Below are 57,671 nucleotides of genomic sequence, written 5' to 3'. Positions count from 1 at the left end.
TTGGCCAACGATGGGGTAATGCTCCGGCTGCACGCCCAGCGCGACATGCTTCTGGATGATGCGGGGCAGGGCAGGGGCCAGTTCATGCACCCGGTCGATGTGACTCGCATACGCGAGCACCGCACCCGCCAGCGCGCGGGCCTGCGTGCCTTGCGCCTGATGCGCCTGGTTGAAGAAGGCGTTCAGCTCCGGGTGCTCGGACAGCATCACGCGGTAGAAATGACGCGTGATCTCCTCGCCGCGCGATTGCAGCAGCGGCACCGTGGCCTGGATCAGGGCAATGGTCTGAGGCGAAAACATGAGATCTGGAACTCCGGTCTCGTTGAGATGACCTCTTCCAATCACGATTCGTGCCAGCGTTGCAAGACGCCGCCGCCCGCCGTAACCCCTTGATCGTCAAGGACTCGCGCGATCCATCGACTCGGGATGGGTCAAAATGACCGACACTGCGCCGCTGTCGAATTGACCGCATCCAGGTTGGATTGACCATGGACTCCCGCTACCGCCAACTGCTTGCCGCCGTGCGCGGCCTGGTGCCCTGCGACGCCGCCGCGCTGCTGCGCCTGCTGCCCGATGAAGGGTCGCCGGTGCTGCAGCCGGTCGCCGTCGACGGACTCTCGGAAGAGGCGCTCGGGCGGCGCTTTCCGGCTTCCGCGCACCCGCGTCTCGCCCGCTTGCTGCAAAGCGGCAATGGCCTGCGCTTCGCATCCGATGCCGGCCTTCCGGATCCCTACGACGGACTGCTCGAGCATCAGCAGGAGCTCCAGGCCGTGCACGACTGCATGGGCGCGCCGCTGCGCGTCGACGGCCGCATCTGGGGACTGGTGACGCTGGACGCGCTCGATCCGGACGCCTTCGACGGCGTCGATCCGCAACGCCTCGCGAGCGTGGTGCGCATGCTCGAAGCCGGCATCGCGGCCGAGGAAACCATCGCCGCGATGGCCCGCCGCGCCGAGCAGGAACAGGCGCTCGCCCGCGCCAGCCAGCGCGGCGGCACGCGCGAGCTGCTCGGCCGCAGCGCCGCGATGGTCCGGCTGCGCCAGGAGATCGATACCGTCGCCGGCTCCGACCTCACCGTGCTGATCCTCGGCGAGACCGGCGTGGGCAAGGAACTCGTGGCCGAGCGGCTGCATGCGCGCTCGGCACGCCACGACCGGCCGCTGGTGCAGATCAATTGCGCCGCGCTGCCCGAGACGCTCGCCGACAGCGAGCTCTTCGGCCACAAGCGCGGCGCCTTCACCGGCGCCGTCGCGGATCGCGCGGGCAAGTTCGAACTGGCCGATGGCGGCACGCTGCTGCTCGACGAGGTGGGGGAGCTGCCGCTGCCCGTGCAGGCCAAGCTGCTGCGCGTGCTGCAGAGCGGCGATGTGCAACGCCCCGGCAGCGATCGCGTCCAGCGCGTCGACGTGCGCGTGCTTGCCGCCACCAACCGCGATCTGCGCGAGGAGGTGGCCCGCGGCCGCTTCCGCGCCGACCTGTATCACCGGCTCTCCGTCTACCCGCTGCGCGTGCCGCCGCTGCGCGAGCGCGGCCGCGATGTGCTGACGCTCGCCGGCGGCTTCCTGGAGGAGAACCAGCATCGCCTGGGCGCGCGCAACCTGCGCCTGTCGCCAGCGGCGTCGCAGGCGCTGCTCGCCCACGACTGGCCGGGCAACGTGCGCGAGCTCGAGCACCTCATCAGCCGCGCGGCGCTGCGCGCGCGGGCCGCCGCGGGCCGGGGAGGGCGCTGGATCGCGATCGAGCCGGAGCACCTCGGGTTGTCCCTGACGCCGGCCGCGAGTCAGGCCTTGCCCTCGGCCGTGCGAGCGCCGTCCCCCTCGGACGGGGCAGCCATGGCACCCGGAATGCCCCCGGAGGAACATCCGGTCCTGCCGGCGGGCGCGGGCCTGCGCGAAGCCACCGAGCGCTTCCAGCGCCAGTGGATCGAACAGGCCCTGCAGCGGCACGGCGGTGCGATGGCCGCCGCGGCGCGCGAGGCGGGCATGGACCGGAGCAACTTTCAACGCCTGGCCAAACGGCTGGGCGTGAAGACTTGAAGGCATGAGGCGCCGGACGATCGGGCCGGCGGCCTGCGATGGACGGGACAACAGGGATGACCGGCTGACGGGCCACAGAGTCCGCAACCGAGGATGCGATTGGAGACCCCGCTTTGGGAATCGAAGACGACGACGTGCGACGCCTGCATCAGGCCGGCGATGCGGTCTACCGCCGCCTGGTGGAAGGCGTGCTGGACTACGCGATCTTTCTGTTGACGCCGGCAGGCCGCATCGCCACGTGGAACGCAGGCGCCCAGCGCATCAAGGGCTACACGGCCGAGGAGGTGATCGGCCGGCATTTCTCGGTCTTCTACACCCCGCCCGACATCGAGCGCGGCTGGCCCGACGAGGAACTGCGGCTGGCGCGCCGCGACGGCCGCTTCGAGGACGAAGGCTGGCGCGTGCGCAAGGACGGCACGACCTTCTGGGCCAACGTGGTGATCACGGCGATCTTCCATTCCGACGGCAACCTGCTGGGCTACGCCAAGGTCACCCGCGACTTGACCGCCCGCATGGAACGCGAACGCGAGCAGCGGCGCATGGCCGAGCTGGTCGAGGAAAGCCGCCGCATGACCGAGTTCATCGCGATGCTCTCGCATGAGATCCGCAATCCGCTGGCGCCGATCATGAACGTGCTGGCGCTGCTCGGCCGAGAGAGCCTGAGCGCCCGCGGCGAGTGGTGCGTGGAAGTCGCCAACAAGCAGGTCCGGCAGATCAACCGGCTGGTGGAGGACCTGCTCGACGTGAGCCGCGTGACGACCGGGAAGGTGCGCCTGTCCGTGGCCCCGCTCGAACTCGGCGCGGTCGTGCGCGACGCCGTCGAAGGCATGCGCCCCGCGGCCGACGAGCGCGATCAGCTGCTCAGCGCGCACCTGCCGCAGCAGGCGCTGCGACTCACCGGCGATCGCACCCGGCTCATCCAGCTGGTGTCCAACCTCTTGAACAACGCCATCAAATTCACGCAGCGGGGCGGGAGCATCAGCGTCGACCTCCGGCGCGAAGGCGAGGAGGCCGTGTTGACCGTGACCGACAACGGCATGGGCATGACCGCCGAAACCCTGGAACGCGCGTTCGAACCGTTCTCGCAAGGCGCGGAACAGGCGCGCGGCGCAGGCGGCGGACTCGGGCTGGGACTGGCGCTGGTGCGCTCCATCGCCGACTTGCATGGCGGACGCGCCGCAGCCAGCAGCGGCGGGCCAGGGCAGGGCAGCACCGTCCTCGTGAGGCTGCCGTTGAGCGCCGGCCCGCCCGGCAGTCATTGACTGCGGGTCGGGGCCTGCGGTTACAGCGAGCGCAACCAGGCGAGCAGGGCGTCGCGATCAGACTTCGGCAGTTGCTCGAAGCGCTGGCGAGACTTCTCGGCTTCGCCGCCATGCCACAGGATGGCCTCCGTCAGCGTGCGGGCTCGGCCGTCATGCAGATAGCCGACCGGCGTCGAGGCCTGCACCTTGTCCGTGTAACCAATGCCCCACAGCGGCGAAGTGCGCCACATCGCACCCTGCGCCTGTCCCTCCGGCAGACTGTCCGCCAGCGCCGGACCCATGTCGTGCAGCAGCAGGTCGGTGAAGGGACGGATCGTCTGATCACGCAGCTCGGCGAACGGATGGTTCTTGCCCGTCTTCATCTCGGCCGTGTGGCACGCCGCGCAACGCAGCGCATCGAAGACCTTGCGGCCCGCCTGCACCTGCACCGCATCGACACGATGCTCCTCCGTCGGCATCACCCCCTTGGGGAAACCACTCGCCAGGCTGCGCTGCGCCGGTACCGCCAGCAGCTGCATGTACTGCGTCAGCGCCGTCAGGTCCGCCTCCTGGATGCCCTTCTGCGCCGGCGCCTTGCGGCACCCCGCCGGGTCCGTCGCGCAGCTGCGGTTCGGGAACACCGGCGAGGTCACCGACATGTCGTTCAGCAGCGCCGCGGCCGCCTGGTGACGCACGCTCGCCTTGTAGGCCTTCCAGCCGAAACGGCCCAGGCGCGTCGCCCCCGTCTCGGGATCGAAGACGAAGTTCGCCTTGCCCAGCACGCCATCGACGTCCGGCTGATTGCGCACGCGCGCCAGGATGTCCGCCTCGGGCACCGCCTCCAGCAGGCCGACACCGATCATCGGCTGCGCCGCGCGCGCCGACCACAGCTGCGGGACCGGACCGTCGAAGCCGAACTTGGGCTTGCGCAGCTCGACCTTGGTGCCATCGGCCAGCGTGACGCTGCGCGTCTCGAAGCCGACCACCCGCACGCCATTGCCCCAGTCCTGCGGCACGCCGCTGGCGGAGAGCGCATTCATCTGGATCGCCGAGCCATAGCGCGGATCCGGACGCACCGCGCCATCGGCGCCACGGACCGCGACGTGGAAGGACATCCGGTCCATGCGCTGGTCCACCGCGAACGGCGCCGGGCTGCGGCCGTTGTTGGTGTGGCACTGCACGCAAGCCGTGGCGCTGAAGCGCGGCCCCGCCAGATTCTGGATCGAGGTCATCGGGTCGTTGCCCGCTTCCGCATGCGCGCCGGTGATGAAGCTGCTGTGCACCGTGCGGCGGCCTTCGACGAATCGCTGCAGGTTCTGCATGCCGATGTTGTTGAAGGGCTGCTGGAACATCCGGAAGCCTTCATCCGAATAGTTGTACGAGACCGAGCCCAGACCGCCCGACCAGGTCGACTCCGGCAGCGGCACGCTGTTCAGGCGCGGCTGCACGCCGTACCAGGGCTGCAGGCCGCTGCCCATGACGTAGATGACCTCGGAGGTGTAGTAGCGGAAGTCGCCCTTGTCCCCGATCGCGTCCATCGCGGCGCGGCTGGAGAAGAAGGAGCCCGTGAACTCGATCGCCTCGCCCAGCTTGAGCGGCCGCGCCGGGATGTTGACGCCATTGGGCACCAGCACGCCATCGGCATTGGGCGCCAGGTCCGAGTGGCCCGGCATGTTGTCCAGCACGACGGAGCAGCCGTCATTGGCGCCGATGACGCCCTTGTAGCCCGTGGTCGGCTTGAGCAGCGCGTTCTGCGGCGGCTTGGGCACGACCGGGCAGGAGGTCAGGTCCTTGAAGCCGTCGGTGTAGGTGGTCGGGTCCAGCAGTTGGCCCGGGGACATCCAGCCGTAGCCGGTGACGTTGGGATCGTCGATGCGGCGGAAGAAGGAATGGCCGCCCCCGCGCTGCGCCTGCGGGAAGTACTGGTTGACGATCAGGCGCGGCTTGGTGACGCCGGCAACGCGGCTGTTGTCGATGAACTCCACGCCCCAGGTGCGGTTCCTGAAGTAGTTGGCGACGAAGTTCATGTAGTTGCCCGGGCCCTTGTCGACCGGGTTGCCCTGCGCATCGACGGTCTCGTTGGGACCGAAGCCGATTTCGTTCCAGGCTTCGCCGCGCTCGCGGCCGTGACGGCCCACGCCACGCTGGCCGAAACGCGTGACCAGCGTGCCGTCGGGCAGCGTGAACTGGATCGTCTCGATCGGCGCCTGCGGCTGGAACAGCGCCGTCAGATTCGCGCCATCGGCCGGGGAGGGGAAGGGCGTGGTGGTGGCGGCCGGGATGCTGTTGTCGCTGCCGGTGGTCTTGAACTCGACCTCGAAGAGCGAGTAGCCGTACTGCGTCGCGCGGGCGATGCCCTGCAGGCGGACGAAGCGCGTGGTGACGCCGAGGTTGAAGTACTCCTCGGTGCCGCCCTGGCCGCTGCGTTGCTCGCGCAACTGGGTCCAGGCCTTGCCGTCGCTGGAGACCTGGATCGCGTAGGCCTTGCCGTAGGCGTTCTCCCAGACCAGCTTCATGTAGCCCAGCGGCTGCGCGGTGCCGAAGTCGTACTGGATCCACGCGCCGTCCTCGGGCTTGCTGGCCCAGCGCGAGGTCAGGTTGCCGTCGATGGTGTTGCCCGCGGCCAGGCCGCCGTTCTCGGCACTGGAGGCCAGCGCCGACACCGGCTTGATGGCGACGCCCGGCTTGCTGATATCACCCGGCTGCGTGTCAGGCGGCGTGGTGGGAGGCGTGGTCGGATCGGTCGGCGGAACCGGGGTGCCGGTGAAGGCCTGGATCTCGAAGATCGAGTAACCGTAGCCCGTCGAGCGCGCCAGTCCCTGCACGCGCAGGTAGCGGCCCTGGCCCGCGAGGCCGGTGAGGTCCTCCGTGCCGCCGGCGCTGTTGTCGATGGTCTTGATCGTGGTCCAGGTCTTGTTGTCCTCGGACGTCTGCAGCGCGTAGCGCGTGGCGTGGGCGTTCTCCCACTGGATGCGCACACGATTGATGGCGACGCTGCTGCCGTAGTCCAGCGTGAGCCATTCGTTGTCGCTGAAGGCCGAGCCCCAGCGGCTGTTGTCGTCGTGGTCGATGGCCTTGACGGCGCTCAGGTCGCCGCGCTCCATCGAACTGGCGGTGGCCGCGTCGGGCGTCAGCGCCGTCTCGCTGCCGTTGTCGCCGGCCTGCGCCTTGGCGCGCGCGGCTGCGTCGGCGCTGCCGCCATCCTGCGACGCAACCTGCGCCGCCGGGTCCTGCTGCGCGCCACCGCCGCCGCCGCATGCGGCCAGCAGCGCGCTGCCCAGCAACGCGGGGACGACGGCCCTGCCCATCGTCGTTCCGAATCTCTTCAATGCCATGGTGGTTCCCTCCCGTGCCTGCGCCGGTGTGATTGGTCTGTCCCCCATGCAGGGGGCTTGCGGCGCGGAGTGTCCTCGTCTGATTTGCCACCCGGCAAGTTTTAATGTGTGTCCAAATGCTCACCAAACCTTCACCAAGCCCAAAGAGAGCTGGCTGATGGCAACGGCATGATGGCGGGCATGAGCACTTCGGACTCCTCCTCACCCCGGCGGCGCGAGCAGCAGCGCGCGGTGGACACCAAGCAGGCGATCCTGCGGACCGCGCTGAAGGAGTTCGCCGAACGCGGATTCGAGGCCGCCAGCATGCGGGCGATTGCCGAGCAGAGCGGACTGACGCATCAGCTGATCTGCTATCACTTCCAGTCCAAGGAGGTGCTGTGGCAAGCCGTGGCGACGCTGGTCTACGAGGAGCTCGCGCGCGGCCGCGAGGCGCTGCTGGCGCAAAGCCTGCCGGAGCGGGCGATCGATCAGCTGCGGCAGGAATTCGTGGCGTACTTCCGGTTCTCGATCGAGCAACCGCACCTGCACCGTTTCCTGCTGCAGCGGCGCGAAGGAAGCCAATGCGAGGACCGCCAGGACTGGCTGGCGCAGGAGTTCCTGCGGCCGCACTTCGGCCGCGTGAAGCCGCTGATCAAGGCGGCGCAGAAGTCGGGCGATCTGCCGAAGGGAGATCCGGCGCTGCTGTTCTACGCGGTGATCTCGCTGGCCAACACGCTGGCGATGATGGGCGCCGACATCGCAGCCACCACGGAGCGGGCCGCCACCGATCCCAAGACGGTGAGGGAGTTCCTGAAGCTGATGGATGCCTTGGTGTTCAAGCGATGAGCGCCAAAGACGCCCGCACCGGGTGATCGAAGCCGCGCACGCGCCGCTTGGTCACTCTCGCTCACAATGTGCATTATGTGATCGAAGAGGCGCGGGCTTTGGCGCCGGGCTTGGGACAAGGTTCGTGTCGGGCGCTGACGGCCGCATTGACCCATGCGCGCCAAGGCACGCCATCGACTTCCGTGATCAATTGGCGAGATCTCCCACGCGATCACGCGCCGTTATGACCTCCGCGGGCTTGCGCCTTAGCGTGACGCCTATCAACGAAATCCACCGAAATCATGATGTCCAAGCTCGAGGCGGAACGCGCGACCCGTGACGATTCTCCGGATACACAGCGGCGCCTGCTGACCTTGGGCGTCGGTCTGTTCCCGATCCTGCCGCTTCTGCCGGGATGCGGTGGCGGCCCGGTCAGCGAGGCCGGCACCCCGGTAGTAGGCACCGCGGACAGTGCGAACAGTGCGGCAGATGGCATCGCGACGCCGACGCCGCGCGACACGACGCCGGATCCTCTGCCCGGCGATCCGATCCCCGCGCCCGCCCCGGCCCCGGCGCCTCCTCCCGCGGCGACCGAGCCTTTGCCGCCCGCTGCACCTGCACCTGCGCCAGCGCCAGCACCAGCGCTCGCACCCGCACCCGCACCCGCACCCGCACCCGCACCCGCACCCGCACCCGCGCCTGCGCCTGCGCCTGCGCCCGCACCTGCGCCCGCGCCTGCGCCCGCACCTGCGCCCGCACCTGCGCCTGCGCCTGCGCCTGCGCCTGCGCCTGCGCCTGCGCCTGCGCCTGCGCCTGCGCCTGCGCCTGCGCCTGCGCCCGCACCTGCGCCAGCGGGCCTCACCCATCCAGGCCTACTTCATACGCAGACGGACCTTCAGCGCATGCGAGATCAGGTCACTGCCGGCCGTCAGCCTTGGCTCGGCAGTTGGAACCTGCTGCTTGCCGCGCGTCGTTCCGATCTGGGCGCGAAGCCCTACCCGCTGGAAGTCGTGAGTCGCGGCGGGAGTGACGAGAACTACTGGGTGATGGTCACCGACATGATGCGCGCGTACCACCTGGCCCTGCGCTGGAAGATCACAGGCGACGAGGCCTATGCGAAAGACGCGGTGAAGTTCCTCAACGCGTGGTCGTCGACCTTGAAACGACTGGGCGGCGATTCCAATCGTTACCTGGCGTCTGGCCTTTACGGCAACCAATGGGCCAACGCGGCCGAGGTCATGCGCACGTATCCGGGTTGGGCGAAGGAGGACGTCGCCCGGTTCCAGACCATGCTGCTCAACGTGTTCTATCCGGAGTGCCACGCGTTCCTCACCGACCACAACGGCACCGAGATCAGAAAGGTCACGCACTACTGGGCCAACTGGGACCTGGCGAACCTGTGCAGCATGTATGCCATCGGCGTGTTCTGCGACCGGCCGGACATCGTCGCTGAAGCCAGCAACTATTACAGGAACGGCCGCGGCTGCGGCTCGCATGGCAACAACGTCTACTACGTGCATCCCGGCTACCTCGGCCAATGGCAGGAAAGCCACCGCGACCAAGGACATTCGACCCTGGGCATCGCGCTGGCCGGCATGCTGTGCGAGATGGCCTGGAACCAGGGCGACGACCTCTACGGGCTCTGGAACAACCGCCTCCTGGCCGGCGCGGAGTACGTCGCGAAGACGAACACCCTGGTGGGACCGCCGCCCGACTACATCGCGTATCCGATGCCCTTCACCCCGTATACCGGGGTCCACGGTTCCAGCACCACGGTGTCCGGCGGGGAGAACTCCCGCCCCTGCTGGGAACTCATCCTCAACCATTACGTCGGACGCAAAGGCCTCTCGGCCCCTTGGACCCTCAAGATGGTGAGCAAGCAACGTCCCGAACGCGTGGACGGCGGGGACTCGCCAGGCCTGGGGTCGCTGCTCTACTACCGTGACGCCGGCCCCCCTGCCCGGCCTAGCGGCCTGAGCGCCGTCCTCTATGAAGGCAAGGTGCTGATGTCGTGGTGGGGCAGCGCCGATGCGACGGAGTACCTGGTGCAGCGGGCGAGTGTCTCCGGCGGCGCCTTCACCACCGTTGCGCGCGTCAGCGACCCGCGCACCTGCACCGACGCGCCAGGCCCCGGCACCTGGTACTACCGCGTCAGCGCCGTCACCAGCCTGGGCGACCGTATCGGAACGGACACCGTTCGCGTGGCGGTGCCCGGCGAGCTGTGGCTCCACCTGCCGCTCGACGGCACTACCGACGACGTCAGCGGCAACGGCCGATATGGCGTGCTCATGGAAGGCGCGACCTGGGGCGCGGGGCGCAACGGCTCCAGCTGCGTGGTGTTCGACGGCCGCCGTGCGCATGTGCGCCTGGTCGATGGCGTGGTGTCGGCATTGGGCGACTACACGGTGGCGATGTGGGTCTACTGCGACAACACCGGCCCCAGTTCGCGCTTCTTCGATTTCGGCTCCAACGACGTGTCCTACATGGCGCTCACTCCGCGGGAGTCGACACGCCCCCCCGTCCCCAGCCTGATGCGCCTCATGTCCACGCGCAATCAGTTCTGGATGCCCTCGCCCTTGGCGGCGCCCAACCCGCCCAACGGTCGCTGGACCCATGTGGCCGTCACGCTCTCCGGCACGGTCGGCACGCTTTACGTCGACGGCGTCGCGGTCGCAAGCAGTCCGGAGATCTGGATGGCCCCCTACCAGTTCGGCTACACGACGCGCAACTGGCTGGGACGCTCGCAGTACGGGGGCGATCCGTTCTTCAAGGGACGGATGCAGGACTTCCGGATCTACAGCGGCGCCCTGACGCCCGCCGCCATCGCGGACCTCGCCCGCTGAGCGCCGCCCGATCTGCCGCTTGTTGGGATCCCCCCGCCCCGTGCGATCACACGATCACTGACCCGGCGGCTTGGATGCCTGTCCCTTGGCCTCCACGCTCACCCCACCCTGCGCGTTCACACCGCGCGTGTCGCGTTGGGCCTGCGACGACCCGGTGGCGTTCACGCTGCCGCCGCCCTGCGCGCGCTGGGACGGTGTCGCTTGCGGTGGCGTTGCTTGCGGTGGCGTCGTCGAACCCGTCGAAGGGCTGGGCGATGCGCTCACGGTGGGCGCGGAGGCCAAGCCCTCCCGAGCGCGGTCCGTGATCTGACCGGTCGCTTGATCCGCCCCGCCCTTGAGCTTGCCGCCGGCCTGCTGCGCGCGATCGCTCAACTTGCCGGTGGCCTGGTCCGCGCGATCGCGCGTGCCCTCCAGCGCGTCGCGGCCGCGGCTCAGGTCGGGCCGCTGAGCCAATCCACCGAGGTTGCCACCCAGGGTGCCGCCCACATGGCCGCTTGCGCCGCCGGACAGCCCGCCCCCACCGCCCAGCAGGCCGGCGTGCGCCGGCTGGGCCATCGCGGCGAGCACCGCCACCAGCGTGCCTGCCACCACGGGCCACAGACTTTGCGGATGCTTGGAAGTTGCGTTCATGTCGATCTCCTTGTTCGAGAGCCACTGGAACCGTTCCGTGGCCTGCAAAGGGACAACGTCATGGCCCCGGCACTTCTTCCCAGCCAGTTGCAACGAGTGGTTATCAGCGCAGATCGCTCGCGCTCACGCGCAACGACGCGCCCACGAGGCCCATGCCGTAGACCTCGTCGCGCCCCGGCGCGCCCAGATCCATCGCCTCGCGCGCGAGCGCATTGAACGCTGACGAGGCCGCTGCCCGATCGGGCGACGGCAGGCGTGCGGCGAGCAGCCCCGCCACCAGCGGCGACGCGAAGGAGGTGCCGCGCACGGGCGCATACGCCCGCGAGCCGGCTTGCGCGGCGACCATGTCCGCGCCCGGCGCCGCCAGGGCGACCTGCGCGCCGCGCCCCGCCTCCGCGAGGACCCGCCGGCGCGCATCGACCGCCGTCACGCCGATCACGCCGGGCCACGCGGCCGGATACAGCGGCGGCGCGGCCGGTCCGTCGTTGCCAACCGGCGCGACGATCAGCAGCCCCTGCGCCTGCGCGGCCTCGACCACGCGCCGCAACAAGGCGTTGGGCGGTCCGACCAAACTGATGTTGACCACGCCCACCCGCTCGCGCGCCAGCCAGGCGAGGCCCTCGGCGATGGCTGCCACGCCGCCGCCCGGCTGCGCGCTGCCTTCGCAAAAGACGTCCATGGCGAAGAGCCGCGCCCGCGGCAGCGCGCCGTGGAAGCCGACGTCCGAGTCGCCCACCAGCAGCGACGCCACCGCCGTGCCGTGCGCGGCGGGTCTGGTCTGCCCCGCGCAACCGCGCCGCGTCACCGTCGACCGCTGCAAGGCGGGATGCGCGGTGTCGACGCCGCTGTCGATCATGCCGAGCCGGGAACCACCCGCGGCGGCGCGGGCGCCCGCTGCGCTCGCGCCCGCGGTCCCGCTGGTCGCGCTGGTCGCGCTGGTCGCGCCGACGACGCCCGAGCCCACATCGCCAGCGTCCAGATAGATGTGGTGATAGTCGTAGGCGCCCTCCGGGTCCTGGGCCTTCAGGCGCGCGATCAGCGCCGCGAGCGCGGCCGGCGACGTCGTCGACGTCGTCGTCGACGTCGCGCGCAGGCGCAGCCAGGCCACATCCAGGCCTTCGAGCGTGGATGCCTCGACGAGCCTCAGCCCCTCGTCCTCCAGCAGGCGCCGCCGCGCCGCGTCGGACGACGGCAGCGCCAGCACCTCGCCGCTGAACACGAGCTCCCCGGCCGCGCTGCGCTGCAGTTGATCGGGAAAGCGCCTCAGCAGTTGATCGCCCAGACGCTCGCGCCAGCGCAGCGGATCCGCCGGCGCCAGCAGTTGGCTGGTGGACGTGAGCAGGCTCTCATCGCGGCGCAGCAAGTCGCCATGCGGCAATTGCACGCCACCGGGCAGGTTCGGCAGGCTGGGCAGTCGAACCTGCGCCCAGGCTGGCGTCTGCGTGTGCAAGGTCGCGCTCAGGCCGGCGATCAGGAGAAATTTCAGGTTCATGGGCGGATAACGTCCGGGACACGGAAGAAAATCCGCGCCGCCGTCGTTCTACTCATCAGGCATCCCTGCGCATGAGCATATTGGAGTTGCAATCCGCCCTGGCCGCGCTGCTGCCCCGGTTGCGGCGCTTCGCCCGCAGCCTGACGCATCACCGCGAGGATGCGGACGACCTCGTGCAGGTGGCGGTGGAACGCGCGTTGCGGGCGCTCGACCAGTACGAGCCCGGCACCCGCCTGGACAGCTGGATGTTCCGGATCATGCAGAACGCCTGGATCGATGAACAACGCGCGCGCGGCCGCCGCGCCGAGGTGCTCGCGCCCGAGGAGGCGGGCGAGCATGTCGGCGTGTCCGAGACGGGGCGGCATATCGCGCGGCTCTCGGTCGAGGCGGCCATGGCCCGGCTGCCCGAGGAGCAGCGGCTGGTGGTGGCCCTCGTGCTGGTGGAGGGCCTGCCCTACAAGGACGCGGCGCAGGTGCTGGAGCTGCCCATCGGCACCGTCACCAGCCGGCTCGCGCGAGCCAAGGAAGCGCTGCAGCAGCTGCTGGGCGACGGCGACATCGACGCCTGAGCGGCGAAGGACAGGACATGAACGGCCCCACCGATTCCCGCGACGACTCGCGACCCGATCTCCCTCCCGATCCCGAGTGCGACGGCGATCGCCGCCTGCGCGCGATGCTCGCGCGGACCTACGACCCCGTGCTCGACGAACCCGTGCCCGAGCGGCTGAGCGCGCTGTTCGACGCGCACGCGGCTCGCGCGGCCACCGCCACCGCGCCAGCAGTAGCCCCGCAGGCCGCGCCCTCCCCCCGCGACGCCGCCCCGGCGGGCGCTCCCGACATCCCTGCTCCCCCGATCGACCTCGACGCTGAACGGCGTCGCCGCCGCGGCGGCTGGCTGGCCTGGGGCGGCATGGCCGCCGGCCTCGCGCTGGGCGTGTTGATCGGCGCGAAGGGCATCGCGCCTGGCGGTGAGCTCGAACGTGCCGCGGATGGCGCCTGGGTCGCGCGAGGCAGCCTCGCGCAGGCGCTCGACGAGCAGGTCTCCGGCGTCGCCGTCACACCGGGTGCCACGCGGGTGGGCATGAGTTTCCTGTCGCGCGACGGACAGTACTGCCGCGCGTTCCTGGTCGACGCCAGCGCCTCCAGCACAGGCAGCGCCGGGCTGGCCTGCCGCGGCGGCGACGCGTGGCGGGTGCGGCAGATCGTGGCGGTGGCGCCGCGCTCGCCTTCGGCGGCGGCGTCCGGCGCGTTCCGCACCGCGGCCTCGCTGTGGCCGCAGGCGCTGCTCGACGACATCGACGACCTGCGCGAAGGCGACACGCTGTCGCCCGACGCGGAACGGGTGGCGATCTCGCGCGGATGGTCGCGCTGATCTCGCCGTTCAATGGCGCTCGAAGGCGCCGAGGTCGGGCGCGGTCCCCTTGTAAGGCAGACCGACGTCGGTGCCCTTGTTGATCAAGGTGCTGTGCGATGTCAGATGCAGGTGATGGAGCCGCGGCAGGCTGCCGTCGGCTTGTCGCGGCGCATCCCATCCCGTGGTGGAGACATCCTCGAACTGGGCGTCCGACATGATTTCGCGCAGATTCCAGGAGTTGTGGGCCTCATTGGCGCCCGACACGTTCGACACCAGCGTCCCCGTGTAGGCGATGTTGTTGCGCAGATTCCCGAGATTGATCGCCGCGCCGCTCGCATCGATCCCCAACATATTGAAGTCGGCATCGTTGCCATAACTCGTGTTGTTGAAGAAATCATTGGCCACCGGATGGTGATTGGCGTAGAAACCCGAGGCCCGATTGTTGAAGGCGACCGAGAAACGAACGGTGTGCTTTACCGCGTTGGGCACATAGACGCCCCCATATCCTCCGGCCTTGAATCCGTTGCCGTTGCCATAGGGAGCCGGTTTCAAGGTGTCCGGCACATATCCCTGCAGCCAGGCCCAGGAGTTCTCGATCGTCACCGATGAATAGGCGTTGATGAGATCGAAGCCATCATCCGAATTCAACCAGGCGCGGCAGCCCCGGAAGATATTCCCGGGATGGTTGGCGGAAATGTGGGCGCCGAAGCCATCCGCGCTTTGACCCGCTCCATTGGAGGTGAACGGATCGTAGTTGTGGTGGGAGTCGGTATTCAGGACCAGGTTGTCGCCGCCATCCTTGATGAAGAGTCCCGGGCCCATGTTGTGATGGGTGTCGAGCCGCTCGAAGATATTGTGGCTGCCGTGGATCCAGATCCCCCATGACTCGTGGTTGAGGTTGTTGTTCTGCCGCACACGCGTGACTTCGAGCCCCTTCAGATGAATCCAGTCGGCCGTCACGTTGAAACCCTTGACACGGCAGTTGTCCCGAATCCCATCGAAATCGAAAACCGGGGTTTCTCCGGGATAGGCCCAATAACGGATCGGCTGCTGCGGACGGCCGCTCTTGTCGAGGTCGATCCCGCTTACCGTATCGTGCGCGTCCTGGCACGAGGTGGTGCCTCCGTGATAAGCATAGAGGCCACCACGAAAATACACGGTGTCACCGGGTTGCACCCTGCTCTGCGCGTATGCGATCGACCCCCATGGCGCCTCGCGAGATCCCGCCGCAGTATCACTTCCATTCGGTGCGACATAATAGGTGTTACCAAAAGCGGCGGTCATGGCGGTACTCAGCGCCAGCACCGTGAAGATTCTGCTGTGTTTCATATCGACAGATCAATGCGGAGCACCGATTAAACAGGAGCCCGAGTCAGCGGTCCTCACCGTGGCGTGATGATCGGGAGAAGATCGAAGTATCTGTCTGTGAGCCCTGCATGACCGCCCGCCGTGCGGACGCCGAGCAGATAACCGCGGCAATAACAGGCTGCCGATGAGCCGAGGCCCCCGGGACCTCTGCGACGCCAGCGGCGCCCCAGAGGCCCGAGGCGCCCGGGACCGCACCGCCGGCGCGCCTATCGCTCTTTTCAACGGCCGGTCATTGTTTGGTGAGGACCTGATTCCACGCGCTTCCTACACTGCATTCGCGACTCGGGGCGTGGTTCTCCGCCCATGAATCAGCCGCGGCTTCCACGGGCTCAGTCCATCGAGCTCCGATTCATTCGATTCCGAGATGAACAACGCATTGAGCAAGCGAGCCGGACGATTCCGTATCGGCACCGCGCTGGCTGGCGCTTGCGCGCTGGTCATCCTGAACGCCTGTGGCGGCGTGGACGCTGTCGCGGATCACCCGGGCGCCGCGTCCATGGCCTCGGCCGGCGACGACGCCAGCATCGCCCCGGCCGCAAGCGACCTGCGCCCGAAGATGCTGGTCCTGGGCTCGAGGAAGGGCTTCGTCGCCTCGGCGCTCATCCCCGTCCTGCCGGCCGGCACGGAGGACGACTACGAGCTGCTCCTCATCGGCGATGCCGACCAGGGCAGCGACGCCTCCCTGGCCCTCGTCCAGCGCGCCCTCGACAAGGGCAAGCAGGTCGTCTTCGACGCCGCGAGCGACGGTTCCGGCCGCTCGACGCATGGCGCGATCCTCCGTGACATCGTCGGCACACGCATCGATGTCGCCGCCGTCCGCGTGCAGAAGGCCGATGTCGGCTACTACGTGACGCCCATCGACCCGCCGGCCGTCGCGGCAGCGAAGTTCCAGGACGCCGCCCTTCGCGGTGAAACCCCGAACAGCAACTCGGTCCAGAGCGTCTTCGGAGTCCCTGATCCGGAGGCCGCCCGATGATGGCGCCCCGTCTTTTCCGCCCGGCGCTGGTGATCGCCGCGGCGCTGTCGTCGGTGCAGGCCGCCACCGCGGACGACGCCTGCTTCTCGAAGGAGCAGAGCAACAACTACTCGGAGTTCCTCGGCGACCGGACCTCGTGGGGGATCGCCAGGAAGCAGGCCAGCCGCACCTGGGAGGACTGGATCGGGAAGGGCGAGGAGTTCCGTTGCAACGCGGACGGCCAGGACTGCAGCTACGCGCCGGCGCAGGGCCGCCGCGTCGGCTATGACTGGTCCACGGGCGTCGACATGACGCTCGACCATCTGCCCGTCATCGGCACCGCGCTGAACATGTTCAACATCGGCGGGCAATACCAGTACTCGGACGCCTACACCGAGCACTTCGGCTGGTCGCAGCAGATCAAGCCCGGCCGGCGCGCCCGGCCGGTCCAGGTTGTCGTGCGGCGATGGAAATCCGGTGACTTCCGAGGCGGCTGGTGGCGGGTCAATCACGGCGAATGCTGGATCGACAACGGCGCCCGGGGCACCGGCGCCACGGCCGGCAATCGCTACTGGTGGGACGGCAACGCGCGCTACGGCCGCTGGAGCGCCAACGTGGAAGAGCGCCGGTTCGCCATGTATCACGTCTGGTAGACGCGGCGGCCTTCACACCGCGCCGCCCTCCTCCAGGAGCGTCCTCATCGTGAGCGCATCGGCCGTGGCCGCGCCCGACGCGGTGTTGTCGAAGATGCACCAGACCTGTGTTCCGGCCGGCCATTGCCGCAGCTCGGCCGCCTTTGCTCGCAGCCATTCCACCGGATACGCCGACCAGTACAGGCGTGGCGCGCCATGCCATCGGTAGTACACGGCCGCGCCACGGCCATCGCCGCGCTCGCCGAGCCAGCCGCCCGGCTCGCCAGCGCCCGCGGGCTTGGCCGGATCGGCGGCGACCCGGCCCACGCGTTCCTCGACCAGCAGCCGGTTGCCAGCCTCGGTGAACCAGCTAGCATGGCGCGGCTCGCACACGATCGGCCCCTCGAAGGCCTTGCGCAGCGCCCGGAAGAACGCCCGCGCGACCCGCGGCTCCAGCGCCAGCGAGGGGGGCAGTTGCACCAACAGCGCGCCCAGCCGATCGCCCAGCCCCTGGAGCGAGGCCACGAAAGCGCCGATCTCCCGCGCGGGCACTGTCAACCGCGCCTCGTGCGTCATCGCCTTGGGCAGCTTCACCGCGAAGCGGAACGCCGGTGGTGTCTGGGACGCCCAGCGTTCGAAGGTGGCCGGCCGATGGGTCTTGCTGAAGGTCGAGTTGCCCTCGGTGCACGGAAACACCCCGGCATAGCGGGCCAGCAGGCTCTCGCCCTCGGGAAAGGCATTGCGGCTGTCACGGGGAAGGCCCCAGGCGGCGGTACCGATGAGGACGGCGTGATCACGCTTGGACATGCGCCACCAGCGGCAAGGGCCATGCCCTGGCCCGCCCGCGCCGTTTCGCGCTACGCTGCCACCGCGTCGCAAGCGGCAAAGGACTCGGCGTGAGCGCATTGCACGGCCCCTCTCCACGAATGCTCGTGCCCGGACTGTTCCTGGCATGGGCCGCGCTTGTCTCCTCGCCCCCTGCCCTGGCGGCCGATCCGCCGCTGCAGATCGCCCAGTACGCGCACACGTCGTGGACCGCGCGCGACGGCACCGCGCTGGGCCTGGTGTTCGCGATGGCGCAGACCCCCGACGGCTACCTCTGGATCGCTGGATCGCTCGGTCTGTTCCGCTTCGACGGACATCAATTCACCCCGTGGCAGCCGCCCGGCGGACAGGCGCTGCCGAGCGGGCCGTACAGCCTGCTGGCGTCGCGGGACGGCACGCTGTGGATCGGCACTTTCAGCGGGCTGTCGAGCTGGGATGGACGCCAGTTCACCGCGCGCCATCCGGAGGTCGGCAGGGCCTTCGTGACGTCGCTCCTCGAGGACCGTGACGGCACCGTCTGGGCCGGCCTGCTGGGCGATCCCGGGCGCCTGTGCGCCATTCGCGGCAAGCGCATCCAGTGTGACGCGCCGGAGGGCGGCTTCGGCGGCTTCGTCTGGAGCCTCGCGCAGGACCGCGCCGGCCAGCTCTGGGTGGGAGCGGACTCCGGCGTCTGGCGCTGGGGCCCCGGCACGCCCGCGCGTCATCCCGTCCCCGGCGCGCGCGTGGGCGACCTCACGACCACGGCCGAGGGCCAGGTGCTGGCCGGCATCACGTCCAAGGGCCTGTGGGAACTGGCCGGTGACCAGTGGGTGCCCCATCGATTCCGCAGCGTGTCCAAGCCCGACGAGTGGATGGCCGATCGCGAGATCAAGTCCAACAAGCTGCTGCGCGATCGCGATGGCGGACTGTGGATCGGCACCGAGGGGCTGGGCCTGCTCCACGTGAAGGACGGCCAGGCGGACAGCTTCACGCGGACGGAGGGACTCTCCGGAAACATCGCCTGCAGCCTGTTCGAGGACCGCGAGGGCAACGTCTGGTACGGCAGCGAACGGGGCGTGGACCGTTTCCGCAAGCTCCCGGTCACCACGCTGTCGACGCGGCAGGGGCTGCCCGACGACGTCACCAGATCCGTCCTGGCCACCGCGGATGGCGCGCTCTGGGTGGCCACGAACGACGGCCTGGCGCGCTGGCGGGACGGGCGCCTGTCCCTCTTCAAGGAGGGCCAGGGCTTGCCCTCCGCGCAGGTGCATGCCCAGTACCAGGACGCGCAGGGCCGCCACTGGGTCAGCACGGCCGGGGGCCTGGCCTACTTCGCGGACGAGCGCTTCGTCGCCGCCGACGGCGGTCCGAGCACCGAGATCTACGCCATCACCGGAGACGCGGCGGGCAATCTCTGGCTGTCGGGCAACAAGGGACTCGCGCGGCTGCATCAAGGCCGCTTCGTGGAGAACATCCCGTGGGCCGCGCTGGGGCACCGGCAGCAGGCGCAGCTCGTCGTGGCCGATCGCGGCGGCCTCTGGCTGTCCTTCTGGGACGGCAGCGGCGTGTCCTATGTCAAGGACGGCAAGGTCCAGGCGAACTACGACTTCCCGCACCCGCCGGGACATGGCCAGGTCACCGGGCTGCGCGTTGATGCCGACGGGGCGGCTTGGGTGGCGACCGGGTCCGCAGGCCTCAACCGGATCAAGGATGGCCGCATCACGGCGCTCACGCCGGGCAACGGCCTGCCCTGCGAGACGATCCACTGGTCGACCCTGGACCGCGACGGCCACCTGTGGATGTACACGGCCTGCGGCCTGGTGCGCGTCGGCCGCGACGATCTGGCGGCCTGGATCGCCGACCCGGCCCGCCGCGTCACGCCGGCCTCGTGGGGCGTGTCCGACGGCGTGCCGCTGCAGGTCACCCCGGCCGCCTACTTCAATCCGCCGGTGGCCCGGCAGCCCGATGGCAAGCTCTGGTTCATCGCCGGCGCCGAGCTGCTGTGGGCGGATCCCGCGAACATGCCCTCCAACACGGTGCCGCCGCCCGTGCACATCGAGCGCCTGACCGCCGACCACCAGAGCTACCCGATCGAGCAGGGGCTTCGGTTGCCGCCGCGGGTCCGGGACATGACGATCGAGTTCGTCGCGCTGAGCCTGGCGGACCCGATGCGCACGCGCTTCCGCTATCGGCTTGAAGGCCACGACAGCGACTGGCGCGAAGCCGTCGACCGGCGCCAGGCCAGCTACACCAACCTGCCGCCGGGCCGCTATCGATTCCAGGTGAAGGCCGCCAACAACAGCGGCGTCTGGAACGAGGACGGCGCGCAGCTGGCGTTCACGATCCTCCCCGCCTTCCACCAGACGGCCTGGTTCCGCGTGGGCAGTCTGGTGGTGCTGGCGGGCCTGATCCTGGCCGGCTTCCAGATCGCGCTGCGGCTGCGCGTGCGGCGGCTGCATCGCCAGTTCGAGGCGACGCTGGAAGGACGCGTCGCCGAGCGCACGCGCATCGCGCGCGATCTGCACGACACCTTGCTGCAGCGTTTCAATGGGCTGCTGCTGCAGTTCCAGGCCGCGTCCAACCTGCTGCCGGATCGCCCGCGCGAATCCAAGCGCGTGCTGGACACCGCCATCGACCAGGTGGCCGGCGCGATCACCGAGGGACGCGACACCGTGCAGGGATTGCGCGCGTCGACGCTGGAGACGAACAGCCTGGCGGAAGCCCTGCGGACGCTCGCACGCGAGCTCTCCAGCGAAGGCAGCCGCGCGATACCGGTGAACGTCCAGGTGCAAGGCAAGCCGCAGGAGATGCATCCGCTGCTGCGCGACGAAACGGTGCGCATCTCCGGCGAGGCGCTGCGCAATGCCATCCGCCATGCGCAGGCGACGCGGATCGACGTCGAGCTGCGCTACGACGCGAGGCAGCTGTGCCTGCGGATCTGCGACGACGGCCAGGGGATCGATCCCGAAGTGCTGCGACGGGGCGAGCGCGAGGGCCACTTCGGCTTGAGCGGCATGCGCGAGCGCGCCGAGGTCGTCGGCGGCCAGCTCTCGGTGCGCTGCCCCGAGGGCGGTGGCACGGTGGTCGAATTCACCGCCCCGCTGCACCGCCCCCCTGCCCTCACTCGACCCTGACCCAGTCGTATTGGGCCGGCCCGCCGCCGCCGTTCCACTGCCCGAGGAAGCCGATCGCATCGGGGCTGTTGTCACCGCGCCAGTGGTTCAGCATCAGCCGCATCGGCGTGGAGACGGACACGATCTGATGACGGATCGTGGTCTCGCCGCCCTGCGCGTTGACGGTGAACCAGCGCACGAAGTTCTCGCGCCATTCGAAGCCCAGCGTCTGCCAGCCGGTCGCGATCGGGAACTGCTTGTAGTTCTGCACGCCGCCCTTCCAGACATTGGTGTGCAGCACCGTGCCGCCCTTGATCAGCTCGATGTCGATCTCGAAGTGGCTCGCCGTGCCCGCCGTGCCGGTGTAGAGGAAGAACGAGGTGTTGCCGCCGGCGAAGGTGCTGGCCTTCAGGCGTGTCGTGAACTTGCCGTAGGTGAAGCTCTGCAGCGTGCGGATCTCGCCGCAGCGCCCGGTGCCTGCGTTGACGTTGAGCACCATGGTGCCGGCGTCCTTCCACACCTCGCTGTAGGCGAAACCGCAGCCGAAGGGCGCGCCGTTGTGCCAGGTGGCCGTCTCCCACGCCGGCCCGGCGCCGCCGGTGCCATCGAAGCCGTCGAAGAAGCTGGCCGCCCGGGCGGCGCCCGTGGCGCCCGCGCTGGCGGCACAGGCCGCGCCGACGAGCCAGGCCGCGCGCAGCGCGCGCTTGAGGTCGAATCTCATCCTTGTCTCCTTGGTGCTTGGGGTGCTCAGAAGTCCGCGCGCACCCGCAGGCCGTAGCTGCGCGCGTCGTTGAGGAAGCGCACATTGAGGCTGGAGCCCACCAGTGCCTTGGTCGAGGCCTGCTCATTCGTCACGTTGGCCGCGAAGGCCTCGATGCGATAGCGGTTGAGCGTGTAGCCCACGCCCAGGTTCAGCGTCGCGAAGCCCTTCTGGCGATCCGGGAAGCCGGCCGCCAGCGCGCTGGTGCGGGCGCCCGCCAGGGTCACCACGTCCAGCTCGTTGTACTGGGTCAGGTAGTAGGACGAGCGATAGCTCAGCAGCGCCTGCCAGTCGAATCGCCCCGAGCCCAGTGCGAAAGCCTGCTGCAGCCGCGCCGACACGCTGACCTTGGAGGCCAGCGGCAGCTGGTTGCCCGCCAGGCTGATCTGCGGCGCCTTGCCGCCCTGGCCGTAGTCGATGGCGCGCGCGTCGGCGACCACCGCGCTGCGGATCTTCGTCTGCAGCAGCACCGCGTTCAGGTCCAGGGAGAAGCCGGCCGGCAGCGGCATGCGCAGCTCTCCTTCCAGTCCGTACAGCCGCGACGCGCCGATGTTGCGGTTCACCAGCGAGTAGCCGTTGCAGGTGTTGGGCGTGACCTGCGTGTTGACCTTGATGCAGCTCAGGTCCTGGAAGACCTGGTTCTTGTAGTCGTAATAGAAGCCCGAGAGATTGACCACCGAGCGGCGGCCCATCAGCTCGATCACGTTGCGCGTGCCCAGCTCCAGCACGCTGAGCTTCTCCGGGCCGTACACCTCGGGGATCGGCGAGGTGGCGAAGGTGTCGTTGAAGCCGCCGGCCTTGTGCCCGGTCGAGAACTTCGCGTAGACCATCGCGTCGCGGCCCAGGTCGTGCTCGACGCCGACGCGGAAGTCGTTGTACTGCGCGCTGCTGCTGCCGTACTGCTGGGTCGGCAGGTCCCACGAGTTCACGTAGGAGAAGCCGCCATTGGTCGTCGCCGGGTTGGTGCGCGGGCAGGACAGGCGGCCATTGCCGTTGACATCGGGCCGGTCGATGCAGGCGCCGTTGGGGTTGGAGCCATCGGCCACCGGTCCGAGCTGCTGGCCGACCAGGTCGCGGCGTCCCGGCACCAGGAAGGTCTGGAGGATGAACTGGGCCCGCTGCGCATCGGTCGTGATCTGGCTCATGTCGAAGTTGGGGCGCGACAGCAGCGCGGGCTGGAAGCCGTCCGTGCCCCAGCGCGTGGCGTAGCAGCAGTCGTAGTTCTCGCCGCCCAGCACCACGCCCAGGTTGCCGCCGATGCCGTAGCGCGACTTGCTCTCCTTGGTCCGCCGGAAGCCGGCGAGCGCGCGCCAGTCCGGCGTGACCTTGTAGGTCGCATCCAGATAGGCCGCGGTGGACTTGCCGCGCACGTCGGGCATGGTGAACTCGCTGCCCCAGTAGCAGCAGCCGCCATCGGCCAGCGACAGGTAGCCCACGCCCTGCTTCTCCTTGAAGTGGAAGAGCCCGGTGGTCCATTGCAGCGGCGACTGGCCGTCGTTGGAGCGCAGCACCAGTTCATAGACGTTGCTCTTGGACAGCGTCTGCCAGTACTGCGTCGAGTAGTTGTCGTAGTTGACCGCGGTCAGGTCGCGGCCGGGCCAGTCGATGCCGTCGGACTGGCCATTGCGCTGCCAGAAGTCCACCGAGCGGCGGCTGGCGTTGAACTCGGCGCTGACCGGCCCGAGGTCGGCCTCGACCTTGCCGAGCACGCCCCACAGGTCATTGCGCATGTCGCCCTGCGCGCCGCGATAGACCACATGACGCAGGTCCAGGTCCTCCGCGCGCAGGCCGCTGGCGCTCACCGCGCTGAAGATGTTGGCGCCGGGATAGCCGGTGCCGCGCTCGCGGCCGGTGTCGGCCACGACGCTGAAGCGCAGCGTCTCCATCGGCTCCCAGCGCGCGGACAGCCGCAGCGCGCGGTTGTTCTCCTGGCCGGCCGGCTTGAGCTGGCTGGCCACCGGATCCGTCGACACGTTGGTGAAGCCGTAGTCCTTGGTGCTCTGGTAGCCGGCGATGCGGATCGCGGCGTCGGAGCCGATGGGCAGGTTCACCGCCGCTTCGGCGCCATGGCCGCTGCGATTGGAGACTTCGGCCTGCGCGTAGCCGGAGAACTGGTTCAGGCGCGGCTGCGCGGTGATGATGTTCAGCGTGCCGGCCAGCGCGTTGCGGCCATACAGCGTGCCCTGCGGGCCCTTGTTCACCTCGACCCGCTCCAGGTCGTAGAACATCAGCCCGAGCCCCCGCGGACGCGGGATGTAGACGCCGTTCAGATGCGGCGCCGCGCCCGGATCGCCGAGCTCGGTGTTGTTGGCCGAGCCGACGCCGCGGATGAAGATCTCGACGTTGCCTTCCTGGTTGGCGATGCTCAGACCGGGCACCGCGGCCTGGAGCTGGCGCACCTCGGTGATGCCGTCCTTGCGCAGCTGATCGCCGCTGACGGACTGCACCACGCCGGAGACCTTCTGCGCCGTCTCCAGCCGCCGGTTGGCGGTCACGGTGACGGTCTCCAGGCGGCCGGCATCGGCCGCGGGCTGCGGCTCCTTCGCGGCGGGCTTCTCGTCGGCGCGCGGGGCGTCAGGGGCGGCCTGCGCCATCGCATGGCCATGGCACACGGCCAGCGCGGCCGCCATCACCAGGGGGATGGCGAAGGGATGGGCCGGCGTGGCGGGCTGTTGGGGGGCTTGTCTCTTTGTCATTGTTGTCCTCTGGCGGGAGTCAGGGGTGGTGGATCAGCGCGGCGTTCGGGCCCTGGCGCTGGTGGAACTGCATGGAAAGGAATCGGGAAGACGTGGACCGGGGCGCCGGTCACGCGGGGACCGCGCGGCCCTGGGCATCGAAGAAATGCGCGCGCTCGGTCCGGATGCGCAGGCCGACGGCGTCACCCGGACGCGGCGGCGCGGCATCCGGCGTCAGGCGCACCGCGATCAGCGGCTGATCCGGCGCCCAGCGCGCATGCGCGATCACGGTGTCGCCCAGATGCTCGATGACCTCGATCGACGCGGGCAGGCCCTGCTCCGGCGCGCTCAGCGCGATGTCATTCGCGCGCACGCCCAGCGTGAGCGGGGTCCGGATGGCGGCGCCCGCGGGCGGCCGCACGCCGGCGCGCCGCAGCGGCTCGCCGGGGCCGCCGGCCGCATCGGGCACGGTCAGGAAGTTCATCGTGGGCGTGCCGAGGAAGCCGGCGACGAAGCGGCTCGCCGGCTGCTCGAACAGCGACAGCGGCGTGCCCACCTGCTCGATCCGGCCCGCGTTGAACAGCGCGATGCGGTTGCCCAGCGTCATCGCCTCGACCTGGTCGTGGGTCACGTAGATCATGGTCGTGCCCAGTTCGCGATGCAGGCGCGCCAGCTCCAAGCGCATCTGCACGCGCAGCGCGGCGTCGAGGTTGGACAGCGGCTCGTCGAACAGGAAGACCGAGGGCCGGCGCACGATCGCGCGTCCGATGGCCACGCGCTGGCGCTGGCCGCCGGAGAGCTCGCGCGGCCGGCGCTGCAGCAGCGGACCGATCTGCAGGATCTCCGCGACCTGACCGACGCGCTCGCGCACCTGGGCGCGCGGCAGGCCGGACATCTTGAGCGCGAAGCCCATGTTCTGCTCGACGGTCATGTGCGGGTACAGCGCATAGCTCTGGAACACCATCGCCACGCCGCGCTGCGACGCATCGAGCGCGGCCACGCTGCGCCCGCCGATGCGGACATCGCCGTCGTCGATGTCCTCGAGCCCCGCGATCATGCGCAGCAGCGTCGACTTGCCGCAACCGGACGGCCCGACGAACACGGTGAACTCGCCATCGGCGATGTCCAGGTCGATGCCCTTGAGCACCTCGACGCCGCCGCTGTAGCGCTTGCGCAGGCCGCGCAGTTGCACGTCAGCCATGGGCGGGCTCCTGCGCCGGCGCGGCCGCGTGGCGGCGCGCCTCGGCGATCGTGGCGCTGTACCAGTGCGCGCTGTCCTTCAGCGTGCGCTGCTGCGTCGCGTAGTCCACGTGCACCAGGCCGAAGCGCTTGGCATAGCCCGAGTCCCACTCGTAGTTGTCCATCAGGCTCCAGTAGAAGTAGCCGCGCAGGTCGACGCCGGCGGCCTTGGCTTCGGCCAGCGATTCGAGGTGGCGGCGCACGTAGTCGATGCGCGCGTGGTCGGGCACGCGGCCCTGCTCCAGCGTGTCGGCGTTGGCCATGCCGTTCTCGGTGATGAAGACCGGTGGCAGCGCCGGGTATTGCGCCTTCAGGCCGACGAGCAGCTCGCGCAGGCCGTCGGGGTAGATCTCCCAGCCCATGTCGGTGGCGCCCAGCGCCATCGGCGGCGGCACCTGCGGCTCGCCGCGGCTGGCCCAGATGCGGGCGTAGTAGTTGATGCCCAGGAAGTCCAGCGGCGCCTGGATCAACGCCATGTCGCCGTCCTTCACCTGCGGGTGGTGCGCGATGCCGGGGTCCTGCGGATAGCGGCCATGGAACAGCGGGTCCATGTACCAGCGCACGAAGCGCGCGTACTCGGTGGCGGCCGCGGCCTGGTCCTGCGCGCTCGCGGTCGCCGCGGTGACGCTGGACTGGTTCAGCACGATGCCCAGCGGGCAGGCGGTGCCGCTGGCCCGCATCGCGCTCAGCGCCAGGCCGTGCGACAGCAGCAGGTGGTGCGACACCTGCGCGGCCAGTTGCGGATCGCGCGCGCCCGGCGCGAACTTGCCGATCTCATGCCCCAGCACGGCCGTGCACCAGGGCTCGTTGTGCGTGGCCAGCGAGGCCAGCCGGTCGCCGAGCCGCCGCGCGATCGCGTCGGCATAGATCGCGAAGTGGAAGGCGGTGTCGCGATTGCCCCACCCGCCGCGGTCCTGCAGGTGCTGCGGCAGATCCCAGTGATACAGCGTCGCGTGCGGCGCGATGCCGCGCTCGAGCAGCGCATCGACGAGGCGGTCGTAGAAGTCCAGGCCGCGCTCGTTGAAGGGGCCCTGCCCCAGCGGCTGCACGCGCGGCCAGGCGATGGAGAAGCGGTAGGCGTCGACCCCCAGGCCCGCGATCATCGCGACGTCCTCTCGCCAGCGGCGGTAGTGGTCGCAGGCGACGGCGCCGCTTTCACCATTCACGGTGCGGCCCGGCTCGCTCCCGAAGGTGTCCCAGATCGACGGGCCGCGTCCGTCGACATCGACGGCGCCCTCGATCTGATAGGCGCTCGTCGCGACGCCCCAGGTGAAGGAGTCGCCCAGTTGGCGAAGCGCGAAAGGGGACAGGCGATCGGCGGTCATGGAAGGCGTCGTGCTCATGAGGAAGGGAAGGTTTGACATCGGCGGAAGGAGGCGCGGAGGCGCTGTGGCGCTGTGGCGCTGAAGCGGGCTACTTGACCGCGCCGGCCGTGAGGCCGTCGATCAGGCGCCGCGACGCGACGACGAACAGCAGCAGCAAGGGCAGCACCGCGACCGCGGCACCGGCGCACAGCGCCCCCCAGGGGGTCTGGCCGCTGCCCTGCAGCGCGCGCAGCGCCAGCGGCACGGTGTAGAGGTCCATGTCGCGGATCACCACCAGCGGTCCCATGAAGTTGTTCCAGGATCCGATGAAGGTGATCAGCCCGAGCGTGCCCAGCGCGGGCAAGGTCAGCGGCAGCACGATGCGCCAGAAGATGCCGAACTCGCCGCAGCCATCCAGGCGGGCGGCGTCCACGAGCTCGCGCGGCACCGCGCTGCCGATGTACTGCCGCATCATGAAGATGCCCAGCGCGCCGCAGGCGCCCGGCACGATCAGCGCCTTGTGCTCGTTCAGCCAGCCGAGCCAGGCCATCGTCAGCACGGTCGGCACCATGCCGAGGAAGCCGGGCAGCAGCATCGTGGCCAGCACCACGGCGAAGAGCCGGTCGCGGCCCGGGAAGTCCAGCAGCGCGAAGGCGTGTCCCGCCAGCGAGCACAGCAGCAGGTTCAGCACCGTGACGGCGCCGGCCACGTAGAAGCTCCAGCCCAGGTTGCGCCAGAAGAAGGGCAGCCGCTCGAGCAGCAGCGAGAGGTTGTCGCGCAAGGCATCGCCAAACCACAGCGGCGGCGGCACCGACAGGATCTCCGCGTTGGTGTGGGTCGCGAAGACCATCATCAGATAGAACGGCGCGAACATCAGCAGCGCGCCCGCGATCACGATGGCATGGCCGATCACGCGCGGCAGCGGCCAGCGGCGGCGCCATCCCGAGAGGGGCACGGCCCGGCCGGGGCCGGCCTGGGTGGGAAGCAGGGTTGACATGGCGGTGGTCCTCGCGGCGGGTCAGCGCTGGCGGCCGAGCAGCCGGTTGTTGAGCCAGGTGGCGGCGGCGATGAGCAGGAACAGCAGCCACGCGATCGCGGAGGCGGTGCCGAAGTCGCCATCGGTGAAGGCCACCGTGTACAGGTGCATCGCCACGGTCTTGCCGGCCTGGCCGGAGCCGCCGGTGCCGCTGGTCAGGATGAAGGGCTCCTCGAACAGCTGCAGGCTGCCGATGATCGCGAGCGTCACCGCGAAGAAGATCATCGGCCGCAGCTGCGGCAGCACGATGTGCAGGAAGGTCTGGCGCTCGCTGACGCCATCGACGCGGGCGGCCTCGAAGAGGTCGCGCGGCAGCGTCTGGATCGCCGAGAGGTAGAGCACGGTGTTCCAGCCGACGTAGCGCCAGAACACGACGATTGCGATCATCCAGCGCGTGTTCTCCGCCTGGTCCCAGTCGATCGGCGCGGACGGGAACAGCGCGCCCAGCAGCGGCAGCTCATGCAGCCCGCGCAGCGCGGCGTTGATGGCGCCGAAGTCCTTGGAGAACAGCGCCGAGAACACCAGCGACACGGCCACGGTCGAGGTGATGAAGGGCAGGAAGTACAGCCCCACCACGCCGTTGCGCCAGCGCCGGAAGGCGGTGTGCAGGTAGTAGGCCAGCGGCAGCGCCACCAGGTGCTGCGGCACGCAGCCCGCCAGCGCCAGCCACAGCGTGTTGAAGAGCGAGGCGCGCAGGCCGTCGTCGCGTGTCAGCGCGTAGACGTAGTTGTCCAGCCCGGCCCATTGCATCGCGCCCAGGCCCGCCGACGCGTCCCAGTTGTGCAGCGACAGCACGATGGAGAACAGCAGCGGGAACAGGCCGAAGGCCGCGAACAGCACGAAGAACGGGCTGATGAAGAGGTAGGGCATCCAGCGGCGCGGCATCCGCCAGCGATGGGGCCAGGTGAGTCGACGGGTCATGAACAGGGTCCCTTGCGATGCGGTCAGGCGCGGCGGCGCACGCGGCGCTCGATGGTGGCGCGCGCGTCGGCCAGCGCCTGGTCGATGCGCTTGCGGCGCAGCAGCACCAGATCGAGCTCGGTGCGCACCACTTCATCGGCCACCGGGTCATAGCGGTCGATCGCCAGCGCCGGCGTTCGGCGGGCCGCGTCGCGCCACTGCAGTCGCGCCGGCTGGCCGCCCAGGAAGTCGATCGGCTCGGACAGGAAGCCGTCCTCCTGCGCGGACAGCAGCACGGGAAAGGCGTCGAGCGCGCGGAAGGCCGCCACCTGCTGGTCGCGGTCCAGCGCCAGCAGCTGCAGCAGCTCCCAGGCCAGCGCCTTCTGGCGCGAGTGCACGGGGATCGCGTAGAACGAACCGCCCCATGCCGCCGCCACGCCCTCGGGCAGCGGCGCCGAACGCCACAGACCGGCCGTGCCCGGCGCGATCCAGCGCTTGAGGTGGCCGCCGAGCCAGCAGCCCATCATCTGCGTCGCGATCGCGCCGCGGCGGAAGCCTTCCGACCACTCGTTGCTCCAGGCGCGGACGCCGGCATCGATGCCGCCGTCGCGCGCCCGCAGCGCGAGCTCGAAGGCGCGGCGGAAGCGCTCCGTCTGCACTTGCGTGCGGCCCTGCCGGTCGAAGAACACCCCTTCCCCATCGGCCAATCCAGCCCGGATGCGGATGTCCTTCAGGTCCTGCGCATGGGCCACCAGATAGGCGCCGGTCTTGGCCTTGAGCGCCCGGCCCGCATCGACGAAGCCCGTCCAGGAGCGGGTGAGATCGGCCTCCTGCAATCCGGCGCGAGCCAGCAGATCGTGGCGGTAGAACAGCGCGCCGGGACCGGTGTCCACCGGCAGCGCCTTGAGCTCGCCGCGGCGGTTCACCGCGGCCTGCCACGCGTAGCGGGGGAATCGGGACTCCTGCGAGCGCGCCAGATACGGCGGCCGCGAGAGATCCTCCAGGCCCGCCGAGTCGACGAACTTGCCCATGAAATCCATATCAAGGGCGATCAGGTCCGGGAGCGCGGCGCCCGCGGCGAGCGCCGTCGTCATCGCCGTGTGGTGATCCTTGTGCGAGAGCGTCACCACGTTGACCTCGACACCGGGGTGCCGCCGCGCGAAGGCCGGCAGCGCCAGTTTCAGCGCCTGATCGAGGTCCGGATAGCTCGCGACGGTGAGGCGCACCGGCGCGGCGCTCACCCCGCCGGCAGCGGCGCAGGTCAGCAGCATCAAGGCGTCTCGGCGCCTCAGCGATCTCATGGTCATGCTTGTCGCCGGCGCTTCGTGGGTCCGAAGCGCCGCCTTGTCTCGTTATTCTGAAATCGAATTCACGCAGTCTGCCCGCACAGGAATTGCGTTGTCAACGTTGTCATCGCAGGAATCCGCCTCTCTTCGGGAAGTCCCCTAGCGCCTGGGCGGCCCTGTGTCTCGCGCTCGCCGCGAAATCGTTATCATGCGGCGTTCCGGTCTCCCTGGCGCCGTGGCGCCGCCTCGTTCATGGATTCGAGTTCCCCTCTCTCCCGCCCGAAGTCCGAGCCGGCGACGGTGCAGGACGTCGCCCGGCTGGCCGGCGTCTCGGCCGCGACGGTGTCGCGCATCCTGACGGGCTCGGCGCGTGTGGCCGAAGACAAGCGGCGCGCCGTCGAGGCGGCGATCCAGAAGCTGAAGTTCCGCCCCAACCTCTCGGCCCGCGGCCTGCGCAGCGGCTCCACGCACACCATCGGCGTGCTGACGCAGGAGCTCGAGAGCCCCTACTTCGCCAACGCGGTCAAGGGCGTCGACGAAGGCCTGACCGGCAGCGGCTACACCCCCATCGTCGTGCCGGGCCACTGGAATCCGGACGAGGAGTCGGAGCGCGTCGCGCTGCTGACGGCGCGCAAGGTCGACGCGCTGATCGTGCTGGGCGGGCGGCTGGGCGATGCCCGGCTCGCGGAGCTGGCGCAGCAGTTGCCCGTCGCGATCATCGGCAGGCGCTCGGAGGCGGCGGGGGTGCTGTCGTTCTCGCAGGACCAGGTGGAAGGGGCGCGGCTCGCCACCGCGCACCTGATCGGCCTGGGCCACCGGCGCATCGCGCACATCGCCGGCCCGTCGGCCCAGATCGACGGCCAGGAGCGCAAGGAAGGGTTCATGCTCGCGCATCGCCAGGCGGGGCTGAGCGTCGATCCCGCGCTGATCGTCGAAGGCGACTTCATGGAAGGCGGCGGCATCGCCGCGATGGAGTCGCTGCTGGCCGCCGGACATCCGTTCTCCGCGGTGTTCTGCGCCAACGACCAGTCGCTGTGGGGCGCGAAGCTGGTGCTGCATCGCCGCGGCCTGCGCGTGCCCGAGGACCTCTCGCTGGTGGGCTTCGACGACCTGCCGCAATCGAAGTACATGACGCCGCCGGTCACCGCGGTGCGCCAGCACACCTTCGCGATGGGGCAGGCCGCCGCCTGGGCGATGCTGCACGCGCTGGGCCGCGAGATGGAAGCGCCCGCGCCGGCGGTGCCGGACATCCTGCTCGAAGTGCGCGAGACCACCGGGCCGTGGCGTGATCCCGCCTCCGCGGGCCTGACGGCCTGACGAGCTGATCCGGCCGCGGGCGGCGCGGGTGCTACAGTCCGCGGCCTTGCGCCGCCACGACTCGAGCCGCCGTGCCTGCCTCGCCACCCAAACCACCCTCCGACGCCCCTCCCCGATCGACACGCCGCCGTGGCGACGCGCCGACGCTCGCCGATGTCGCTCGCGCGGCCGGGGTGTCGGACATGGCAGCCTCCTCCGCCCTCAATGGAGGACGCCGCGGATCGGCGCGCGTGTCGGCCGAGACGCGCGAACGCGTGCTGGCCGCGGCCGAGCGGCTCCAGTACCGGCCCAACGCCACCGCGCGCGCCCTGGCCAGCCAGCGCACGAATGCGATCGGCTTCGTCGCCAACTTCCAGGGCGATGAACCCAACCTCTATGTGCTGGAGGTCTTCAGCGGCGTGATCCAGGGCGCGACCGCCGCCGGACAGACCCCGGTGGTCTTCACGCTGAGCGACTGGCAGGAAGCGCGCGTGCGCCTGCCGGCGCTGTGCGACGGCCGCGTCGACGGGCTGGTGCTGCTCGGACCGCGCCTGCCCCCCGACAGCGCCGCCTGGCTGCCGCAGCACACGCCGATGGTCTCCGTCCATGCCGACCATCCACTGGCCGGCGTGGCCAACCTGGAGACGGACGACGAGGCCGGCGCCCACGACATGGTGCGCGAGCTGCTCGCGCGCGGTCATCGCCGCATCCTCCACATCGGCGGGCCGCAGGCCTACGCCGGGGCGAACCGCCGCGTCGACGGCTATCTGCGCGCCCATGCCGAGGCCGGCGTCAAGCCGGCCGCGGGCCACGTGATCCGGGCCCCGCTCAGCATCGAGGGCGGGCGCGAAGCGATGCAGGCGTGGCTCGAGCGCCATCGCGGCCGCCAGTTGCCCGATGCGGTCTTTGGCGGCAACGACGCGATCGCGTTCGGTTGCATCGAGGCGCTGCGCGCCCGCGGCCTGCGCATTCCGGAGGACGTGTCGGTGGTCGGCTACGACCACACGCTGATGGCGCGATCGGTGCAGATGGCCACGATGCGCCAGCCGCTGCATGAGATGGGCCGCCGCGCGGTCGAGTTGCTGCTGGCCCGCATCGAGGCCATCCGTCAGCAGGCACCCCTGCCCGACGCCGCCAACCTGGTCCTGCCGACGGCGATCGTGCCCGGCGTGACGCTGGGCCCGGCGCGATCGGCGCGGGTGCTCGTCACCTGATCCGCCGCGGATCACCGCTGATCGCCCCTGATCCGCGCCTTGGCGCGCACCGCCCGCGTGCGCCGCACCGAGGCGGTGAGGTCTTTCCCCTAGATAGTTCATCCAGTACACAAATTAACATCGCGCTGCCCTGATATAGCGGAATATCACGCGCCCCGAACGGGGCCATCACCAATTCCCATCACGCTCGAGTCCGGAGGAGACAACCGGCCGGGCCCGCCGTTGAAAGGTAGACCCATGACGCCTCGATCCTCGACCCTGCTGCTGGCCCTGGCGGCTGCCGGCGTGTCCTCCGCCATGGCGCAGACCTGCGCGCCGACGCCCATCAAGCCCTTCGTGAATGTCGGCGGCAGCTGGTCGCCGACGGCCTCGGCCACGCTCAAGACCGGCAGCTCGGCCATCCTGGGTCCGCAGCCGATCTCCGGCGGCACCTGGAGCTGGAGCGGCTGCGGCACCGTCGGCGCGTCGCGCGAGCAGACCGTGCAACCCGCGGCCTCCTGCACCGCCACGGCGACCTACACGAACGCGTGCGGCGCCAAGAGCCAGCAGGCGTTCTCGATCAACGTCGGCGCCTGGGCGAGCGTCAAGTTCGGCGGCGGCGGCTACGTGACCGGCCTGGTCTTCCATCCGTCCACCAAGGACGTGCTGTACGCGCGCACCGACGTCGGCGGCGCCTACCGGTGGAACGCGAGCGCCTCCTCGTGGGTGCCCCTGAACGACGGCTTCACCGCGGCCGAGGGCTTCCATCACGGCGTCGAGAGCATCGCGCTCGACCCCACCAACGACCAGCGCGTCTACATGGTCACCGGCATGTCGGCGTCGGCCGACGCCACGGCGCGGCTGTACATCTCGAGCAACCGCGGCAGCACCTGGACCCACGTCAACCTGCCCTTCTCCGCGGGCGGCAACAACAACGGCCGCGCGATCGGCGAGCGCCTGTCGGTCGACCCCAACAACCCGGCGATCCTGTTCTACGCGTCGCGCACGGCCGGGCTCTGGAGGAGCGCCGATTCGGGCCGCACGTGGGCGCAGGTGACGGGGCTGTCCTCGGCGAAGCTGAGCGCGGACCAGATCAACCGCCTGGGCGGCCAGGTGATGGGCGTGGAGCACCTGGTGTTCGACACCTCGACCAAGGGCTCCGGATCGCCGACCTGGATCCTGTGGGCCGCCATCGCACCGGACTACGTCAACGCGGCGGGCCTGAGCTCCAACCTCTACAAGTCGGTGAACGGCGGCGCCACGTGGACGCCGGTCTCGACGCCGGTGTCCGGCTTCCACATCCCGCACATCGTGCGCACCGCCGACGGCGCGCTGTACCTGCTGTTCACCAAGGGCGCCGGCCCGGGCGATGCCGGTCCCGCGCGGCTGTACAAGTTCGACGCCAGCAATGGCAACACCTGGACCCTGCTCAACAGCAACGATGGCGCCGGCTACGGCGGCCTGTCGGTGCAGGGCACCGGCGCCACCGCGCGCATCGCGCTGGGCGTGAGTGGCACCTGGGGCAACTACAGCGGCCAGCAGGTCGTGCAGCTGTCCGACGACGGCGGCCGCAACTGGCGCGAGATCGCCGCCACCATGCCGCATGCGCCGGCCAGCGACGGCTTCTCCGGCTGGATCGACGACGTCGAGATCGATCCCTTCAACCGCGACCGCGTGATGCATGTCTTCGGCGGCGGCATCTGGGAGACGCGCAACGCGTCCTCCTCGACGCCCAGCTGGAACTTCGCGGTCAACGGACTGGAGGAGACCTGCACGCTGAGCCTGGCCACGCCGCCGGCGGGCGCCTCTTACACGCTGATCAACAACTCGGGCGACGTCGGCACCTGGGTCCACACCGATCTGCGCACAACGCCGACGCTGAGCCCGTACAAGCAGTGGAGCAACGGCAACTCCGCCGACATGGCCTGGTCGGATCCCAACTACATCGCCAACGCCAACGTCACCAGCACGTCGAGCGGCCACGCAGGCACCGGCTACTGGTCCGGCGACGGCGGCCGGACTTGGGCAGCGTTCGCGCGGCTGCCCGCCGGTGCCGCGGGCAACATCAACCAGGCTTCCAACCTGGCGGTCACGGCGCGCAACCGTGTCGTCTGGGCTCCGGCCGATTCGGTGCCGTCCTACACCACCGACAACGGCAACAGCTGGATCGCCACCAACCTGCCGGCGCTGCCGGTGGTCGGCGGCGTTCCGCGCAGCTACCGCCTGGTCGCCGATCGCAGGAACCCGAACAAGGTCTATGCCTACGACTCGGGCGGCGCCTGGTGGACCTACACGCAGGCCAAGGTCTACGTGTCGACCGACGGCGGCCACAACTTCGCGCTGAGCCAGGGATCGGTGTCGGCCAACATGCGCTTCGCGCCGTGGGGATCGTCATCGATGGCGGTCAACCCGAACGCCGAAGGCGACCTGTGGGTGGCCGACGGCCTGGGCGTTTATCACTCGGTGGACTCGGGCGCGAGCTGGACCCGGCTCAACGCGTTCGCGCCGATCTGGGGCGGCCGGCAGGACTGGCTCGGGCCCGAAGTGGCGGGCGCCAGCATCGTCGCGCTGGGCAAGGCCAAGCCGGGCTCGACCTACTCGGCCGCGGTCTACGTGGTGGGCGTGATCAACGGCCTCTGGGCGGTCTGGCGCTCCGATGACGGCGGCGCCACCTGGGTGCGCCACAACGACGACGCGCACCAGTACGCCGGCGTGGGCGTGATGGCCGCCGACCAGGGCCTCTACGGACGGATCTACGCCGGCGGCACCTGCCGCGGCGTGGTGTACAGCAACTGATCCACGGGCCCGGCGACGGGCCCCACCTCCTTCTGCGCATGAAGACCATCACCCCCATCGCCGCGGCCCTCCTGGCCCTGGGCCTGCCCAGCGCCCAGGCGGCCGACGCCCTGCTCTCGTCGCCCGACGGACGCATCACGCTGCGCATCGCCGATGACGCCAGCCGCTTCAGCATCAGCCGCCGCGGCGAAACGGTCATCGCCGACTCGCCGCTGGGACTTGAACTCGACGGCCAGCCGCCGCTCGGCGCGCTGTCGCTGGAATCCCGGCAGGACACGCGCGAGGACCGCGTCATCCCGCTCGTGGCCACGAAGGCCGCCGCGGCGCGCGATCGCTACCTCGGCGCGACGCTGGCCTTCCGCGAGGCGGGCAGCGGCCGGCGGCTCTTCATCGAGACGCGCGCCTATGACGACGGCGTCGCCTTCCGCTATCGCCTCGAGGGCCAGGACCCGGTGCGCGTGCGCGCCGAGCGCACCGCCTTCGTGCCGGCCGGCGATCCGTCCTGCCTGGTCACGCCGGTGGAGGGCGCGCATGAACGGCCGTTCGAGCGGCTGCGGATCTCGCAGCTCAAACCCGATGTCGGCTACGACGTGCCGGTGGTCTGCGCCGCGCCATCGGGCCGCACCCATTACGCCATCACGCAGGCGCACCTGGAGGGCTACACCGGGGCCTCGCTGTGGCGTGACGGCGCCGCGCTGCAGGTCCGCCTGTCCGCCGTGCCGGGGCGCAGCGGCCCCGCCGTCGTCTCGGCGTCCGGCCTGACGACCGCGTGGCGCGCCGTCATGATGGCGGACCGCGCTGGTCAGCTCATCGAGTCGCCACTCGTGGGCAACCTCAACCCGCCGCCGCGCGGCGACTTCAGCTGGGTCAAGCCGGGCAAGACCTCGTGGGACTGGTGGTCGGGGCCGCTCGAGGGCGTCAAGCCCGATCTGGCCGCGTACAAGCGCTTCATCGACTTCGCGTCGGAATCGGGCTTCCCGTACCACCTGATGGACGCCGGCTGGGCCTTCGGCACCGGCCCCTGCTGCGACGCGCTGCCCGGCACCGACATCACGCGGGCGGCCGATGGCATCGACATGCCAGCCCTGGTGCGCTACGCCGCGGGCAAGGGCGTGGGCCTGCTGCTGTGGGTGCACTGGGAGCACCTGGCGCCGCGCATGGACGAGGTGCTCGACACCTACGCGCGATGGGGCATCAAGGGCATCAAGGTCGACTTCATGAACCGCGACGACCAGGACATGGTGGCCTTCTACCAGCGCCTGGCCGAGGCCACCGCACGCCGCCACCTGCTGCTGGACCTGCATGGCGCCTACGTGCCCGCCGGCCTGCAGCGCAGCTATCCCAACTTCATCACCCAGGAAGGCGTGCTGGGCGCCGAGTGGAACAAGATGGACCGGCGCATCACGCCGCAGCACAACCTGATGCTGCCCTACACCCGCATGCTGGCCGGTCCGATGGATTACACGCCGGGTGGCTTCCGCAACGCCACGCCGCGGGACTTCGAGGTCCGCGCCGTGATGCCGCAGACGCAGACCACGCGCGGCCAGGCGCTGGCCATGTTCGTGGTCTACGACAGCCCACTGCAGATGGTCTCCGACGATCCGTCCAACTACCGCGGCGAGCCGGGCTTCGACTTCGTGCGGCGCGTGCCCACGGCCTGGGACGAGACGCGCTTCCTCGATGGCGAGCCGGGTCAGGACATCGTGCTGGCGCGGCGCAGCGGCAAGACCTGGTTCATCGGCGCGATGACGGCCGATCGCGCGCAGGTCAAGACGGTGAAGCTGGACTTCCTGCCGCCAGGACGCTGGCGCGCGACGATCTGGCAGGACGGCGAGGTCGCGCGCGAGGTCCGCCGCAGCGCGCGGCAGCTGACCCGCGCCGACACGCTGAGCCTGGCGCTGGCCGCCGCGGGCGGCGCCGCGGTGATGCTGGAGCCGGCGCCTTGAGCGCGCGTGCGGCCGGGAATGCCGATGAACACGGGGGAGTGCCGACATGAGACGCCGTGACGTGTTCGGGCTGATGGCGCTGGCCTCGGCCGGCCCGCTGGCGACCGCGGCGAGTGCCGCCAGCGCTGCTGCCAACGCGGCGCCGCTGCCCTCCGCGCTCGACGCGGCGGGGCAGTTGCGCGCGCTGCCGATGGACGGTCCGGCGGACGGCTTCCATTGGCGGCGCGTCGCCGAGGGCGTGCAGTTCCGCGTCGACGGCCTGACCAAGGGCGTGCTGTTCTACGGTCCGGGTCTGGTGCGGGTCACCGCGCACCTGGGCGTGGCGCATACCGCTCAGCCCAGCCTGGCGGTCGTGGCCAGGCCGCGACCCGTTGCGCTGGACGTGCGCGATCAGGCGGACCGCCTCGAGCTCATCGGACCGGGGCTCCAGGTCAGCGTGGACAAGCGCAGCGGCGCGCTGAGCTTCCTGGACGGCGAGGGCCGGCTGCTGACGCGCGAGCGCGATCGCGTGCCGACCGAGCTGCGGCAGGTCGAGATCGCCGGCGCTCCGAGCTACACGCTCGCGCAGCACTTCAGCCTGACGCCCGACGAATCGCTGTACGGCCTGGGCCAGTACAACGAGCCCTACATGGACTACCGCGGCCGCGAGGTCCTGATGGTGCAGACCAACATCGGCATCGTCGTGCCGTTCATGGTGTCGACGCGTCGCTGGGGCCTGCTGTGGGACGTCTACTCGAAGATGAACTTCAGCGACGGGCCGGACGGCGCCACCTTCCGCGCCGAGAGCGCGCCCGCGGGCGCCGACTACTACCTGGTCGCCGGTGGCGACATGGACGGCGTGATCGCAGGCTATCGCGCGCTGACCGGCGCCGCGCCGATGTTCCCCAAGTCCGCGTTCGGGCTCTTCATGAGCAAGGAGCGCTACCAGACCCAGCAGCAGTTGCTGGACGTGGTGCGGCACTTCCGCGCCGACGGCTTCCCGCTCGACACCATCGTCCAGGACTGGCAGTACTGGGGCGGCGAGAAGGACGGCGTCTGGGACGGCAAGTGGAGCGGCATGGTCTGGGACCGCGAGCGCTTTCCCGATCCCGCCGCCATGACGCGCGAGCTGCACGGGCCGCTGCACGCGCGGCTGATGGTGTCGATCTGGCCGTCGGTGGGCAATGACACGGCGCTGGCGCGCGAGCTCGACGCGCAGCATCTGCGCTTCGAGCCGCTGCACTGGATCTCCAAGCGCGCGCGCATCTATGACGCGTTCAGCGCCACGGGCCGCCGCATCTACTTCAAGCACGTCAAGCAGGGGCTGCTGGACGTCGGCGTGGACGCGCTGTGGATGGACGGCACCGAGGTCGAGGTCGGCGGCGCGGCCCACGATCCGGCCGAGGTCGAGGCCGACATCAAGCGCCTGGGCCGCAACGCGATGGGCGACTTCACGCGCTACCTGAACGTCTACAGCCTGCTGACCACCCGCGGCGTCTACGAAGGCCAGCGCGCGGCGGGCCCATCGGGCCGGCGCGTGTTCACGCTGACGCGCTCGGCCTGGGCCGGCCAGCAGCGCTACGCCGCCCTGCCCTGGTCGGGCGACACGGAGTCCAGCTGGGCCTCGCTGCGCGCGCAGATCGCCGGGGGATTGAACGTCGCGATGGCCGGGCTCCCCTATTGGTCGCAGGACACCGGCGGCTTCTTCGTGAACTTCGCCGAGGGCGAGCGCAACCCGGCCTGGCGCGAGCTCTACGCGCGCTGGAACCAGTTCGGCATCTTCAATCCGATCTACCGCATCCACGGCACCTCGGTCGAGCGCGAGCCCTACCTGTTCAAGACGCTCGATCCGGCGGTGTACGCGTCGCTGCGCCGCGCCGCCGAGCTGCGCTACCGGCTGCTGCCCTACATCTACAGCCTGGCCTGGCGGGCCACGCAGGAGGGCTATCTGATGATGCGCGGCCTGGCGATGGACTTCCCGGATCAGACCGCGCTGCGCAAGGTCGATGACACCTACATGTTTGGCCCGGCCTTCCTGGTGCAGCCGATCACCCGGCCCATGTTCCATGCGGTGCTGCCGCCGCCCGCGACCGTGCCGCCGGGGCAGTTGCGCACGCCGGACGGGGAGCGCGGCCTGCTGCTCGAGTACTTCGACGGCATGAACTTCGAGCGGCCGGCCAGCCGCACGATCGACACGGTGATCGAGCATCGCTGGCCCGATCCGCCGCTGGGCAGCGTGCCGCCGGGCCTGGGCGGACTGATGCGCTTCTCGGCGCGCTGGACGGGCGAGCTGATCGCGGCGGAAAGCGGCGAGCATGAGATCGGCGTCGAGGGCGACGACGGCTTCCGGCTGTGGCTGGACGACGAACTGGTCGTCGACGACTGGAACCTCGGCCCCCCGCGCTTCAAGGGCCATCGCCTGATGCTGCGCGCCGGTCAGCGGCTGAAACTGCGCATCGACTACTTCCAGGAAACGCGCGGCCGGCTGTTGCGGCTGGCATGGCGCACGCCGGCCCAGGCGCGCGAGTTGGCCGAGCTGCAAGGCCGGCTGGATCGCCAGCAGCAGACGCTGCTGCCCGCGGGCTGCGGCTGGTTCGACTTCTGGACCGGCCAGCGCCACGCGGGCGGCGGCCGCGCCGTACGCGACTACGCGCTGGACGAGTTTCCGCTGTTCGTGCGCGCGGGCGCCATCGTGCCGATGGGCCCGGTCATCGAGCACACCGGGCAGGACACCGGCGCGCCGTGGGAGATCCGCGTCTATCCCGGCGCCGACGGGCGCTTCGTCCTGTACGAGGACGACGGCGAGACCTACCGCCATGAACGCGGCGAGCGCGCCACCGTCGCGCTGCGCTGGGACGATGCCCGCCGCACGCTGCACATCGGCGCCCGCGAGGGGCGCTTCCCTGGCCTGGTCACGCGGCGCGAATGGCGCGTGCGCGTGATGGCCGATGCCGATCGGGCCGAACAGACCCGGACCTTGCGCTATCAGGGCCAGGCCCTGGCGCTGACCGTCGACGCCACTTCCCTCTCTCCATGAAGAAGACTGCCCTTCCCCTGATCCTGGCCCTGGCGGCCGCGACCGCCCAGGCCGACGTGCGCCTGTCCGAGGTCTTTGGTGAGCACATGGTGCTGCAACGCGACCGTCCCTTGCAGGTCTGGGGCCAGGCTACGCCTGGCCGCTCGCTGACCGTGACGCTGGGCGGCCGCGAAGCCACCACCCGCGTCGGCGCGGACGGCCGCTGGCGCGTGCAGCTGGATCCGCTGCCGGCCGGCGGCCCGCATCGGCTGCAGGTGAGCGGCGACCAGACCGTCACGCTGCAGGACGTGCTGATCGGTGACGTCTGGCTGCTCGGCGGCCAGTCCAACATGGAGTGGCCGCTGGCGCAGACGGACACCGGTCCGCAGGAAGTGGCCTCGCCGCAGGATGCGCGGCTGCGCCATCTGCGCGTGCCGCTGCGGGCCAGCGTGCGGCCGGAGGCGGAGATCGCGCCGGCGCCCTGGGTCGTCGCCGAGCCGGGCCGCGTGGGCGAGTTCAGCGCCGTCGGTTATCACTTCGCGCGCCGCATGCAGGCGGTGCAAGGCATCCCCATCGGCCTGATCGACACGGCCTGGGGCGGGTCGATGCTCGAGACCTGGATGAGCCGCGCCGCCGCGTTGCGCGACGCGGACCTGGCGCCGGCCGTGCGGGCGCTGCCCGCGGACAACGCCGCCTTCAGCGCCGCGCTGGGCCAGCGCCTGCAGCGCCGCGTGGCGGCCTGGCAGCCGGGCTTGCCGCTCGACGGCGCGGACGCCTCCGGCTGGAGCGCGGCTGCCGACCTCGACCAGAAGTGGCCCACGCTGCAGGCGCCGGGCCTCTGGGAGGGGCAAGGTTTGGCCGATCTCGACGGCATCGTGTGGATGCGCAAGCGCGTCGAACTGAGCGCGGCGCAGGCAGCCGGCGCGGCCGAGCTGCATCTGGCCAAGGTCGACGATTGCGACGAGGTCTGGATCAACGGCCAGCGCATCGGCGGCCAGTGCGGCTGGGAGCTGCCCCGCCGCTATGCCGTGCCCGCCGGTGTGCTGCGCGCGGGCGCCAACTGGATCGCCGTGCGCGTGACCGACAACGGCGGCGGCGGCGGCATCCACGGCGATGCCGCCGACCTGCGCCTGGACACGGCGGCTGGTGCCGTGACGCTGGCTGGCGCGTGGCGCGCCCGCGTCGAGAAGGTCGCACCGCCCGCCGGACCGGTCGCCAACAACGCGCCCTCGCTCGGCCACAACGGTCTGATCGCGCCGCTGCAGGGACTGTCGGTGCGCGGGGTGCTCTGGTACCAGGGCGAGGAGAACGCGGGACGCGCCGCGGCCTATGCCGACGGCTTCAAGCGCCTGATCCAGGACTGGCGCCAGCAGTTCGGCGACCCGGACCTGCCCTTCCTCTTCGTGCAGCTCGCCGCCTGGCGGCCGCTGGCGGACAACCGGCCCGACGGCAACGGCTTCGCCGAACTGCGCGGCAGCCAGGCCGCCGCGCTCGCCCTGCCGCACACCGGCATGGCCACGGCGATCGACATCGGCGACGCGGTCGACATCCATCCGCGCAACAAGCGCACCGTCGGCGAACGGCTGGCAGCGGTGGCGATGCATGAACTCGGCCTGCGCGCCACGCCGGCCTCGGGCCCGCGCCTGATCGGGGGCCAGGCGCGCGGCGCGGAGTTCGAACTGCGCTTCGACCGTGTCGAAGGCGGCCTGCGCACCGCGCGTGCCGGCGAGCCGCTGCGCGGCTTCTACGTGGCCGGCGCCGACCGCCGCTGGGAGCCCGCGCAGGCCCGCTTCGACGGCGATCGCATCGTGCTGCGCAGCAGTGCCGTCGCCGCGCCGGTGGCGGCGCGCTATGCGTGGGTCGACAACCCGAGCGAAGCCAACATCGTCGGCGGCGATGGCCTGCCGCTCCCGCCGCTGCGCACCGACGACTGGCCACTCGCCTCGACAGGCCGCCGCTATGGACGCTGACGCCCCTGCGACCCTGCCCTCTTCTGTCCTCTTCTGAATACACCCAAGGACTTCCCTGATGCATGCCCTCCTTCGACGCGCCGCGCCGGCGCTCGCCCTGATCGCCCTGATCACAGGCGTCGCCACGGCTCCCGCGCAAGCCCATGAGACCCTCAAGCTCGACGCCCCCAAGCCCGCCATCGCGCCGACACCGCCGATGGGCTGGAACTCCTGGAACAAGTTCGGCTGCAACGTCAGCGAGCAGTTGATCCGCCAGCAGGCCGATGCCATGGCGGCCTCCGGCATGAAGGACGCCGGCTACCGCTACATCGTCATCGACGACTGCTGGCAGAAGAGCCGGGATGCCGACGGCAACATCCAGGCCGATCCCGAGCGCTTCCCGTCGGGCATCAAGGCGCTGGCCGATTACGTTCACGCCAAGGGCCTGAAGTTCGGGCTCTATTCCGATGCCGGCTCGCTGACCTGCGGTGGCCGTCCCGGCAGCGCGGGCCACGAGTTCCAGGACGCGCGCCAGTACGCGCGCTGGGGCGTCGACTACCTGAAGTACGACTGGTGCCACACCGGTCCGCGCAACGCGGAGGCCGCCTACACCATCATGGCCAAGGCGCTGCGGGAGTCGGGGCGCGACATCGTGCTGTCCATCTGCGAATGGGGCACCGATCATCCCGAGCGCTGGGGCCCGGTCGTGGGCCACCTGTGGCGCACCACGGGCGACATCTTCGACGCCTGGGAAGGCAAGAAGGACTGGTCGCACGGCATGACCGACATCCTGGACATGCAGGTCGAGCGCGCGCCGCATGCCGGCCCCAACGGCTGGAACGACCCCGACATGCTGGAGGTCGGCAACGGCGGCATGAGCACCACCGAGTACGAGTCCCACTTCTCGCTGTGGGCCATGCTGGCCGCGCCGCTGATCGCCGGCAACGACCTGTCGAAGATGGACGCGGACACGCGCCGCATCCTGACCAATGCCGACGTCATCGCCGTCGACCAGGACCCGCTGGGCCGGCAGGGACAGCGCCTGTGGAAGCAGGGCGAGCTCGAGATCTGGGCCCGCCCGCTCAAGGACGGCGATCACGCCGTGGTGCTGTTCAACCGCGGCCGCGCGCCGGCCGACATGCGCGTGGACTGGAACCTGCTCCAGTGGCCCGCCGATCGCAAGGCCGACGTGAAGGACCTGTGGAGCAAGCGCGTCGCCAAGGGCGTGAGCAAGGGCTACGGCGGCACCGTCGCGCCGCACGGCGTGATCATGCTGCGGCTCACGCCGGCGCCTTGAAGTCGTCAAGCAGTCAAGCAGTTGAAGTCGTTGGAGCAGTGTGATGGTTGAAGCAGTAAAGATGGCGAAGCCCGCAGCGGAATCGGCCACGATCGACGGAGCGCCCGATCCCCGGCGCCGCCTGTTGACCTTTGGCGCGGGCCTGCTGCCCGTGCTCCCGCTGCTTCCGGGATGCGGCGGCGGCCCCACCAGCGAAGCGGGCACGCCCGTCGTGGGGACCGCCGCGGACAAGGGCGCGCCGGAATTCGTTGTGCCGTCGCCGCCAGAAGCCGATCCTCCGGCTGCGCCTCCCGGCGCGCCGCCTGCACCCGTGCCTGCGCCAGCGCCCGTGCCGCCAACGGCGCCGGCGCCATCGCCCACACCGGCTCCACCGCCGACGCCGACGTCGACGCCGTCGCCGTCGCCGTCGCCGTCGCCGTCGCCCGGGCCTGCCCCCGCGCCGGCTCCATCGCCGGCTCCATCGCCGGCACCGGCTCCATCGCCTGCACCGGCACCCGCGCCTGTGCAGGCGCCGGCGCCGGCGCTGCTCCACACCCAGGCCGACTTCCTGCGGATGCACGACAAGGTCGCCACGGCGCTGCAGCCGTGGCTGGGCGGGTGGAACCAGTTCCTGGGCGCGCGCAGATCCGATCTGGGCGCCACGCCCAGGCCGCTCCCGGTCGTCATACGCGGCGTCGACGGCCAGAACTATGGCGCCATGATCGTCGACATGATGCGTGCCTATCACCTCGCGGTTCGATGGAAGATCACCGGAGACCGGGCATACGCCAACGACGCCGTGAAGTTCCTCAACGCCTGGGCGGTCACGCTCAAGGAGCTCGGCGGCAACTCCAACCTGTTCCTGGCCTCGGGGCTGTATGGCAATCAGTGGGCCAACGCGGCGGAGATCATGCGCAGCTACGACGGCTGGGCGAAGGAGGACATCGCGCGGTTCCAGGACATGCTGCTCAAGGTCTTCTACTCGCGCTGCCATGATTTCCTGACCAACCACAACGGGACCGAGACGCGAAAGGTCACCCATTACTGGGCCAACTGGGACCTGGCGAATCTGTGCGGCATGTATGCCATCGGCGTGGCTTGCGAGCGTCCCGACATCGCCGCGGAAGCCGTGCGTTACTACAAGACGGGCCGGGGCAACGGCGCGATCAGCAACAGCGTCTACTACCTGCACCCCGGCTACCTGGGCCAATGGCAGGAAAGCCACCGCGATCAGGGACACTCGACCCTCGGGATCGCGCTGGCGGGCATGCTGTGCGAGATGGCCTGGAACCAGGGCGAGGACCTCTATGGCCTTTGGAACAACCGGCTGCTGGCGGGGGCGGAATACGTCGCCAAGACCAATCTCAGCGATGCCAATGGCACACCGTACGTGATGCCGTTCGCGCCCTACAACGGGGTCTGGGGCGTGGGCACCGCGGCCGCCGGCAGTGGCAGCCGGCGCCCGTGCTGGGAGCTGATCCTCAACCACTATGTCGGCCGCAAGGGCTTGTCGGCGCCATGGACGCAGGCCATGGTCGACCAGGTCCGGCCGGAGCGCAGCGATGGCGGCGATTCCGTGGGCCTGGGCACGCTGTTCTTCCTTCGAGACCCCGCGCCCGCCGCCCGGCCTTCCGGCTTGAGCGCCCACCTCAGCGACGGCAAGGTGCAGCTCTCGTGGTGGGGCTGCGCCGACGCGACGCAGTATCTGGTCCAGCGGGCGAGTTCTCCCGACGGCCCGTTCACGAGCGTCGCCCGGGTCAGCGATCCCCGCACCTGCAGCGACGCGCCGGGCCAGGGCGTCTGGCACTACCGGATCAGCGCGGTCACACCGCTGGGCGAGCGCATCGGCGTGGACGTCGTGCGCGTGGCCGTCCCGGGCGAGCTCTGGCTGCATCTGCCGCTGAACGGCAGCGCCAATGACGCCAGCGGCCGCGGCCTGCACGGCCAGTTGGTGAACGGCGCGAGCTGGGGCACGGGCGGCCGCGATGGCACCACCTGCCTGCAGCTCGATGGCCGCACCGGGCATGTGCGCCTGCCTGACGGTGCCGTGTCGACGCTCGGCGACTTCACGCTCGCCGTGTGGGTGTACTGGGAGACCAGCGCGATCAACGCGCGGATCTTCGATTTCGGCTCGAACGACGTGGCCTACCTCGCCTTGACGCCGCGCGATGGCGCCACGCCGAACCAGATGCGCGTGCTGGCCTCGCGCAACCAGTTCTGGACCGAGCAACCGCTGAGCGCGCCGGTGCTGCCCACCGGCCGCTGGGTGCACGTGGCCGTCACGCTGGCCGGCACCGTGGGCACGATCTACGTCGACGGCGCGCCGGCCGGCAGCCACGACGGCATCTGGATGGCGCCGAACCAGTTCGGCCAGACGACGCAGACCTGGCTGGGCCGCTCGCAGTACGGCGGCGACCCCTTCTTCAAGGGGCGCATGCAGGACCTGCGGATCTACAGCGGGGCGCTGACGCCGGCCGCGATCGCCCAGCTCGCACGCTGACGGACCCGGGCCCGCGCTACTCGCGGGCCATCTGGCCGATGCGCAGCCGCCGCGCCTCGATGGCCGCGTCCAGGCGTGGCATCACGTCGACGAAGCGGCTGTCCTTGGCGACGGCGAAGTGCACGCCTTCCTCCACCAGCGGCCGTTCGCCAATGACCAGCGCCTGCGCATCGGCGCCCGCCGCGCGCAGCCGCGCGCGCATGGTGGCGGCCGAGGCATTGCGGCTCGTGACCAGCAGCACGTCGCAGCGGCCGGCCTGGAAGGTGCGCAGCCGCTGCGCGAGATCGCCGGCCACGTACTCGGTCTCGACAGGCCGGCGCGCGGCGTCGTCCAGGTCCGCGCCGTAGCTGGCCTGGCGCGAGCTGCACACGGTCAGGCCGCGCAGGTCCTCGGGCCGGCGCGCCTGGACCGCCTGGCCGCGCCGGCCGATGGCCCAGACGGCGCCGCGGAAGACCTGCGTCGAAAAACGCCAGCGCGCCGCGCGCGCCTCGGTCGGGCTGACGCCGAAGCCCATCGCCTCGCCCTGCTCGACCATCATCAGCAGGCGGCTGAACGGCACCGGCACGAGCGTCCAGCGGATGCGGGCCGGCTGCTCGATGAGCCGCAGCAGCGGCGTCACGAATTGCGGATCCACCGCCTCCGACAGCGCCAGGGGGATTTGCAGCGGCTGCGCGTCCTGCGCGGCGCCGGCCCAGGCCCGCGAGGCCCCGAGCGGCGACAAGGCCGCGCCCGCGCAGAATCCCCGCCGCGTCACCCCGGCGGGTGTGGACGCGGCCTCCTCTCGTTCAATCCCTCGATTCATCGTCTTTCTCGTTGCTGCACCAGGCCGGACCCGTCCGGCGCGGCGAATCATCGCGCACTTCAATGGCTGCGAGATGACCCGCGGGGGCGATGCGTTCGTACCGGACAATCGGCGGCTTTCGCGGCGCCACCAGTTGGCCTCACCACCCGGCGCCGCCTTCGGCCGTCCCCTCTGTCATGACGATTTCCACGCCTCCTTCCCCCTCCCCCGCGCCCGACACGGGCGGCCCCGGCGACCACGACACCGGTCCCGGCGGCAACAAGCTGCTGTGGTGTCTGCTGTTCGCGGCCGTCGTCTTCGCGGTGCTGCGGCCGATGCCGCCGCGCGACTGGCTGGCCCTGATCGACTGGCAGACCATCGGCGCGCTGACCGGGCTGCTGGCCATCACCCAGGGCGTGGAGCGCAGCGGCGTGCTGCAGTCGGCCGCGCGGGCGCTGCTCGCGCGCACCGGCAGCGCCCGCCAGCTCGCCCTGCTGCTGTGCGCGGTGGCCGCGGCGCTGTCCGCGCTGGTCACCAACGATGTCAGCCTGTTCCTGCTGGTGCCCCTGACCCGCGAACTGGCCGCGCAGGCCCATCTGCCGCTGGCCCGGCTGGTCGCGCTGGAGGCGCTGGCGGTCAATGCCGGATCGTCGCTGACGCCGATCGGCAATCCGCAGAACCTCTACCTCTGGCACAAGTCCGGCGAATCCTTCGGCGGCTTCATCGCGATGATGGCGCCCTCGGTGGGCGTGATGCTCGCGCTGCTCGTGGCCACCATCCTGATCACCATGCCCCGCGCGCCGATCAAGCTGGCGGCGGACCCGCGCAGGACGCCGACCCGGCCCGGGCTGCTCGCGCTCTCCGGCGCGCTGTTCGTGGGCTTCGTGCTGGCGCTCGAGCTGCACCAGTGGGCGCCGGCGCTCGCGGGGGTGCTGGCGGTCTATGCGCTGTGGCACCGCCAGGTGCTGCTCAAGCTGGACTGGGCGCTGCTGGCGACCTTCGCGCTGATGTTCGTGGTCCTGCACCAGCTCGCGGCGCTGCCGCAGGTGGACGCGCTGATGCGCGCGCTGCCACTGGACCAGCCGCTCGTGGCCTACCTGACCGCCATCGGCGCCTCCCAGGTGATCAGCAACGTCCCCGCCACGCTGGTGCTGGCCGACGCGGTGCCCAACGTCGCCGTGCTCGCGATCGCGGTGAACGTGGGCGGCTTCGGCTTCGTGGCGGGGTCCATGGCCAACCTGATCGCGCTGCGGCTGGCCCGCGTGCCGGGTGCGCTCGGCACCTTCCATCGCATCAGCCTGCCCTTCCTGGCCGTGTGCGCGCCGTTGGTGGCCTGGCTGGCCTTGTGAAGGGGGCAGACCCTGACGCCCATTCGCGGTGACGACTTGGTGCGGCGTCAATGAGATATTCGCGACATGCCGCCAACGCCCAAGAGCGGCGAAGGAGAGTCCGTGAGTCGCCTGCCCGGCCGCTGCATCAAGCTGCTGATCCTGTGCCTGTTGCTGGCCGGGGCCTGGCGAGCCGGCTGGCCCGCCCCGCCCCAGGCGCCAGAGGTCTCCACGCGGATCTCCCGGCAGATCGCCCCGCAGATCTCTCAGTACGCCCACTCCTCGTGGACCGCCCGCGACGGCGCGCAACTCGGTCTGGTCTTCGCCTTCGCGCAGACCCATGACGGCTATCTGTGGGTGGGCGGCTCCTATGGGCTGTTCCGCTTCGACGGGCTGCGGTTCGTGCCCTGGCAGCCCCCGAAAGGCCCGGCGCTGCCGAGCAATCCCTACGCCCTGTTGGTCTCCCGCGACGGCACGCTGTGGATCGGCACCTTCAACGGTCTGGTCAGCTGGGATGGCTCGCGCCTGACCCGTTACCCGGAGACCGATGGCTGGCTCGTCACGTCCTTGATGGAGGACAGCGAGGGCACGGTCTGGGCCGGCCTGTTCTCGACCCCCGGCCAGCTGTGCGCGATCCGCGATGGCCGGGCGCGCTGCGACGACGCCCAGGGCGGTTTCGGCTTGTTCGTGTGGAGCCTGGCGCAGGACAGTGCCGGAACCTTGTGGGCCGGCGCCGAATCGGGTCTCTGGCAGTGGCGGCCAGGTCCGCCGCGGCGCATCGACACGCCCGGCGCGCGCCTGGGCGACCTGAGCCTGACCCCGGACGGGCAGCTGCTGGCCGGCATCCGCGGCGCCGGGCTCAAGCGCCCGGCCGGCGGCCAGCTCCTGCCCTACCCGCTGCGCAGCGCCACCGGGGCGGGCGCGCTGCTGTCCGATCACGACATCAAGTCCAACAAGCTGCTGCGCGACCGCGACGGCGGCCTGTGGATCGGGACCGAAGGCCACGGGCTGCTGCATGTGCGCGAGGGCCAGGCCGACGCCTTCACCCGCGCCGACGGCCTGTCCGGCAACATCGCGTGCAGTCTGTTCGAGGACCGCGAAGGGAACATCTGGTACGGCAGCGACAAGGGCGTGGACCGCTTCCGCAAGCTGCCCATCGTTTCGCTGTCCAAGGCCCAGGGGCTGCCGCATGAGGCGACGAGATCGGTGCTGTCGACCCGGGACGGCAGCGTCTGGGTGGCCACCGACGAAGGCCTGGCCCGATGGCAGGATGGCGGCGTCGCTGTCTACAAGGAGGCGCAGGGACTGCCGGACGCCCGCGTGCAGTCGCTGTACGAGGACCACGACGGCACGCTCTGGGCGAGCACGGCCCGAGGGCTGGCCCGGCTGGACCACCCGGCGCCGCGGCCACCTTCCCGCGCCGCGCGGCGCCCGCCGGCCGAGCGCTTCGAGCGCGTCGACGGCGTGCCCGGCAAGGAGATCTACTCGATGACGGGCGACGACGCGGGCAACCTCTGGCTCTCGGTCAACGACGGCCTGGTGCGCCTGCATCAGGGACGCTTCGCGGAAATCCTGCCCTGGTCCGCCTTCGGCCGCCGGCAGCAGGCCAAGGTCATCGCCGCCGACCGGGGCGGCCTGTGGCTGTCCTTCTGGCAGGACGGCGGGGTGATGCGCGTCAAGGACGGCAAGGTGCTGGCCACCTACACCGCCGCGCAGGGCCTGGGGGCCGGCCACGTGGCGGGCCTGCGCGTGGCGGCGGACGGCACCGTCTGGGCCGCCACCGAGGAAGGCGGGCTCAGCCGGATCAAGGACGGCCGCGTCACCACGCTCACCGTGGCCGAGGGCCTGCCCTGCAACACCATCCACTGGTCCATCGTCGATGACGACGGGGCGACGTGGTTGTACACGGCCTGCGGGCTGATCCGGATCCAGCGCGACGACCTGGCCGCGTGGGAGGCCGATCCGGGGCATCGCGTCGCGCCCAAGGCGTGGGGCGGCTCGGACGGCGTGCCGCTGCTGGCGCTGACCGCCGCCTACTTCAACCCGCCCGTGGCCAAGGCCAGCGACGGCCGGCTCTGGCTGGCCTCGGGCACCGACATCCAGGTGCTGGACCCGGCGCACCTGCCCGTCAATCCGCTGCCGCCACCGGTCCACATCGAATCGCTGGTGGCCGACCACCGGTCCTACGCCGTCGCGCCCGGCCTGCGCCTGCCGCCCAAGGTGCGCGACCTGACCATCGAGTTCGCGGCCCTGAGCCTGGTCGATCCGAAGAACACGCGCTTCCGCTACCGGCTCGACGGCCATGACACCGACTGGCAGACGGTGGTCGACCGCCGCCAGGCGACCTACACCAACCTGCCGCCCGGCGCCTACCGCTTCCGCGTGAAGGCGGCCAACAACAGCGGCGTCTGGAACGAGGACGGCGCGCAGCTCGCGTTCACGATCGAGCCGGCCTTCCACCAGACCGCCTGGTTCCGGCTGCTGGCCCTCGCGCTCCTGATCGCGCTGGCCTGGAGCGCCTTCCAGATCTGGATGCGCCTGCGCATCCGCCGCGTGCGCCGGCAGTTCGAGGCGACGCTCGAAGCGCGCGTGGCCGAGCGCACGCGCATCGCCCGCGATCTGCACGACACGCTGCTGCAGCGCTTCAACGGGCTGCTGCTGCAGTTCCAGGCCGCATGCAACCTGCTGCCCGACCGGCCCGGCGAGTCCCGGCGGGTGCTGACCGCCGCCATCGATCAGGTGGCCGAGGCGATCACCGAAGGGCGCGACACGGTGCAGGGCCTGCGGTCCGCGGCGACGGCGGCGAACGACCTCGCGCAGGCGCTGCGCGATCTGGCGGCAACGCTCGCGCGCGAACGGGAACGCGGGCGCGCCGTGCCGGTGCACGTCGAGGTCCACGGGGCGCCGAGGCTGCTTCGCCCCGAGGTGCGCGACGAGGCCTTCTTCATCGCCGGCGAGGCGCTGCGCAACGCCTTGCGCCACGCCGAGGCGGCGCAGGTCGACGTCGAGATCCGCCATGACGAGCGGCAACTGCGCGTGCGCGTGCGCGACGACGGCCACGGCATCGATCCGGCGGTGCAGCAGGCGGGCAGCAAGGCGGGACACTTCGGCCTGGGCGGCATGCGGGAGCGGGCCGAGCTCCTGGGCGGGCGGCTGACGGTGCGCAGCGGCGCGGGCGCCGGCACGGAGGTGGAGCTCAGCGTGCCCGCGGCGCGGGCTTATAGTCCCTTTCCGCAGGCCCGGTCATGGTTCCCGTTCAAGAGGCCCCCGGCCCGGGAGATAGCCCAATGATTGAAGATCCAAGCCGCATCCAGGTGCTCTGCGTCGATGACCATCCCATCGTGCGCCAGGGGATCGCGACCCTGCTGTCCGTGGAGCCCGACATGGCGCTGGTGGCCGAGGCGGCCAACGGCCGCGAGGCGATCGAGCAGTTCCGCGCCCACCGCCCCGACGTCACGCTGATGGACCTGCAGATGCCGGGCCTGGGCGGGCTCGATGCGATCGCGGCGATCCGCGCCGAATTCCCGGACGCCCGCATCATCGTCCTCACCACTTACGTCGACGACGTCCAGGCGCAGCAGGCGATGCAGGCGGGCGCGCTGGGCTACCTGCTGAAGAACGCGCTGCACAAGGAACTGCTGGACGCCATCCGCGCGGTGCACGCGGGCCGCGTCGCCCTGCCCTCCGAGACCTCGTTCGAACTGGCCGGGCAGATCACCGTCGACACCCTGACGCCGGCGGAGATCGGCCTGCTGCGCTTCATCGCCCAGGGGGACGCGTACGAGGAGATCTCCAAGGTCCTGGGGCTGCGCACGGCCGTGGTCGAAGGCCAGGTGCGCGGCATCCTGTCCAAGCTGGACGAGCAGGAACGGGCACGCGCGGCGGCGAGCGACCTCCACCAGGGCATGCTCGAGACCGAGCGCGCCGCGCGCCATGCGGCCGAAGCGGCCAACCGGGCCAAGAGCGAGTTCCTCGCCGGCATGAGCCATGAGCTGCGCACGCCGCTCAACGGCGTGCTCGGCTACGCGCAGCTGCTGTCCATGGAAGGCGGGCTGAGCGCCCGGCAGGCGCGCGGCCTGGAGACCATCCAGCAGAGCGGACTCCACCTGCTGGCGCTGATCAACGACATCCTGGACCTGGCCCGCATCGAGGCGGGCCGCACCGAGCTGACGCTCGCGCCGGTGGACCTGCCGGAGCTGCTGCGATCGGTCGTCAACCTCATGCGCATCAAGGCGGAGGAGAAGCAGCTGGCCTTCGCCTTCGAGGCCGCGGGCGCGCTGCCGCCCGCGGTGATGGCCGATGGACGCCGGCTGCGCCAGGTGCTGCTGAACCTGCTGGGCAACGCCATCAAGTTCACGGACACCGGCACGGTGACGCTGCGCGCCGGCGCGCAGCCGCAAGGCGGCGGCCAGGTGCTGCTCAGCCTGGACATCGAGGACACCGGCATCGGCATGCGGGCGGAGGACCTGGATCGCATCTTCGAGCCCTTCGTGCAGGTCGGCAGCGCGCAGCGGCGCGCCGGCGGCACGGGCTTGGGACTGGCCATCACCCGCGCGCTGGTGAACGACATGGGCGGCCGCGTGAGCGTGAGCAGCGCGCCCGGCGCCGGCACGCGCTTCCACCTGGAACTGCCGCTGACGCCCACCGACGCCGGCACCGGTACCGGCTCCGGCACGGGTTCCGCGCACGGCGCGGCGGGCGGCGTGCCGCGCTACCTCGGCGCGCCGCGGCGCGTCCTGATCGTCGACGACGTGGCGGCCAACCGCGCGCTGCTGTGCGACTTCCTGTCGGACGCCGGTTTCCAGGTCGACCAGGCGGGTGATGGCGCCGAACTCGCGGCGGCGGTGACCCGGTTCCGCCCGGATCTCATCCTGATGGACAGCATGATGCCGGCCCTGGACGGCGTCGAGGCGACGCGGCAATTGCGCGGTCATGCCGAGACGGCCACGGTGCCGGTGATCGCGATCTCGGCAACGGCCACGGCCGAGCATCGCGCCGCCTGCCTGCGGGCCGGCGTGAACGTGTTCCTGACCAAGCCGGTGTCGCTGGGGGCGCTCCAGACGCACATCGGCGAGCAACTGGGACTGCAGTGGCTGGAGCCGCCATCCGGCCTGGGATGACCGGCGCCGCTTCCGAGGACAATGCCGGGCTTCGTCCCGAATGACCGCTTCGACCATGACCCTGCCCGAGCCCCTCTCCCAGACCCTCTCGCAGCCGCTCGTCCACCACGCTCCTGGCCACGCCCCTCGCCACGCGCGTCCTCAGGCGGCGGGCGGCCTTCCCTTCCACCACGGTCTGGCCGCGCCGCGCTGCGCTGTGGAGTGCACGCCATGAGCGCGGCCGACGCCATCCGGGTGCTGATCGCCGATGACCACGCGCTGGTGCGCGAGGGCCTGCGCAAGGCGCTCGAGCTGGAGGACGGCATCGCGCTGGCGGGCGAGGCGGCCTCGGCGCCCCAGGTGCTGGAGCGGCTCGCCGAGGGCGGCGTCGACCTGGTGCTGCTGGACCTCTTGATGCCGGGCGCCAAGGACGTCGACCTGATCGAGCGCATCCACCAGGCCCATCCCGACCTGCCGGTGCTGGTGCTGACCATGCACGCGGACCCGCATATCGCCAGCCGCGCGATGGAGGCCGGCGCCCGCGGCTACCTGACCAAGGACATCTCCACCGATCTGCTGATCGATGCCGTGCATCAGGTCGCGGGTGGGCGCACCTACGTCGATCCGTCGCTGAGCGCCGAACTGATCCGCCCGCGCGCCAAGGCGCCGGAGCCGCTCGAGTCGCTCTCGCCGCGCGAGCGGCAGGTACTGGTCGCGCTGGTGCGCGGCAAGTCGCTGGTGGAGACGGCCGCGGAGCTCGACGTGGCCCCGAACACCGTCAGCACCTACAAGACGCGGCTGATGGACAAGTTGAACCAGGCTTCGCTGAGCGATCTTGTCCGCTATGCCATGCGTCACGGCCTCGTCGACTGACTCGACGGACTCGGCGGCGCCGGCGGCCGGCCGCCGTGTCCCTGCCCGCACCGGCGCCTGGCGCCTGGGCCGCGCGCTGGCCGCGCTCGCGATGCTGCTGCCGCTGATCCTGGCCACCGCGGGAGCCGCCCGCGCGGCCGAGCACATCGTGCTGGCGTCGTACCAGGAGCGCGAGGGCCTGCTGAGCCTGACGCCGACCTGCCTGCTGCAGGACCGTCAATCGACGGTCTGGATCTGCACCGAGAACGGGCTGTTCCGCTTCGACGGGTTCCGTGTCCGGGCCGAGCCGCTGCCCGCGGCGATCGGCACGTCGCTGTGGGGCGGGCGCATGGACCCGTCGGGCCGCCTGTGGCTGACGACCGAGCGGGGCGTGTTCGTGCGCCAGCCGTCGGTGCCCGCGCCCGACCGCCGCGACCTGCTGGAACCGGCGCAATGGGTGACGGTCGCGCGTCCCGATGGCTCGCCGCTGGACGTGTTCCATGCGCAGCAGTTCGACGTCGACGGCAATGGCGAGATGGTCGCCTACGACCGCGATCACCGCTACTGGACCGCCACCGTCGACGTCCACGCGACGGGCACCGTGGCGGCCCGCCTGCTGCCGGTGCCGGCTCATGCGCGTCCGCGCGGCACGCCGTTCGTCGACTCGAGTCCGCTGCGGCTGGTCGGCGGCCGTCTGTGGTTCGGCTGCGGCGCCGGGCTTTGTTCGTGGGACCGGCAGCAATTGGAGGTCAGCCGCTGGGCAGCGCCGCAGGGCCTGCCGGAGGACACCTGGGCCACGCTGTACGTCGGCCGCGACGGCAGTCTCTGGGCGCGCGGGCGCAACCGCCTGGCCCGGCTCGCGCCGCAGGCCCAGCGCTTCGAGGTGATCGCGGCCCCCCCTCCGAACCGCGCCTGGGAGGCCTCCAGCCCGATGGTCGAGGACGCACAGGGGCGGCTGCTGGTCTCGACGGAGCACGGCTTCGCGCGCTGGGAGGGGCAGACCTGGCGCGAATGGACGCGCGAGGAAGGCCTGCCCGACGCGGCCGTGCGCGTGCTGCTCAGCGACGCCTCGGGTTCGCTGTGGGTGGGCGCGTCCGGCCAGGGCGTGCATCGCTGGATCGGCTATGGCCAGGTCGAGCACTGGACCCGCGAGTCGGGACTTCCCTCCGGCGTCGTGTTCCGGATCCTGGAGGACGGCAGCCGCCGGCTGTGGGCGTTCACGCGCCGGGGCGTGGCCTGGTTCGACCCGGCGCGGCGCCGCTTCGTGCCGGTGGGCGAGACGCTCTCCGGTCCGAGCGCGCTCGACGGCGCCGCGGTGGATGCCGCGGGTAACCTCTGGTGGTTGAACAATGGCCGCCTGATGACGATCAAGGCCGGCACCACGGCGCCGCGCGAGGTGCTGCGTGACGAGACGCTGCTCATCCTGATGGGCGGGCATGGCGGCTCGCTCTACCTGGCCAGCGGGGACCGCGTGGAGCGCCTCACGCCGGGCGCGGCCGGCCGCGGCCCGAGCCGGACCCTGGTCGCCGACGGCGTGCCCGACGGGCAGCCCCCGATCGAAGTCTTCAACGACGGCACGGCGGACTGGTTCGTCGATACCGGCTGGCATCTCCATCGCGCCGAGGGCGGCCGCTGGCTGCCGATGCTGGACGACCGGGGTGGCCGCGTGCAGGGATCTTCGCCGGTCATCGCCGAGGGCCGCCTGTGGGTGATCGACCGCGAGGGCATCGCCATGTACGCGCTGGCCGGTGACCGGGCGCATCTGCTGCGGCGCCTGCCGCGCGCCTCCTTCGGCGGCGCCGACCTGATGTGGCTCGAGCGCGGTCCGGGGGACGGGCTGTGGCTGGGCACGGACCGGGGCGTCTTCCGGCTCGACGGCGAGGGGGGCTGGCAGGGCCTGCTCGATCGCACCACCGGCCTGGTCTGGAACGACACCAACAGCGACAGCTTCCTGATCGACAGCGCCGGCGACGCCTGGGTCGGCACCAGCGCCGGCCTCACCCGCGTGTTGCCGGGCGGGCGGCTGACGCCGTCGCCGGCGAAGCTGCGAGCCGACCTGCTCGAGTTCGGACCGCTGCGCTTCGACGCGCCGCCGCGCGACCCGGTGCCCTGGCAGGCGCGGCAATTGCGGGTGACGCTGGGAACGCCGGCGTTCACGATCGCGCGCGCGCTGCGCATCGAATACCGCCTGTCGTCGGAAGCCGCCTGGCGCGGCAGCGAAGGCGCCGTGATCGACATCGGCATGCTGGACGCCGGCTCGCATGTGCTGGAGGTGCGCGCCGCCCCGCGCGTGCCGCTCGAGCCGCCCGGCGAGGTGCTGCGGCTGCCCTTCGTGATCGCGCCGCCCTGGTGGAACTCCGCGGGCGCGAAGCTGGCCGCGCTGGCCGCGCTCGCGGCGCTCTACTGGACGCAGACGGTCTGGACGCAGCGCCGCGCCCGCCGGCGCCGACGCGAATTGGAACGCGCCATCGCGCTGCGGACCGAGGAGCTGGAGGCGTCGCAGGCGGCTTTGCACCGGCTGAGCGCGCACAACGCGATGGCGCTGGAGGAGGAGCGCAAGCGTGTGTCGCGGGAGCTGCATGATGAGCTTGGCCAGCAACTGGCCGCGCTGCGGCTGGAGATCTCGGTGCTGCGCTCGCGCGCGGCCAAGGCGTCCCCGCCGGGGACCGCGCAGCTGGACCTGCTGCACGAACGGGTCGATGGCCTGATCGCCACGATGCGCAGCGTGGTCTCGCAATTGCGCCCGCCCGCGCTGGACGGCGGGCTGAGCGCCGCGCTGCGCTGGCTCGGCTCGGAGTTCAGCCGCGACACCGGCGTACCCTGCGCGATGTGGATTCCGCCGGAGGCCAATCACCTGAGCGCCGAGGTCGGCACGCTGATGTTCCGGATCGTCCAGGAGTCGCTCAACAACGTGCGCCGTCACGCGGGCGCCTCGCACGTGGACTTGCGGCTCAATGGCTACGAGGGCGCATGGACGCTCACCGTCCGGGATGACGGCCGCGGCTTCGATCCCGGCGTCCGCTCGGCGGGGCATGGCCTGCTGGGCATGCAGGAACGCGCGCGCCTGATGGGCGGCACGCTGCATATCGTCTCGGCGCCCGGTCAGGGCACGGCGATCGAATTGCGGGTCGTTCCAGGCGCGCCGCTGGCGCCGCCTTGAACGCTGACATCGGCGCTGACATCGGCGCTTGAGGCAGCGGTGCCCGCGGCCGCCGCGAAGGGATCGTGGAAGGCCACCTGGTTGCGCCCCGCGCGCTTGGCGCGATAGAGCGCCTGGTCCGCGGCCTCCAGCAGCCGCTCGTCGTCAAGGAGCTCCGCGTCCAGCATCGCTGCGCCGAACGAGCTGGTCACCACGCCGATCACGGTCGGCGCGCGGCTGATGTCCACCTGCAAGCGGCACAGCCGCCGGCGATCGTCCGGCTGGCTCAGGTCCAAGCCCGGCAGCACCAGGCAGAACTCCTCCCCGCCCAGCCGTCCCACCGCGTCGTAGGGCCGCACCGTCCCGGCAAGCCGGGCGGCGAAATCCTTCAGCACGGCATCCCCGGCCGGATGGCCGTGGGTGTCGTTGACTTGCTTGAAGTGGTCGATGTCGACGATCGCCAGTGTCAACGGCGTGCGTTCGCGGCGGGCGCGGATGACCTCGCGCCGCAGGATCTCCGTCAGCGCGCGCCGGTTCCACAGGCCGGTCAGCGCGTCGCGGCTGGCCAGTTCCTCAAGCTGCGCGCGCGAGGCCTCCAGTTCGCGCGTGCGCTCGCGCACCAACTGCTCCAGCCGGACCTGCCGCTGACGCCATTGATGGCGCCGCCACAGGTAGGCGCCGAGCGACAGCGCCAGCAGCCCGCACGCGCCGAGC

Annotated in this window: 38 protein-coding genes (2 of these 38 running past the window's edge); 22 read left to right on the top strand and 16 right to left on the bottom strand. The window is 70.8% G+C overall.

The window, feature by feature from the left end:
- On the bottom strand, nucleotides 1–300 hold the 5' end (the start) of the coding sequence (gene hmpA, locus ABDW61_RS15980) for an NO-inducible flavohemoprotein (RefSeq protein WP_343640027.1). 888 nt of this gene lie to the left of the window's left edge; the window shows 300 of its 1,188 coding nt (coding positions 1–300); it begins with the start codon at nucleotides 298–300; its stop codon lies beyond the left edge, outside the window.
- A gap of 182 nt (nucleotides 301–482) precedes the next feature.
- Here hmpA and norR point away from each other — a divergent pair, with 182 nt between their 5' ends.
- Both norR and ABDW61_RS15970 read left to right on the top strand, forming a co-directional pair.
- Nucleotides 483–2,036 carry a nitric oxide reductase transcriptional regulator NorR gene (norR, locus tag ABDW61_RS15975; RefSeq protein WP_343640025.1) on the top strand — a complete coding sequence of 518 codons (1,554 nt, stop codon included), beginning with the start codon at nucleotides 483–485 and terminating at the stop codon, nucleotides 2,034–2,036.
- Nucleotides 2,037–2,149: 113 nt separating this feature from the next.
- Nucleotides 2,150–3,298, top strand: a complete 1,149-nt coding sequence (locus ABDW61_RS15970; protein ID WP_343640024.1) for a PAS domain-containing sensor histidine kinase — start codon at nucleotides 2,150–2,152, stop codon at nucleotides 3,296–3,298.
- 20 nt (nucleotides 3,299–3,318) lie between these two features.
- Here ABDW61_RS15970 and ABDW61_RS15965 read toward each other — a convergent pair whose 3' ends face one another.
- Nucleotides 3,319–6,612: a di-heme oxidoredictase family protein gene (locus tag ABDW61_RS15965; protein WP_343640022.1), complete on the bottom strand. Its 3,294-nt coding sequence runs from the start codon at nucleotides 6,610–6,612 to the stop codon at nucleotides 3,319–3,321.
- A gap of 180 nt (nucleotides 6,613–6,792) precedes the next feature.
- On the opposite strand from ABDW61_RS15965, the gene ABDW61_RS15960 reads away from it, so the two are divergent.
- Nucleotides 6,793–7,437, top strand: a complete 645-nt coding sequence (locus ABDW61_RS15960) for a TetR/AcrR family transcriptional regulator (RefSeq protein ID WP_343640021.1) — start codon at nucleotides 6,793–6,795, stop codon at nucleotides 7,435–7,437.
- 411 nt (nucleotides 7,438–7,848) lie between these two features.
- Here ABDW61_RS15960 and ABDW61_RS15955 read toward each other — a convergent pair whose 3' ends face one another.
- Nucleotides 7,849–8,259, bottom strand: a complete 411-nt coding sequence (locus ABDW61_RS15955) for a hypothetical protein (RefSeq protein WP_343640020.1) — start codon at nucleotides 8,257–8,259, stop codon at nucleotides 7,849–7,851.
- 59 nt (nucleotides 8,260–8,318) lie between these two features.
- On the opposite strand from ABDW61_RS15955, the gene ABDW61_RS15950 reads away from it, so the two are divergent.
- Nucleotides 8,319–10,259 carry a LamG-like jellyroll fold domain-containing protein gene (locus ABDW61_RS15950; protein WP_343640018.1) on the top strand — a complete coding sequence of 647 codons (1,941 nt, stop codon included), beginning with the start codon at nucleotides 8,319–8,321 and terminating at the stop codon, nucleotides 10,257–10,259.
- Between the two features lie 54 nt (nucleotides 10,260–10,313).
- Here the strand turns inward: ABDW61_RS15950 and ABDW61_RS15945 are convergent, their stop codons facing one another.
- Complete coding sequence (locus ABDW61_RS15945) at nucleotides 10,314–10,889, bottom strand: hypothetical protein (RefSeq protein WP_343640016.1); 576 nt, start codon at nucleotides 10,887–10,889, stop codon at nucleotides 10,314–10,316.
- Nucleotides 10,890–10,992: 103 nt separating this feature from the next.
- On the bottom strand, nucleotides 10,993–12,381 hold the full coding sequence (locus ABDW61_RS15940; RefSeq protein WP_343640014.1) for a S8 family serine peptidase: 1,389 nt from the start codon (nucleotides 12,379–12,381) through the stop codon (nucleotides 10,993–10,995).
- A gap of 71 nt (nucleotides 12,382–12,452) precedes the next feature.
- On the opposite strand from ABDW61_RS15940, the gene ABDW61_RS15935 reads away from it, so the two are divergent.
- Both ABDW61_RS15935 and ABDW61_RS15930 read left to right on the top strand, forming a co-directional pair.
- On the top strand, nucleotides 12,453–12,950 hold the full coding sequence (locus ABDW61_RS15935) for an RNA polymerase sigma factor (RefSeq protein ID WP_343640012.1): 498 nt from the start codon (nucleotides 12,453–12,455) through the stop codon (nucleotides 12,948–12,950).
- Between the two features lie 17 nt (nucleotides 12,951–12,967).
- Nucleotides 12,968–13,753 carry a hypothetical protein gene (locus ABDW61_RS15930; RefSeq protein WP_343640010.1) on the top strand — a complete coding sequence of 262 codons (786 nt, stop codon included), beginning with the start codon at nucleotides 12,968–12,970 and terminating at the stop codon, nucleotides 13,751–13,753.
- Between the two features lie 9 nt (nucleotides 13,754–13,762).
- Here the strand turns inward: ABDW61_RS15930 and ABDW61_RS15925 are convergent, their stop codons facing one another.
- Entirely contained in the window at nucleotides 13,763–15,064 is a 1,302-nt protein-coding gene (locus tag ABDW61_RS15925) for a right-handed parallel beta-helix repeat-containing protein (RefSeq protein ID WP_343640009.1), read from the bottom strand.
- 403 nt (nucleotides 15,065–15,467) lie between these two features.
- Between ABDW61_RS15925 and ABDW61_RS15920 the strand changes: the two genes are divergently transcribed.
- Together ABDW61_RS15920 and ABDW61_RS15915 are read left to right on the top strand one after the other, a co-directional pair.
- Complete coding sequence (locus ABDW61_RS15920) at nucleotides 15,468–16,079, top strand: hypothetical protein (RefSeq protein WP_343640008.1); 612 nt, start codon at nucleotides 15,468–15,470, stop codon at nucleotides 16,077–16,079.
- Entirely contained in the window at nucleotides 16,076–16,711 is a 636-nt protein-coding gene (locus tag ABDW61_RS15915; protein WP_343640007.1) for a hypothetical protein, read from the top strand. Before ABDW61_RS15920 ends, ABDW61_RS15915 begins: the two co-directional genes overlap by 4 nt.
- Nucleotides 16,712–16,723: 12 nt before the next feature.
- On the opposite strand, the gene ABDW61_RS15910 is transcribed toward ABDW61_RS15915, so the two are convergent.
- Nucleotides 16,724–17,497: a DUF72 domain-containing protein gene (locus ABDW61_RS15910; protein WP_343640006.1), complete on the bottom strand. Its 774-nt coding sequence runs from the start codon at nucleotides 17,495–17,497 to the stop codon at nucleotides 16,724–16,726.
- Between the two features lie 89 nt (nucleotides 17,498–17,586).
- On the opposite strand from ABDW61_RS15910, the gene ABDW61_RS15905 reads away from it, so the two are divergent.
- Entirely contained in the window at nucleotides 17,587–20,628 is a 3,042-nt protein-coding gene (locus ABDW61_RS15905) for a two-component regulator propeller domain-containing protein (RefSeq protein ID WP_343640004.1), read from the top strand.
- On the opposite strand, the gene ABDW61_RS15900 is transcribed toward ABDW61_RS15905, so the two are convergent.
- The 7 genes from ABDW61_RS15900 to ABDW61_RS15870 all read right to left on the bottom strand — a co-directional run bounded on the left by ABDW61_RS15900 (nucleotide 20,615) and on the right by ABDW61_RS15870 (nucleotide 29,792).
- The gene (locus ABDW61_RS15900) at nucleotides 20,615–21,328 is read right to left on the bottom strand and encodes a family 16 glycosylhydrolase (RefSeq protein ID WP_343640002.1); all 714 of its coding nucleotides are present in this window, start codon (nucleotides 21,326–21,328) and stop codon (nucleotides 20,615–20,617) included. The genes ABDW61_RS15905 and ABDW61_RS15900 overlap by 14 nt on opposite strands.
- A 26-nt stretch (nucleotides 21,329–21,354) precedes the next feature.
- On the bottom strand, nucleotides 21,355–24,063 hold the full coding sequence (locus ABDW61_RS15895) for a TonB-dependent receptor (protein ID WP_343640001.1): 2,709 nt from the start codon (nucleotides 24,061–24,063) through the stop codon (nucleotides 21,355–21,357).
- Nucleotides 24,064–24,172: 109 nt separating this feature from the next.
- The gene (gene ugpC / locus ABDW61_RS15890) at nucleotides 24,173–25,243 is read right to left on the bottom strand and encodes a sn-glycerol-3-phosphate ABC transporter ATP-binding protein UgpC (protein ID WP_343639999.1); all 1,071 of its coding nucleotides are present in this window, start codon (nucleotides 25,241–25,243) and stop codon (nucleotides 24,173–24,175) included.
- Nucleotides 25,236–26,606 (bottom strand): GH1 family beta-glucosidase, encoded by a 1,371-nt coding sequence (locus ABDW61_RS15885; RefSeq protein WP_343639997.1) that lies wholly within the window; start codon nucleotides 26,604–26,606, stop codon nucleotides 25,236–25,238. The genes ugpC and ABDW61_RS15885 overlap by 8 nt, the downstream gene beginning before the upstream one ends.
- 88 nt (nucleotides 26,607–26,694) lie before the next feature.
- Nucleotides 26,695–27,582, bottom strand: coding sequence for a carbohydrate ABC transporter permease (locus ABDW61_RS15880; RefSeq protein ID WP_343639995.1), 888 nt, complete (start codon nucleotides 27,580–27,582; stop codon nucleotides 26,695–26,697).
- A gap of 21 nt (nucleotides 27,583–27,603) precedes the next feature.
- A complete protein-coding gene (locus tag ABDW61_RS15875) occupies nucleotides 27,604–28,542 on the bottom strand; it encodes a sugar ABC transporter permease (RefSeq protein ID WP_343639992.1) in 939 nt (312 codons plus the stop codon).
- A 23-nt stretch (nucleotides 28,543–28,565) separates the two neighbouring features.
- Nucleotides 28,566–29,792 carry an ABC transporter substrate-binding protein gene (locus ABDW61_RS15870; RefSeq protein WP_343639990.1) on the bottom strand — a complete coding sequence of 409 codons (1,227 nt, stop codon included), beginning with the start codon at nucleotides 29,790–29,792 and terminating at the stop codon, nucleotides 28,566–28,568.
- Between the two features lie 267 nt (nucleotides 29,793–30,059).
- Between ABDW61_RS15870 and ABDW61_RS15865 the strand changes: the two genes are divergently transcribed.
- The 8 genes from ABDW61_RS15865 (at nucleotide 30,060) to ABDW61_RS15830 (ending at nucleotide 45,758) form a co-directional block, all read left to right on the top strand.
- Nucleotides 30,060–31,124: a LacI family DNA-binding transcriptional regulator gene (locus ABDW61_RS15865; protein WP_343639988.1), complete on the top strand. Its 1,065-nt coding sequence runs from the start codon at nucleotides 30,060–30,062 to the stop codon at nucleotides 31,122–31,124.
- A 71-nt stretch (nucleotides 31,125–31,195) separates the two neighbouring features.
- Nucleotides 31,196–32,317, top strand: coding sequence for a LacI family DNA-binding transcriptional regulator (locus ABDW61_RS15860; RefSeq protein ID WP_343639987.1), 1,122 nt, complete (start codon nucleotides 31,196–31,198; stop codon nucleotides 32,315–32,317).
- A 237-nt stretch (nucleotides 32,318–32,554) separates the two neighbouring features.
- Nucleotides 32,555–35,092 carry a dockerin gene (locus ABDW61_RS15855; RefSeq protein ID WP_343639986.1) on the top strand — a complete coding sequence of 846 codons (2,538 nt, stop codon included), beginning with the start codon at nucleotides 32,555–32,557 and terminating at the stop codon, nucleotides 35,090–35,092.
- A gap of 38 nt (nucleotides 35,093–35,130) precedes the next feature.
- Nucleotides 35,131–37,038: a glycoside hydrolase family 97 protein gene (locus ABDW61_RS15850; RefSeq protein WP_343639985.1), complete on the top strand. Its 1,908-nt coding sequence runs from the start codon at nucleotides 35,131–35,133 to the stop codon at nucleotides 37,036–37,038.
- Between the two features lie 46 nt (nucleotides 37,039–37,084).
- Entirely contained in the window at nucleotides 37,085–40,054 is a 2,970-nt protein-coding gene (locus tag ABDW61_RS15845; RefSeq protein WP_343639984.1) for a TIM-barrel domain-containing protein, read from the top strand.
- Nucleotides 40,051–42,003 carry a sialate O-acetylesterase gene (locus ABDW61_RS15840; RefSeq protein ID WP_343639982.1) on the top strand — a complete coding sequence of 651 codons (1,953 nt, stop codon included), beginning with the start codon at nucleotides 40,051–40,053 and terminating at the stop codon, nucleotides 42,001–42,003. The genes ABDW61_RS15845 and ABDW61_RS15840 overlap by 4 nt, the downstream gene beginning before the upstream one ends.
- 58 nt (nucleotides 42,004–42,061) lie before the next feature.
- Entirely contained in the window at nucleotides 42,062–43,279 is a 1,218-nt protein-coding gene (locus tag ABDW61_RS15835; RefSeq protein ID WP_343639981.1) for a glycoside hydrolase family 27 protein, read from the top strand.
- A gap of 502 nt (nucleotides 43,280–43,781) precedes the next feature.
- On the top strand, nucleotides 43,782–45,758 hold the full coding sequence (locus ABDW61_RS15830) for a LamG-like jellyroll fold domain-containing protein (protein WP_343639980.1): 1,977 nt from the start codon (nucleotides 43,782–43,784) through the stop codon (nucleotides 45,756–45,758).
- Between the two features lie 16 nt (nucleotides 45,759–45,774).
- On the opposite strand, the gene ABDW61_RS15825 is transcribed toward ABDW61_RS15830, so the two are convergent.
- On the bottom strand, nucleotides 45,775–46,560 hold the full coding sequence (locus ABDW61_RS15825) for a transporter substrate-binding domain-containing protein (protein WP_343639979.1): 786 nt from the start codon (nucleotides 46,558–46,560) through the stop codon (nucleotides 45,775–45,777).
- Between the two features lie 176 nt (nucleotides 46,561–46,736).
- Here ABDW61_RS15825 and ABDW61_RS15820 point away from each other — a divergent pair, with 176 nt between their 5' ends.
- The 5 genes from ABDW61_RS15820 (at nucleotide 46,737) to ABDW61_RS15800 (ending at nucleotide 56,978) form a co-directional block, all read left to right on the top strand.
- Complete coding sequence (locus tag ABDW61_RS15820; protein WP_343639977.1) at nucleotides 46,737–47,888, top strand: SLC13 family permease; 1,152 nt, start codon at nucleotides 46,737–46,739, stop codon at nucleotides 47,886–47,888.
- A 102-nt stretch (nucleotides 47,889–47,990) separates the two neighbouring features.
- Nucleotides 47,991–51,158: a two-component regulator propeller domain-containing protein gene (locus ABDW61_RS15815; protein ID WP_343639975.1), complete on the top strand. Its 3,168-nt coding sequence runs from the start codon at nucleotides 47,991–47,993 to the stop codon at nucleotides 51,156–51,158.
- Nucleotides 51,155–52,987 carry a response regulator gene (locus ABDW61_RS15810; RefSeq protein ID WP_343639973.1) on the top strand — a complete coding sequence of 611 codons (1,833 nt, stop codon included), beginning with the start codon at nucleotides 51,155–51,157 and terminating at the stop codon, nucleotides 52,985–52,987. The genes ABDW61_RS15815 and ABDW61_RS15810 overlap by 4 nt, the downstream gene beginning before the upstream one ends.
- Nucleotides 52,988–53,197: 210 nt before the next feature.
- On the top strand, nucleotides 53,198–53,839 hold the full coding sequence (locus tag ABDW61_RS15805) for a response regulator transcription factor (RefSeq protein WP_343639971.1): 642 nt from the start codon (nucleotides 53,198–53,200) through the stop codon (nucleotides 53,837–53,839).
- Nucleotides 53,811–56,978, top strand: coding sequence for a histidine kinase (locus tag ABDW61_RS15800; RefSeq protein WP_343640042.1), 3,168 nt, complete (start codon nucleotides 53,811–53,813; stop codon nucleotides 56,976–56,978). Before ABDW61_RS15805 ends, ABDW61_RS15800 begins: the two co-directional genes overlap by 29 nt.
- On the opposite strand, the gene ABDW61_RS15795 is transcribed toward ABDW61_RS15800, so the two are convergent.
- A protein-coding gene (locus ABDW61_RS15795) for a diguanylate cyclase (protein ID WP_343639969.1) crosses the window boundary here: on the bottom strand, nucleotides 56,921–57,671 show its final stretch. 2,249 nt of this gene lie beyond the right edge of the window; the window shows 751 of its 3,000 coding nt (coding positions 2,250–3,000); its start codon lies beyond the right edge, outside the window; the stop codon is at nucleotides 56,921–56,923. The genes ABDW61_RS15800 and ABDW61_RS15795 overlap by 58 nt on opposite strands.

The sequence above is a fragment of the Roseateles sp. genome, assembly GCF_039595595.1.
Lineage (GTDB): Bacteria > Pseudomonadota > Gammaproteobacteria > Burkholderiales > Burkholderiaceae_C > Roseateles.
The sequence above is the reverse complement of the archived record's forward strand: the minus strand, read 5'-3'. Positions and strand labels throughout refer to the sequence as shown.

What these genes read in the sequence shown, in the direction of transcription:
- ABDW61_RS15950 (WP_343640018.1), top strand. Translation starts at nt 8,319, where the DNA reads ATGCGAGATCAGGTCACTGCCGGCCGTCAGCCTTGGCTCGGCAGTTGG.
- ABDW61_RS15935 (WP_343640012.1), top strand. Translation starts at nt 12,453, where the DNA reads ATGAGCATATTGGAGTTGCAATCCGCCCTGGCCGCGCTGCTGCCCCGG.
- ABDW61_RS15855 (WP_343639986.1), top strand. Translation starts at nt 32,555, where the DNA reads ATGACGCCTCGATCCTCGACCCTGCTGCTGGCCCTGGCGGCTGCCGGC.
- ABDW61_RS15910 (WP_343640006.1), bottom strand. Translation starts at nt 17,497, where the DNA reads ATGTCCAAGCGTGATCACGCCGTCCTCATCGGTACCGCCGCCTGGGGC.
- ABDW61_RS15900 (WP_343640002.1), bottom strand. Translation starts at nt 21,328, where the DNA reads ATGAGATTCGACCTCAAGCGCGCGCTGCGCGCGGCCTGGCTCGTCGGC.
- ABDW61_RS15945 (WP_343640016.1), bottom strand. Translation starts at nt 10,889, where the DNA reads ATGAACGCAACTTCCAAGCATCCGCAAAGTCTGTGGCCCGTGGTGGCA.
- ABDW61_RS15850 (WP_343639985.1), top strand. Translation starts at nt 35,131, where the DNA reads ATGAAGACCATCACCCCCATCGCCGCGGCCCTCCTGGCCCTGGGCCTG.
- ABDW61_RS15870 (WP_343639990.1), bottom strand. Translation starts at nt 29,792, where the DNA reads ATGCTGCTGACCTGCGCCGCTGCCGGCGGGGTGAGCGCCGCGCCGGTG.
- ABDW61_RS15895 (WP_343640001.1), bottom strand. Translation starts at nt 24,063, where the DNA reads ATGACAAAGAGACAAGCCCCCCAACAGCCCGCCACGCCGGCCCATCCC.
- ABDW61_RS15960 (WP_343640021.1), top strand. Translation starts at nt 6,793, where the DNA reads ATGAGCACTTCGGACTCCTCCTCACCCCGGCGGCGCGAGCAGCAGCGC.
- ABDW61_RS15825 (WP_343639979.1), bottom strand. Translation starts at nt 46,560, where the DNA reads ATGAATCGAGGGATTGAACGAGAGGAGGCCGCGTCCACACCCGCCGGG.
- ugpC (WP_343639999.1), bottom strand. Translation starts at nt 25,243, where the DNA reads ATGGCTGACGTGCAACTGCGCGGCCTGCGCAAGCGCTACAGCGGCGGC.
- ABDW61_RS15885 (WP_343639997.1), bottom strand. Translation starts at nt 26,606, where the DNA reads ATGACCGCCGATCGCCTGTCCCCTTTCGCGCTTCGCCAACTGGGCGAC.
- ABDW61_RS15940 (WP_343640014.1), bottom strand. Translation starts at nt 12,381, where the DNA reads ATGAACCTGAAATTTCTCCTGATCGCCGGCCTGAGCGCGACCTTGCAC.
- ABDW61_RS15865 (WP_343639988.1), top strand. Translation starts at nt 30,060, where the DNA reads ATGGATTCGAGTTCCCCTCTCTCCCGCCCGAAGTCCGAGCCGGCGACG.
- ABDW61_RS15820 (WP_343639977.1), top strand. Translation starts at nt 46,737, where the DNA reads ATGACGATTTCCACGCCTCCTTCCCCCTCCCCCGCGCCCGACACGGGC.
- ABDW61_RS15965 (WP_343640022.1), bottom strand. Translation starts at nt 6,612, where the DNA reads ATGGCATTGAAGAGATTCGGAACGACGATGGGCAGGGCCGTCGTCCCC.
- ABDW61_RS15930 (WP_343640010.1), top strand. Translation starts at nt 12,968, where the DNA reads ATGAACGGCCCCACCGATTCCCGCGACGACTCGCGACCCGATCTCCCT.
- ABDW61_RS15805 (WP_343639971.1), top strand. Translation starts at nt 53,198, where the DNA reads ATGAGCGCGGCCGACGCCATCCGGGTGCTGATCGCCGATGACCACGCG.
- ABDW61_RS15845 (WP_343639984.1), top strand. Translation starts at nt 37,085, where the DNA reads ATGAGACGCCGTGACGTGTTCGGGCTGATGGCGCTGGCCTCGGCCGGC.
- ABDW61_RS15840 (WP_343639982.1), top strand. Translation starts at nt 40,051, where the DNA reads ATGAAGAAGACTGCCCTTCCCCTGATCCTGGCCCTGGCGGCCGCGACC.
- ABDW61_RS15810 (WP_343639973.1), top strand. Translation starts at nt 51,155, where the DNA reads ATGATTGAAGATCCAAGCCGCATCCAGGTGCTCTGCGTCGATGACCAT.
- ABDW61_RS15835 (WP_343639981.1), top strand. Translation starts at nt 42,062, where the DNA reads ATGCATGCCCTCCTTCGACGCGCCGCGCCGGCGCTCGCCCTGATCGCC.
- ABDW61_RS15925 (WP_343640009.1), bottom strand. Translation starts at nt 15,064, where the DNA reads ATGAAACACAGCAGAATCTTCACGGTGCTGGCGCTGAGTACCGCCATG.
- ABDW61_RS15800 (WP_343640042.1), top strand. Translation starts at nt 53,811, where the DNA reads ATGCCATGCGTCACGGCCTCGTCGACTGACTCGACGGACTCGGCGGCG.
- ABDW61_RS15920 (WP_343640008.1), top strand. Translation starts at nt 15,468, where the DNA reads ATGAACAACGCATTGAGCAAGCGAGCCGGACGATTCCGTATCGGCACC.
- ABDW61_RS15875 (WP_343639992.1), bottom strand. Translation starts at nt 28,542, where the DNA reads ATGACCCGTCGACTCACCTGGCCCCATCGCTGGCGGATGCCGCGCCGC.
- ABDW61_RS15880 (WP_343639995.1), bottom strand. Translation starts at nt 27,582, where the DNA reads ATGTCAACCCTGCTTCCCACCCAGGCCGGCCCCGGCCGGGCCGTGCCC.
- ABDW61_RS15915 (WP_343640007.1), top strand. Translation starts at nt 16,076, where the DNA reads ATGATGGCGCCCCGTCTTTTCCGCCCGGCGCTGGTGATCGCCGCGGCG.